Genomic DNA, 57,671 nt, shown 5'->3' on the forward strand with positions numbered 1-57,671 from the left:
GTCAGTGAGGACGCATTATAGAGATCCGGATCACATTGGCAAGCGTTTTTTAAAGAAAATCTTTAAAAATAGGTCATTTGTAACTTTATTGACCAATAAAGGCTAAAACAGAACGTTTTTTACTCATTAATCCTTTAACTTACCCCATATTGCATCTTGGTAAAGCCTCAGATGTCAGTTACGCATGCAGATTCAATAATAACTAACGAGCTTTATTGTCTTCGAAGTAGTAAGAAATTCGAGCTCGTGGGTTTAAATATTCCCGAATCTCTTCTGGCAGCCTATCAGGGTGAATCACGGATTCCACTTTCAGCTCTTTCTCTTCAAGTGGAATGATGGGGGCTTGCAGTTTAGGTACGGTGGGATCGTAGATGAGTACATTCGGGCACAGTAAATTACCACTATTAATAGAAACGACAAGCCCAACCATCTCATTGGAGAGTTTGACTACCGTACCAGGAGGATACACACCCATATACTTAATAAGAATGTTTAGGTTTTCTTGGTTATACAACTCCTTTGCATGCTTATATAGATAAGACAATGCGGTAAAAGGAATCTTTTTCTCACTCGGGATTTGGTGATGACATAGGTTATCAAACGCGTTGGCAACAGAAATTATTTGGGCGAACGCATCAATTTCATCGCCTTTGAGACCTAACGGGTAACCACTGCCGTCCAACAACTCATGATGTTGTTCGATGACGGTAATGACTTCTTGAGGCAGTGTATCCATCATACCAGCGATGTTGCTACCATACTTAGTGTGCAGTTTTAGGTAGTTAGCTTCTGGCTCCGTAAGTGGTGTAGTTTTTCTCAGAATTGCCGGTGGAATCTTCACTTTACCAATATCATGAAACAGTGCTGACAGCGCTACTAGTTTGATCTCCTCGGCCTCTAACCCTCTTGCCTTAGCAATCATCATAGACAGCACCGATACATTTAAACTGTGAAAGTAGATATCTTCAAATTCACTTTTACTGCCCATTAAGTGCAAAGTCACTTCATCTTCAGATAAGAGAGTATCGACGATATCATCCACTAACAAACGCGCTTCTTTCGTCGCTTGTTCTGGTCGACTTCTGAGTTTTGCCATCACATTTCTAATTCGAGCCAAAGAGCGATCAAACTCTTTTTCGCAACGAGAAACTCTTCTCCGATAAGCGCTTAGTTCTTCTATACGTCTTTGCTTTTCTTCCCAGAGTAGATCCGAGCTTGCTTGAACATAAGCATTAGGTTCTTGAGAGGCTTGTTGAACAGGAAGCGGTAAAACATCACTTAAATCAGGGTTAACGTGGACGTACTTCACCCCTAACTGCTTAATAATGTGTACCTGCTCTTCTGATTTAATCTTAAAAACATTAAATAGAAACGGGTGGTCATTCCATTTGAGGGGAAGCCGGACATGAAGTCCAGGCTGAATTCGGTCCACTGAAATCTTGATACTTGCCACAATCCAACTGCAACTGACTGTAAAACACTCAGCGAGTTTAAAGAACTTCGTGCGCTAATTCATCTAATTATTATTAAAGTGTGACCAAATAATAAATTTGTAAACTAGCGCCTTTTCTATTGAGGGGGTGCTACTCTTGCTCTTTTTCGCGATTACTAAGAATAGCCGCAACTCTAGGATCTAGCGATTTGCCATGTTGCTGCTCAAACTCTTCTCGCTTGAGGTCAACGAGGTTTTTCACAGAGTGCTGGGCAAGACCTTTTGGCACTTCTGTCACCAACTTACCCTTCTCTTGCAAGCTCATAGCCTCGCGATAAAACTCTTTAAAGCGACGGACAATCAGAGATTGTGGCAATCGGCGAAGCTCATAGCCCTTGTTTTGCATAATCCACTTTTCAAGTTGATTATTGGGCTCTTTATTAACTACTCGATTCAAAGCTTCTAAAGACTCTGATTCAGTAAGCTGAGTCTTGAGCAATGTCAATTCACCCATAATAGGCGGCCATTTTTCGCCTGCTTGAAGTCTCTCTCGGCAATGCTGCATGACACGCATTAACTCCGCTTCCGTTAAGCTATCCGCAAAATCGAGAAAACGTCCTGTTGGGCGTCGTCCGTAAGACTTAATCCACGTCGACTCATAGATACTCAGTAATGTTCCGAATATATAATTACACCAGTCACTAGGTTGACGTTCTTGTTCGACCTCATTGATGCTTAAAGCCTGAGACGATGGCGAATTTGTCGTCGAGACTTGAGTCGACTGCGGCTCACGGCGACCCTTATCAACTTTTGGAGTAACAGCATTAGAAGCCTTTAAGTGCTCAAGGCTACCATTGACTCCCATTTCTCTGAGTTTCTTTTCCATTGTGCCAAAATCAACGTTTTTTGGCTTATTGCTGTTACTCATGTCTATTACCTATATAAAGTGTGCACACTGCGAGTCTTAAAAGTTCGGGTTCTTACCTTGTCCTCGTAAGTACTCACGAAACTCTTCTGAAGGACTCACATCACCAGACTTATTTGACGTTTGGTAAGATTGGCGACGTCTTTCTTCTGCTTGCTTACGTCGATCTTCCGCTTGTTTCTCGTTAACAATCCACAATCTAAGTTTATTAAGCATTTGAGTGACGTTGGTGTATTCATTTGCTCGGGTTTTGTAGTAAACCACAAACTTTTCCCAGAACAAGTTAGGATCAATCTCAAGTCGAGAGAAAGCGATTGTCTGCGACGCCCAGTCTGGTATTTCAAACTCATTGAGATCATGAGTTGATAAATATTGGCTGTTGGTGGCAGGCTGCGACTCTTTCTTACTAGAAGAAAACCCACTATTTTTATCCTTACGATAATTGGGGTGCTGCTCGCCAATCACCGCTTGTAAACTCCCCGAGCGTTTCGAGTATTCTAGCCAATCTTCAAGCTGACGCGCCAAACGAGTGATGTTCGTGGTATTCGTCCCATGTTCACGTACAAAGTTTTGCCATACGCTGTCTCTGCTATTCGGCGGTACTTTATAGAGATCAAAAGAGGGTACCGCCCAACCTGGAGCACTCGATTCTTGCATCGTCGTAACGCGAGATGGCTGACGAACAACTGGAGCGGCACTTGAGGCTTCAATCACTGGCAGTCGATTTGGTTCAGAACTTGCCAACGTAAAGTGGTGCCTTTGCCCTTGAGGGGTAGATTCAACCTGACCTTTGGTCAACAACCCTTTATTAGCAAGCGCAGTGAGCACATCTGCTAGTCCAAACTCTCCTAGCAAGCACTCTTTAGCAACATCTGACAGTGCAAAAGCCACATTCCCATCATTGCCAGAAATATCCGCTAACTTTAATAGTACTAACTTCTCACTAGCTGTGATGTCAGTTTGTTGCCAAGCAATATGGGTAAATTTTGCACTCACAGTAATTCTCCTATCTGTTACCTAGATTCTAGCGCTTCGACTGTTCATAAACAAACAGAGAAAAAGTGGCCTTTGAGATTGGAACAGTATCAACGCTTATAAACGAGATCTATCGTCAATAGTTGGTAAGAGTTCGAAAAGAATGGGCTGCTGGATATGAGTCATCTCGCGGCAACATGTTGGACGTATCTCAACGTTTACATCTCGCAAAACGACGAAAGGCCGCTTAAATAAGCGACCTTTCTAATATGGTACCGGTGGGCGGACTTGAACCGCCACGCCCGAAGGCAACGGATTTTGAATCCGTCGTGTATACCAATTTCACCACACCGGCATCTTGGACTGACGTCCTTTGATGTTTGGCATTATACGTAAGCTCTCGTTGCGTGCAACAACAAAACGCTGAATATTCTATTGTTTGCTGATATTTTCGCCACAATGTGATGCTATTCGGGCAAATAGGCTTTCTTCACGTCGACAGAATCGCTATCCTGTGGCCAGTTTTGGTTATTAAATGATGTATTCAATGGAAACTCAATCTCTTCCACCTGCGGGCTTTTTCAGACGACTTGGGGCACTGTTTTATGACAGTTTAATTATACTTGCGGTTGTGATGATGGCCGGTGGCGTTGTTGTGGCGCTCATGGAAGCGTTGGTCGCGGCGGGGCTAATGAACTATGCACCGTATGCCGACGCTAGTGATTTTCTGGGCAACCATCCCTTTTGGAGCCCTGTTTATACCGCTTACCTAGCGTTTGCGTGGATTTACTTCCTTGTGTTCTTCTGGACTCGCGCCGGACAAACATTGGGAATGCGAGCTTGGAAGATTGAGCTGCAGAACTTAAAGGGTGGACGTATTACAGTGACCCAGGCGCTAATCCGTATCGCTACATCCGCATTTGGTTTAGCAAACTTGTCGGTCCCTATCGACCCTCAAAAGCGAGGATTTCATGATATTTGGGCGAAGACCAAGGTTGTTGTTTTACCTAAAGCAAAATAAATAGCGACGAATACAAAAAAGGTGCCTTTCGGCACCTTTTTTATTACAAACGGCTAAGCAGACAAAAGTTAAGCTTTGTATGCTTTAAATGCGTTGATTAGACCGTTAGTCGAGCTGTCGTGAGAAGTCACTTCACTGTCGTCAGCAAGTTCAGGCAGGATTTGGTTAGCCAGCTGCTTACCAAGCTCTACACCCCATTGGTCAAAGCTGAAGATGTTCCAGATAATACCTTGAGTGAAGATCTTGTGCTCGTACATCGCGATAAGGTTACCTAGAGTACGAGGTGTGATTTGCTTCACTAAGATTGAGTTCGTTGGACGGTTACCTTCAAAGATCTTAAATGGTACAAGATCTTTCACTTCTTCCGCTGTCTTACCTGCTTTAGCAAACTCAGCTTCAACCGTCTCTTGAGACTTGCCGAATGCAAGTGCTTCAGTTTGAGCAAAGAAGTTAGACATTAGCTTCTGGTGATGATCGCTCACTTGGTTGTGAGAGATAGCAGGCGCGATGAAATCACAAGGAATCAGCTTAGTACCTTGGTGAATTAGCTGATAGAACGCGTGTTGGCCGTTTGTGCCTGGTTCACCCCAAATAATAGGACCTGTTTGGTAATCAACTGCTTCACCATTGCGGTCAGTGAACTTACCGTTTGACTCCATATTGCCTTGCTGGAAGTATGCAGCAAAGCGGTGCATGTATTGGTCATAAGGCAGAATCGCTTCAGATTCAGCACCGTGGAAGTTGTTGTACCAAATACCGATAAGTGCAAGTAGTACTGGAATGTTGCTTTCTAGATCAGTTTCAGCAAAGTGCTTATCCATCTCATGAGCACCAGCAAGAAGCTCAACGAAGTTGTCAAAGCCCACAGCTAGTACGATTGATAGACCGATTGCGGACCAAAGTGAGTAGCGACCGCCGACCCAATCCCAGAACTCGAACATGTTGTCAGTATCGATACCAAACTCAGAAACTGCAGTTGCGTTAGTCGATAGCGCCGCAAAGTGCTTAGCAACGTGAGCGTCATCTTGAGCCGAAGCTAGGAACCAATCGCGAGCAGAGTGCGCGTTAGTCATCGTCTCTTGCGTAGTAAATGTCTTAGAAGCAACCAAGAATAGCGTTGTTTCTGGATTTACTTTCTTAAGAGTTTCAGCGATATGTGTACCATCTACGTTTGACACAAAGTGCATGTTCAGATGGTTCGTGTAAGGTGCTAACGCCTCTGTCACCATATAAGGACCAAGATCAGAACCACCGATACCGATGTTCACTACGTCAGTGATCGCTTTACCTGTGTAACCTTTCCAATCACCAGAAATGATGCGCTCAGAGAAACCTTTCATCTTCTCTAATACCGCGTTTACCGCTGGCATAACGTCTTCGCCATTCACCATGATTGGCGTGTTGCTGCGGTTACGTAGTGCAACGTGAAGAACAGAACGACCTTCTGTTTGGTTGATGGTATCGCCAGCAAACATCGCTTTGATTGCGCCTTTAAGCTCAGTCTCGTTCGCTAGAGCAAATAGGTTCTTCATTGTTTCGTCGTTGATTAGGTTCTTAGAGTAATCAACAAGAATGTCAGAGCCGAAGCGCGTAGAGAATTTGCCAAAACGGTCTGCGTCTTGTGCAAATAGCTCTGCTAAGTCCATATCTTGCGCAGATTCAAAGTGCGCAGTCAGTGCTTTCCAAGCTTCAGTTTGCGTTGGATTGATGTTTTTCAACATGGTCTCTATCCCAATTTTTAGTCGGTTTTATTCCCAATCCCCCCAAGGAAAAGGAACCCCCAGTTTAGCGAATAATAAACAGTATATTCTAAATACAGCCCAGTGCCTTTTTAGGTTCACTAGACGTTACAAACTTGTCTGTGGTTTACAAAGTGTAGACTTTGTTTTCGTAATAATTTTTCAGGCGTAATTATGAACCAGAGCCATTGCACTCACCTTGAGTTAGGTCACGTAACGGTTCACAATATAAACAAAATAGGTAAACACCCTACCATTAAGCAGCACTATAATACATAGGAGTGATTATGTGGCAACAAAAGACATTGTACCTCAGCGCTAAAGCGCGCGGTTTTCATCTGATTACTGATGAAATTGAACAACAACTGCCACAGTTAAAGGATTACTCTGTAGGTTTACTACATCTCTTTATTCAACATACTTCGGCCAGTTTAACGTTGAATGAAAACGCGGATCCGACGGTACGTAGTGATATGGAAAGTCACTTCAATCGCTATGTCCCAGAGAATGCACCTTATTACAAACATACGTACGAAGGCAGCGATGACATGCCAGCTCATATTAAGAGCTCTCTTCTTGGAGCGAGCGTGACCATTCCAATTAACCAAGGACAGTTAGCTTTAGGTACATGGCAGGGTATTTACCTAGGTGAGCATCGAGATTTTGGTGGAGAGCGGCGAGTTATTGCGACGTTGCAGGGGCAGATTTGAGGTAAGAACCCTTGCGATATCTATGATGGTTAACACCTTGTCTGCCTGTTGTAACGAGGCAGACAAAGGTTGGTTTGATAAACGCCGTGAGTAGATCCCTGCCTGCGCAGGGATGGTAATACTTGGTTTCGCTCTAATACTTGGGTTCGGGATTGAGGTTCAGTATCGAATAGTGACCGGCTTCACTTCGTACTGCTATAACTCATTTCGACGCGAGAAGTGAGCTTAGTCACCAGCTCATAAGCAATAGTGCCAATGTGCTCGGCGACTTCTTCAGATGGGAGCTCTTCCCCCCATAAGATAGCTTCATCGCCCACTTGATCTAAGGCATCTGGACCTAGGTCAACAGTAAGCATATCCATCGATACTCGACCAGCGATTGGTACTTTACGACCATTCACCAGTACCGGTGTGCCATTTGGTGCTGTACGAGGGTAACCATCACCATAACCAATCGCAATCACCCCTACTTTGGTGTCTCTATGGCTGGTCCAAGTCGCCCCGTAACCCACACTTTCGCCTTTCTTTACATCGCGCACAGCAATCAAGTGAGACTTTAGAGTCATGACAGGCTTAAAGCCCATATCGGCTGCTGTCTTATCTCCAAAAGGAGACACTCCATACATAATGATGCCAGGACGCACCCAGTCTAATCGACTTTGCTGCCACTCAAGTAGGCCAGCAGAGGCTGCCATAGAGCGCTCCCCATTGCAGCCTTCTGTTAGTGACAGAAACAGCTCTATTTGCTGTTGAGTCATGGTGTTATCAAGCTCATCGGCACAACCGAAATGACTCATATAACGCAGTGGTTTAGCCACGTTATCACAGCGATGTAAACGCTCGACGAACTCTTGGTACTGTTCTTCACGAACACCTAGACGGTGCATACCGCTATCCACTTTAAGCCAAACAACGACCGGAGTTTCTAGCTCTGCCTGCTCTAGCGCATCAAGCTGTTCATAACAATGCACCACTGTTTGAATATTATTGGTCACCAAGACCGGGAGGTCATTCGGTGAGTAAAAACCCTCAAGCAGTAGTATGGGTTTCACCACACCACTTGCTCTTAGCTGCAACGCCTCTTCGATGCGAGCTACACCAAATGCATCCGCACCCGTGGCATTTTTAGCAATGTGTCTCAAACCATGACCATAACCATTAGCTTTGACTACCGCCATGACTTTGCTATTCGGTGCTTTCTGTTTAATGCACGCTAGATTGTGCGCCAGCGCATCCAAATTAATATGCGCTGTCGCTGCTTTCATATAACTCATACGTCTGCCCTACTACTCTTCGTCAAACGCAGGACCTGCGTAGTTATCAAAGCGAGAATATTGACCTTGGAAGGTTAACCGAACCGAACCAATTGGACCGTTACGCTGTTTACCTAGGATAATTTCTGCAATTCCTTTTAACGCACTGTCTGGATGGTAAACCTCATCACGATAAATAAACATGATAAGGTCAGCATCCTGCTCTATAGAGCCCGACTCACGAAGGTCTGAGTTAACTGGTCGTTTGTCAGCACGTTGTTCCAAGGAACGGTTAAGCTGGGAAAGTGCTACTACTGGAACATTCAGTTCTTTCGCTAATGCTTTAAGAGAACGTGAGATTTCCGCGATTTCCAACGTACGATTATCGGACAGAGCTGGAACACGCATTAACTGAAGGTAATCGACCATGATCAAACTTAGACCGCCATGTTCACGAGCGATACGTCTTGCACGGGAACGAACTTCTGTTGGTGTCAGACCGGAGCTATCATCGATATACATGTTTTTCTTTTCCATGAGCATGCCCATGGAGGTTGAAATTTTAGCCCAATCTTCATCATCCAGCTGACCAGTACGAATTTTAGTTTGATCTACCCGTGAGAGGGAAGCCAGCATACGCATCATGATTTGTTCGGCAGGCATCTCAAGTGAGAAAATTAACACCGGCTTATCTTGAGACATTGCCGCATTTTCACACAAGTTCATCGCAAACGTCGTTTTACCCATCGATGGACGAGCTGCAACAATGATGAGATCTGAGCCTTGAAGACCTGCGGTTTTCTTATTCAGGTCGTTGAAGCCTGTAGTCACCCCTGTCACACCATCTTGCGGCGTTTTGTACAGGATTTCGATTCGTTCTAGTGTTTTTTCAAGTATGTTGTCAACATTCTGTGGCCCTTCATTTTCGCTGGTTCTGTCTTCCGCGATTTTAAAGACCTTACTTTCGGCCATGTCCAGTAGATCTTCTGATGAACGACCTTGAGGATCGTAACCTGCATCAGCGATTTCATTAGCAACGCCAATGAGGTTTCGGACCAAGGCACGCTCCGCAACAATATCTGCATAAGCGTTTATATTTGCTGCACTCGGGGTATTTTTCGCCAGATCGGCAAGGTAGGCAAATCCACCCACATCGTCCAACTGCTCTCGCAGTTCAAGGAATTCGGATAAGGTAATCAGGTCGAGGGGCTTGCTCTCTTCTAACAGAGCTTGAATGCCCTCAAAGATTAAGCGGTGAGGACGACTGTAGAAGTCACTGCTGATCACCTTCTCGGCAACGGTATCCCATCGTTGGTTGTCCAACAACAAACCACCCAGCACAGATTGCTCCGCTTCCAATGAATGAGGAGGGACTTTCACTGATTCCACTTGAGCATCTTTTACTTTTTGATTTCGGATATCCGCCATGACTCTACTCGATAACACATTATGACCAGACATTATATACTCAACTAAGTGTGGGCTAAAGCAAAGAAAACGCGACTAAAACGAGGATTACTCCATCAAAATTTGACCTATTGCTGACGATGGTCGAATATGCCACACATATAATCCCGAACCCCGTATCCGCCCTGTGAGGTTTTTGTGTCAAAGAAGTTACTTTTTGGTCTAGTGTTGCTTGCTTCGCCTGCGATCTATGCTGAAGAATTTCTACCTCCAAGCGACACGGAAGACTCGCCACCCTCACCACTTCAATCCGAGGTGGAATTTGGCTATCAAGCGCACTCGGGCAATACCGACTCTCAATCGCTAAATGCACGTGTTGCTGCCGAATATACCGAAGGACGTCACCGTACCAGTGGCGAATGGAAATATTACCAACTTTATAAAAATGGCGATGAAGATAAGAATCAGCAGAACTACTTACTTCAAACCGACTATAAGTTAGGCCCCAAAGCGTACCTATACGGAAACTATAACGGTTTTTCATCGCTCTACAGTTCCTATTATGAAGATCATACCGTCTCAGGCGGTTTGGGTTATCAGTTAGCTAATCAAGAGAACTTTCTCTTAGAGGTAGAAATAGGTCCTGGTTTTCGTTATCAAGAACCAAACCTAGATGAGATTGACGATAAAGATATTATCTTTCGAAATGTGGTTAAAGAAGCCATTGTTCGTGGCAACATCAATTTGATTTGGAAGCCTTTAGATAGCCTTACCGTTGGAACTAAGCTAACTACCACGGCAGGTAAGAGTAACACGCGTTTTGATACCGAAGTGAATGTCACGAATGCAATAACCGAAACTATTGCTCTCAAACTCTCTTACGACAGCCAGTACCACAGCAAAGTACCAAGCCCTACCTTGAGCAAACGCGACTCTATTTTTACCGTAAACCTATTATTCAGCTTTTAAGCTCCGGAAAAAATCAAAAAAAAACACCAGCCGAAGCTGGTGTTTTTCATTGTTCTTCTGACTGAGATTACTCAGCAGCAACAACTTGTAGGTTGATAGCAGCGAAAACTTCAGAGTGAAGTTGGATGCTGATTTCGAACTCACCAGTTGTGCGTAGAGCACCTTCAGGTAGGCGAACTTCGCTCTTAGCTACTTCAACGCCAGCTGCAGTGATTGCATCAGCGATGTCACGAGTACCGATAGAACCGAACAGTTTGCCTTCGTCACCAGCTTTAGAAGCGATAACAACAGCTTCTAGAGCGTTAACTTTCTCAGCACGAGCTTCAGCAGCAGTAAGTTGCTCGGCAACTTTAGCTTCTAGTTCAGCACGACGAGCTTCGAACATTTCAACGTTACCTTTAGTAGCCATTACTGCCTTACCTTGTGGGATAAGGAAGTTACGAGCGTAACCAGATTTAACGTTAACTGTATCGCCAAGACCACCTAGGTTACCGATTTTATCAAGTAGAATAACTTGCATTGTTTAATCCTCTATCTAAATAAACGGTGCCGATTACTGATGCTTATCAGTGTATGGCAGTAGAGCTAGGTAGCGTGAACGCTTGATAGCGCGCGCTAGCTGACGCTGATATTTAGCGCTTGTACCAGTGATACGGCTAGGTACGATTTTACCAGCTTCAGTGATGTAGTTTTTAAGAGTTGCTACGTCTTTGTAATCAATCTCTTGTACGCCTTCTGCAGTGAAACGGCAGAATTTACGACGACGGAAGAAACGAGCCATGGGCTATCTCCTGATCTAAATTAAAGTCTTGTTGTCGGTAATTGAATAATTACCAAGTACTAAACGAGTAACGAATTACTCTGCAGCTGCTTCTGGCTTAGCTTCAGTACGCTCTTCGCGACGTGGAGCACGCTCTTCTTTCTGCTTAAGCATGATAGAAGGCTCAGTGATTGCTGCTTTAGTACGCATAATCATGTTACGTAGAACTGCATCGTTAAAACGGAAAGCAGTTTCTAGCTCATCAATAGCTTCTTGTGGTGCTTCAACGTTCATTAGAACGTAGTGAGCTTTGTGAAGCTTGTTGATTGGGTAAGCCAGTTGACGACGACCCCAGTCTTCTAGACGGTGTACAGTACCGTTAGCTTCAGTGATAGAACCAGTGTAACGCTCGATCATGCCAGCAACTTGCTCGCTTTGATCAGGGTGCACCATGAATACGATTTCGTAATGACGCATAGGTTGCTCCTTACGGATTATTAGCTTCCACGAGTGGCTCGGTCGTCCAGAGGAAGCAAGGAACTAATGTAAAAGACCGAGAATTAAGGACCGCGAATGTTACAGAAAGGACGGAAAATAAGCAAGCAATTTTAAAGGTTTAAGGTGCTAGGCAGCAACACTCAATAGCTAGCCACCTAAAAAGCCTTGTTATTCATCAGCATAGATTTTTACAGTGACCTCACCATGGCAGTCTACCGAGGCGCGATACATACCGGAGCTATTCATACCAAAGTGAACATCGCCTTGAGCGTCAACGGCAATTAAGCCGCCCTCTCCCCCCATGGCTTTCAATTCACCCTGAATTACCGTTTCACACGCCGTATGAACATCTTCTTTTAAATAGCGCATTCGCGCTGCGACATCGCCTGCAACGGTTTTACGGATAAAATATTCACCCATCCCCGTAGTTGAAACCGCAACATTGCCGTTTTCAGCAAAAGTACCTGCGCCGATAATCGCAGTATCGCCAACGCGGCCGTACTTTTTATTGGTTACCCCACCAGTACTGGTCGCGGCAGCCAAGTTGCCATGGCTGTCCAGTGCCACCGCCCCTACGGTGCCGTATTTTTTGTCATCTGGATATTTCGATTCAGACAACGCAAACAGTCCTTTCTCTTTCATCGAAAGTAATTGTTCATAGCGACGCTCAGTAAAGAAGTAATCTTGCTCGGTATATTGGTGTTGATGTTCAAACGCAAACTTCTCTGCGCCTTCACCGATTAATAACACATGATCGCTATCGCGCATCACATCTCGCGCCAGCTCAATCGGGTTACGAATATGACGAACGCCAGCGATCGCACCTGCATCCATAGCCGCACCATGCATCACAGAAGCATCCATCTCAACCATTTCATCATGAGTTAATACCGAGCCTTTCCCTGCATTAAAATGTGGCGAGTCTTCCATCACTTTAACGGCTGCTACTGTTGCATCTAGCGCGTCACCACCCGCTTCCAATATCGCAGCGCCCGCCTGAACTGATTGAGTCAGCGCGGCCAATATCTCTTGCTTCAATGTCTCAGTCATCTGATCACGCAATATGGTTCCAGCGCCACCATGAATCGCAATTGCAAAAGGCTTAGTCATACCGTTCGTTCCTACTTCCCTACTGTTTAAAACCAAAAAGACCTCCCATAGGGAGGCCTTTCAAAACTAAACGATTAGTGAGAACCACAACCGCCGCCACCGCAGCAACCGTCTTCTTTTTTCTCACCATGGTCATCACCACCACAACAGCCACCTTCTTCACCGTGACCTTCGCCGCCACAACAGCCGCCGCCTTGGTGAATATGACCATGTTCAATTTCTTCTGCCTTAGCTTCGCGAATCGCAACCACTTCAACATCAAACGTTAGTGTTTGGCCTGCAAGCATGTGGTTACCGTCAACCACAACTTCGTCACCGTCTACTTCCGTTACTTCAACAGGGATTGGACCTTGGTCTGTATCCGCTAGAAAACGCATGCCGACTTCGATCGTGTCAACGCCTTGGAATACATTCGCTGGTACACGTTGTACTAATGCGTCATTGTGTTCACCGTAAGCATCCTCTGGAGAAACAGTAGCTGTGAATTTATCACCCGCTTCTTTGCCTTCAAGTTCCTTTTCTAGACCAACGATTAGGTTGTTGTGACCGTGTAGGTAATCTAGAGGTGCTTCTACTGTTGATTGATCAACGACAACACCGTCTTCTGTTTTTACTTGGTACGCTAGGCTAACTACTGCGTTCTGAGTAACTTTCATGTGAGCTCCAAAGGATTGGCCTTGAGAGACCATTAAAGCAAAGCCTATTTGCAAACAGCAAACCGACTCATATGATCATCTCATCAAAAATTAATCCGCCTTTAAGCGGCGTGTTCGCATATTATGGGGTCAGAAATAAGAAACTCAATCATTCAGGCTTAAAAATTCCGATTAATTCCTCATCACTGCGTTCAGTTTTCTCTACAGCTTTTGGCGTGCGTTGTTCTTTGAATTCACACTCTACACACTCCACCCACTCAACATTGTTGTCTATCCACCAGCGCAAACTGTCTTGCTGGCTACACTTAGGGCAGCTTGCCCCCGCAATAAAACGTTTCTTGGTACTGCTCATGTTACTTCCTAATTCCGATCTTCAACCGCAAAGGCTTTAACTTCAATGTTAATCCCAGAAATTACGCGATTGGCGATCATTTTCCATTTCACGGCCAAAGATTTCTTCGAGTTCTTTACGAGCTTCTTTCGATCTTTGTGCCAATTCTTTATCTTCACTGTGTTGAGGCAACAGCTCTTTGAGCATGGCATTATCCAGCTTTCTAAAGTGCGCTTCTGCGCGCTTTGCCTCATAAGGATGAAATCCTAGCTCCACTAACGCCTGTCGACCTAAATCCAGGGCTCCCAAAAATGTCTCTCGCGAATAACATTGCACGCCATGATTCATAAGCTGATAGGCCTCTACTCGACTTCGAGCCCTCGCTAAGACCCTAAGCTTAGGAAAGTGGTTATGACAAAGGTCTACCACTTCCATGATCTCCTCAGGAGAATCGGTACAGATAATAATAGCCTCGGCTTTATCGGCACCCGCCGCTCTTAACAAATCCACTTGAGTCGCATCACCATAAAACACCTTATAGCCGTATTTTCTTAGCAGGTGAATTTGGCTCGCATCACTTTCTAATACGGTAACTTTGACCTTATTGGCGTACATCAAACGACCGACAATTTGTCCAAATCGTCCGAAGCCAGCAATGATCACTCGCGGCTGCCTATCCTCAACATCCGTTTTAATGGTGGTTTCTTCCACTTGATTGAGTGATTTCTCAAACCATTTTTTCTGTCCCATAAGCAGCAGTGGTGTGGTTACCATCGACAAACTCACCACAACCAGAAGAAAAGCAGATTCTTGGGCAGGCAATAGCCCTTGTGCACTCGCCGCTGTAAAGATAACGAAGGCAAACTCGCCGCCTTGGCTCAAAATGGCAGCCATTTTACTGCGCGATTTCGGTCCGATACCAAACAAACGGGCCAGTACGTACAAGATAAGCCCTTTAATAATGACCAAAGACACCACAGCAAACAGCACAGCGAGTGGTTCAGAAATCAGTAATCCAAGGTTTACCGCCATACCCACCGCGATAAAGAATAACCCTAGCAGCAGACCTTTGAATGGCTCAATGGCAATTTCTAGTTCATGCCGGTACTCACTTTCGGCAAGTAACACCCCTGCTAAAAACGTACCTAAAGCCATGGATAACCCAAGCTTTTGCATAAAGGCAGCAATACCAATCACTAGCAGCAATGCGGCCACGGTAAACAATTCACGCACACCGCTCATGACGACATAACGAAATAGAGGACGAATCAGAAAGTGGCCGCCCACCAGCAAGCCTAAAACACCCGCTAACATCCAAATAATGTCCGCCCAGTTGCCTGCTGTGTTGCCCGCTAATAATGGCAGTAACGCCAACATTGGAATAACCGCAATATCTTGGAATAACAGAACAGCAAAGCCCGATTGTCCAGTCTCGCCGCCCCCTAACCCTTGCTCTTCAATAACTCGAAGGGCTATCGCGGTAGATGAAAGCGCAAGGCCCATTCCTATCGCCAAACTAGTTTGCCAAGAGAGATTAAATAAAGAAGCAATCGCAGAAAGAATCAAAGTGGTGACGACAACCTGTGCGCCACCTAAACCAAGAATGGGGACTCGCATCTGCCATAGCTTCTTAGGATTCAATTCCAAGCCAATTAAGAACAGCAGCAGTACGACACCAAATTCGGAGAAATGAAGTATTTCATCCACATCGCTAATAAGACCCAATCCCCACGGACCAATGGCAACACCAGCTAACAAATACCCGAGAACACTGCCCAATCCAAGGCGCTGGGCAATGGGAACCGCAACCACAGCAGCAGAGAGGAAAATAACACCGCTTTGCAAGAAATCGTTAGTCATCGCCATGTTCCACCTCCGCACCTTGCAGCGTGGACATCATCAAAGACTCATCAAACGGATGCATTAACCATTGGCGGTACAATTCCGCATGTTGATATCGATCCATATCGCCTACACGTCTCGACCAATACAGCACCAGCGGCTCCATCCACTGCATTTTGCACAAGGCAGCCGTTAGCTCGAAAGGCTGTAGAATCTGCTCTAAGGGGTACTTGTTGTAGCCTGATTGACTAAAAGCTGACGCTTTACCTCCGGTAGTAATGACACTGCGCCAGTACTTACCTTCCAATGCGCAATCATCACCAAAGGCAAAGCCTTTACCCAGCACACGGTCAATCCACTCCTTTAACAAAGAAGGGCAGGAGTACATATAGAGAGGATGCTGAAGCACAATCACATCATGCTCGAGCAAAAGCTGGTGCTCCGCTTTAACGTCAATAAAGAAGTCAGGATACAGAGCGTACAGATCTCTTAGGGTGACATTATCAAGAGATTGAATCTTCTTGAGCATGACCTGATTGGCAATCGAGTTTTGCGGCTCTGGATGGGCATAGATGACCAGAACCTTCGGGGATGTGTTGGTGCTTTCGAGTATGGAAGTCATTCCTAGACGTCTATCCTTAAACCTAGCGATACCCTTAAAGCTTAAGGGTAGATAGATATGATTGTTGATTAAATCATTCTATTTTTGTTATCAGTTTGTTCCATCATAACCCAAACTTACATCAAGGTGCAGGTTAGTTTGCGATGAGTAGGATCGGATAATGATCGACATTTAAACACTTTGCCCCTAGTATTCGTGGGTCAAAAACTCAATAACAAGCTAGCTGTATTCATATGATCACCTTCTCTGATATTCAATTGCTTCGAGGTGGTAAACCACTCCTCGATCAAGCCTCTGCAACCATTCACCCAGGTGATAAAGTAGGTTTAGTGGGTAAAAATGGTTGTGGTAAATCCACGCTCTTTGCTCTGCTAAAAGATGAGCTTTCCATTGATGCTGGCTCGTTTAGCCAACCTGCGCATTGGGAGTTAGCTTGGGTAGCACAGGAAACCCCTGCGTTAGATCGCAGTGCTATCGAATATGTCATTGATGGTGATAGAGAATATCGTGCACTAGAACAAGCTCTCGTTGAAGCCGAGAAGCAAGACAACGGCACACTAGTGGCAGAGCTTCACGGTAAAATTGAAGTGATTGGTGGCTACAGTATCCGTGCACGTGCGGCTGAACTACTTGATGGTCTTGGCTTTAGCCAAGCGCAAATGAGTTGGAACCTAACGCAGTTCTCAGGTGGTTGGCGTATGCGTTTAAACCTCGCGCAAGCTCTGCTGTGCCGCTCTGATCTACTGCTACTCGACGAACCAACCAACCACTTAGATCTAGACGCCGTCATGTGGCTAGAGCGCTGGCTGCAAAACTATCCGGGTACCTTGGTTCTGATCTCGCACGACAGAGACTTTTTGGATCCGATCGTTGGTCGCATTATCCATATCGAAAACCAGCTGCTAAATGAGTATACGGGTAACTATTCTTCGTTCGAAGATCAACGGGCGCAAAAGCTGATCTTGCAACAAGCGCAATATCAGAAGCAACAAAAGCAGATGGCCCATATGCAAAGCTATATTGACCGCTTCCGTTATAAAGCGTCTAAAGCCCGCCAAGCACAAAGCCGTATTAAAGCGTTAGAGCGCATGGAGAAGGTACTTCCAGCTCAGTTTGATAACCCGTTCAGCTTCGAATTTAGAGAGCCAGCCGCGCTTCCTAATCCTATTATTATGATGGATGACGTCTCGGCTGGTTACGATGATAACGTCATATTGGAGAAGATTCGTCTTAATCTCGTTCCCGGTAGCCGCATTGGTCTACTTGGTCGTAATGGCGCAGGTAAATCCACACTGATTAAGCTGCTCTCTGGAGAACTAAACGCAAAGGGTGGCGATCTCAACTACTCGCAAGGCGTGAAAATCGGTTACTTTGCTCAGCATCAGTTAGAGACACTTCATCCAGAAGAAACTCCTTTGCAGCACATGATGCAAATTGCGCCTCAACATACAGAGCAGCAGCTTCGTGACTACTTAGGTAGCTTTGGTTTCCAAGGCGAAAAAGCGCTGGAGAAAGTCGCGCCTTTTTCTGGGGGTGAAAAAGCACGTCTGGTGTTGGCTCTGATCGTTTGGCAAAAACCAAACTTGCTACTACTCGATGAACCGACCAACCACTTAGATCTTGATATGCGCCAAGCGCTAACTTTGGCACTGCAAACCTTTGAAGGCGCGATGGTTATCGTCAGTCACGACCGCTATTTATTGCGCGCGACCACCGATGATCTTTATCTTGTGCACGATCGCCAAGTGGCACCATTTAATGGTGATTTGGTGGATTACTATAAGTGGCTCACCGACCAACAGCGACTAGAGCGCAAAGAAGCGCAAGAGAACGAGCCAGAGAAAACCTCTAACAATAGCGCAGCAGCGAAGAAAGAGCAGAAACGCAAAGAAGCTGAGTTTAGAAAGCAAACTGCACCAATTCGCAAAACACTGACAAAACTTGAAGAAAAAATGGATAAGTTATCCGCCCTTGTCGCTGAGGCAGAAGAGCAATTATCCGATTCTTCTCTGTATGATGCGGAAAATAAAGCTAAACTCAATGAAGTACTTGCCAAACAGGCTTCTAGCAAATCCGAGCTCGAAGACGTAGAAATGGAATGGATGGCCCAGCAAGAAGTTCTTGAGCAGATGGAACAGGAATTTAATCAGTAATGACCACAGAGCACGTATCTTCCACACTCACCCTAGAACACCTTTGGCAATTTAGCCTGCAATATTACGGTGTGCGTGAAGTGAAAGAGGCGTGCTTAAATTTGCAAAATCAATTTCATGGTAATGTGAATCTGCTACTGTTGCTGAAATGGCTCGACGAACAATCGGTTCGCTTTCAATCTGAAGACTGGCACCTAGTCCAGTCTTGCTTAGGGCGAACCGAACAGCTCCTGCATCAATATCGAGATATCCGCCGCCAACTCAAACACAACGTAGTTGATAGCCTTTATCGTGAAGCCTTAGAATTTGAACTCAGTCTGGAAAAACAACAGCAGTCCGATCTTGTTGACTGTATCAATAGCCTTGCACTGATCCCCCACGATCACGAGCCGCTAGTACTGATCTATTGCCGACAACTTGGCGCCGAACACCTAGGATTGATCTTCGCCAAGCCCATTAGCGAACTCGCTACCAAATAAACACCACACAAGAAGCCGTCAACGCCGCCATGCTAGAGTTAAAACGTCGCCACGCAGTGGGAGTCGACAACCAACGACGGATAAAAGTGCCAAAGCCAACCCACACTGATGAAGTTTGTAGCTGAACCACTAGAAAAATCACCGAAATGCCAATCAAGGACCACCAATAATACTCACCAGCAATGGCAAATGAACTAACCGCCGTAACTGACATGACCCACGCCTTAGGATTCAGATATTGAAACAACATGGCTTCCAAGCATGTCATAGGCTTTGCCTGCTGAGCTCCCTCTCCTTTGTTAATACCAGCGGTTAGAATGCGCCAAGCCAAATACAACAAGTATGCGCTACCAAGCCATTTCAAAACTTCTTGCACGATAGGGTAAGTCTTAAACACCACACCTAAACCCACACCATTGAGCAAAATGAGGCTAATCAAGCCAAAACCAATACCGAAAAAATGAGGTATCGAGCGCATGTAGCCAAAGTTCGCGCCTGAAGCTGTCAGCATGACATTATTTGGGCCAGGGGTCCCAGTCATGACAACGGCAAAAAGTGCCACAGACAAGAAAAATGACCAATCCATATGATTCCTCCAAAAATTGTACCGATACAATTATAAAAATTACGTTGATTTATTGTTAATTAGCGACCAAAATAACCCTAACAAACGATCAAAATAGACGCAAAAGGTTTATTGTCACCATGACAATCGAGGCAATTACGGTATACAAACAGGATCCAACCCCGATCTACAAACAGATCGCCGATCAGATCGCACATCAAATTGAGTCAGGAGAATTGGCAAGCAACAGCAAGTTGCCTACCCATCGTTGGCTCGCTGATCAGTTACATGTCACGGTTGGTACCATTACTCGCGCCTATTCTGAAATCGAGCGTCGCGGCTTAGTAGAAGCTCGAGTAGGCGCCGGCACTTATGTGGCAGATACCAATAAACCCAGCTGGGCGTTTGAAGAAAGCAGTGTCGATCCGAATGAATACAATTTTGGTTATAATATCCCACCACAATTGGATCGCAGTGACATGCTGAAGCAAGCGATGCAGAGGATCTCCACCTCTCCGGCTCATTTGAATCAACTAATGATCTATCAGCCTCCTTCTGGTCTGGATGCGCATCGTTCAATTGTCACTAAGTGGTTAAACAGCAAAGGCATTAAACTGCACGCCCACAAGCTACTGTTTAGCTCGGGGGCCCAACACGCCATTCAAATGGTTTTAGATACGTTCACCAGAGCAGGTGATACGGTGTTGGTTGAAAAGTACACTTATCCAGGCGTCATTAGCCTAGCGCGCCAGAACCAATTGACTTTGAAAGGGGTTGAGATGGATGAGTTTGGTGTCACTCCAGAATCGCTTGAAGTCTGTTGTCAGCGCTATTCGCCGCGATTTATTTATCTCACGCCGACACTGCAAAACCCGACCACAGCTATCATGCCAAAAGAGCGCCGACTCGATATTATTCGTGTGTGTGAGCAGTACAATGTTTATATCATTGAAGATGAAATCAACGGATTGCTACTCGAGTCCCCACCAGCCCCTATGGTGAATTACGCCCCAGAACGAGTGGTTCATATTGGCGCTTTCTCAAAATGCCTCGCTCCAGGGTTGAGGGTGGGCTATGTCCATGCAGCAGAAAAACTGTATCAAAAGCTGTTGGTGACGCTACAAACTCATAGCTGGATGATTAGCCCTCTACTCACGGCACTAACCTGTGAAATGCTCACCTCTGGTGACGCAGAACGTAACTTAATGCTCATACACAGAGAGATGAAAGCGCGTATTGATATTGCGACACGTGCCCTCGATGGTTTTGAGCTAGGCTATCAAACAGGTGGGTTTCATATTTGGTTAACCCTCCCAGAAAACTGGCGCCTTAGTGAGTTCGTAAGCAAAGCCCAAGACATGGGTATTATCGTTAAATCCGGTGAACTGTTTGCCCCACCTGGTGGCTCGGTAGCACCAGCTGTGCGTTTGTCATTAAGCTCACCACAAACGATCGAACAGCTTCAAATCGGCGTAGACAAATTAAAAGCCCTGTTATTATCCAACACAGTCGATGAATTCACCTTATGAGTACCGCTAATTTTATTGCTGCCAAAGGACTTGGTAACCCGCACATACAAACATTGATTCCTCGCTTCGTAAGAAGAGAACCTTTGTTTGAACCAATTTGGGAAACGTTGGACACGCCAGATGGCGACTTTGTTGAGCTTGCATGGAGTGAAGACCCTCATTCATCAAGCGCGAAAAGCAAACCTGTTTTTGTTCTGTTTCATGGGCTAGAAGGCTGTTTCAATAGCCCCTATGCGAATGGCTTGATGCACGCTTTTGCTCAGCAAGGCTGGCTGTCTGTCATGATGCACTTTCGCGGCTGCGGTCCCAACCCGAATAGGCTCGCTCGAGCCTACCACTCTGGTGAAATTGGTGACGCTAGACAGTTTATCGAGCTTTTGGATCATCGTTACCCAAATGCCAAAAAGGCTGCTGTGGGCATTTCTTTAGGGGGCAACATGCTGACGAATTATCTTGCTCACTACCAGAATGACAGTAAGCTGGATGGTGCGACGATTGTCTCTGCACCATTGGATCTCGGTGCATGTGCTCGACGAATTGAGCAGGGCTTCTCCAAGCTATATCGCTCATATCTACTCAGCTCCATGAAAAAGAACGCGCTGAACAAACTGCATCTTCTCAGTGATGTATTAGGTCTTACGGCGGAAAAAATCCAAAACATGCGCAAACTGTACGAGTTTGATGACCTAATCACCGCACCACTGCATGGTTTTCGGGATGCTGAAGACTATTACAATCAGTGCTCTGGATTACAAAGAATGTGTGACATTACTGTCCCCACTCAGTTTATCCACGCAAAGGATGACCCATTTATGAGCCATGAAGTCATTCCAAACTTCGCCCTCCCAGCTCATATTGACTATCGCCTACACGAACGTGGCGGCCATGTGGGTTTTATGTCTGGCAGCCTGCGTCAACCTAAGTTTTGGCTAGAAGAAACCTTGCCAAACTACTATCACCACCTACTCCGCTCGTCCACATGACGGTATACTCTCCCGTATCATAGAGTGATGAGGTATTTATGATTATTCCATGGCAACAAATCGCAGCAGAAACGCTGGATAATTTGATCAAAGAATTCGTATTGCGTGAAGGTACTGATTACGGCGACACTGAGTGGTCATTGGACGACAAAGTGTCACACGTCAAAGCTCAACTAGAGAGCGGAGACGCTGTGATTGTCTTCTCCGAATTACATGAAACCGTCGATATTCAGCTACGTCGTTCGATGTAAATGACGTGAGCATGACAATCTAGTGCTATAGTAAAACGCTATTGAACCTAAATGAGCAAACAACGTCTAAATAGTTCATAGGGTTAGCAAAACAAAATTATAACTATCATTACACAGGAAGTGTTATGTCTGCAAAACACCCCATTATTGCGGTGACCGGCTCTTCTGGAGCAGGTACAACAACAACGTCAGAAGCGTTTCGCAAAATGTTCAACATGATGAGCGTGAAGCCCGCTTTTATTGAAGGTGACAGCTTTCACCGCTTTACTCGTCCAGAAATGGATATCGAGATCCGCAAAGCCAAAGAGCAAGGAAAACACATCAGTTACTTTGGCCCGCAAGCAAATGACTTCCCTGCGTTAGAAGAATTCTTCCGCAACTACGGACAAAATGGCACAGGTCAGTTCCGTCGCTACCTGCATACGTTTGATGAAGCTGTACCATACAATCAAATGCCTGGAACATTCACGCCTTGGCAAGATCTGCCTGAAAATTCCGATGTACTGTTTTATGAAGGCTTGCACGGTGGTGTTGTCGACGGAGAGGTAAACGCAGCTCAACATGTCGACTTACTTATCGGCATGGTGCCGATAGTCAACTTGGAGTGGATTCAGAAATTTGTTCGTGATACTCGCGATAGAGGGCATTCCAGAGAAGCGGTTACCGACTCTATTGTCCGTTCAATGGATGATTACCTTAGTTATATTACCCCGCAATTCTCACGCACTCATATTAACTTTCAACGCGTCCCTACGGTGGATACCTCCAACCCACTCAACGCCAAAGGCATTCCAAGCTTAGATGAAAGCTTCGTGGTGATTCGTCTACGTGGCATCAAAAATGTCGATTTCCCTTATCTACTGGCAATGATAGATGGCTCGTTCATGTCACGACATGACACCATAGTGGTACCGGGCGGTAAGATGAGTTTTGCGATGGAATTAATCGTCAGACCAATACTTCAACAGCTCATAGAAACTGGAAAAATAGGTTAGCTTTCACGCTTTAACCGTAGATGATTTTTTATACCGTGATCATGTGCACAGTTTTGTATAGAAAAATGGTCTGATGACACGATTAAAATCAAGAAAAATGGCGCAAAAAAGGATACTATTTCTAGGAAACAGAAGATCGCTTGCGCCATCTTCAAAGTGCTTTTATGCTAGTAAGTCTTAACCAACGGGCTTGCTAACAAATATGGAAAGCAGCAAGCATACCCTGCAGAGGAAGTAAGATATATGGTTCTAGGTAAACCTCAAACCGACCCAACGTTAGAGTGGTTCCTTTCACACTGCCACATTCACAAGTATCCTTCTAAAAGCACGCTAATCCATGCGGGCGAGAAAGCGGAAACTCTTTACTACATCGTAAAAGGTTCTGTAGCGGTACTGATCAAAGATGAAGAAGGCAAAGAGATGATCTTGTCTTACCTTAACCAAGGTGACTTCATTGGTGAACTTGGCTTGTTCGAAGAAGACCAAGAACGTACGGCATGGGTACGTGCAAAATCTCCTTGTGAAGTTGCGGAAATCTCATTCAAGAAATTCCGTCAGCTGATTCAAGTTAACCCTGATATTCTAATGCGCTTATCTGCTCAAATGGCAAGCCGTCTACAAGTGACTAGCCAAAAAGTAGGTGACTTAGCGTTCCTAGACGTAACAGGCCGCATTGCTCAAACGCTATTAAACCTAGCGAAGCAACCAGACGCCATGACTCACCCAGATGGCATGCAAATCAAGATCACTCGTCAAGAGATCGGCCAAATCGTTGGCTGTTCACGTGAGACAGTGGGACGCATTCTTAAGATGCTAGAAGAGCAGAACCTAATCTCTGCTCACGGTAAGACTATTGTTGTTTACGGTACTCGTTAATTTCTAGCGACGTTACTTTTACAAAAGCTAATAGCTAAAAAGCCACCGCGAGGTGGCTTTTTTATTATTGGTGCGTACTCTCAAAAATCTTATCCGCAGACGCCGCAACGAAGCCTTGATAGTAACTGCCATCCGCCATTTGATATCGCTTAGCAAACTCATAGAAGCCGCCAGGGATAATCTGTTCACCGTCAGTGAACATCACTGGCACTTTATCCGCCATTGTTGAGGACTGCTCAAGTAACACCTCTGGAGAACCTTTCACTTCTCCGCCAGATTCATTAATAGCAAAGCCGGCCTCACGAAGATGTTGGTTTACTTCCACGACTTCCTGAAAACGCTCCAGTTGATTCACGCTAACCGTAAAATGGTTAGCGCCATAACCGTGGGCAGCTAACCACGACGCGTACTCGCTCTCTTCGGCTAACGCCTGAAAATCAACGTAACTCAAATCCCATAGACGCCCACCATAAAGGAAGTCTGCGCTATCCAACTTGGGCGCTTCAACTTGAGCCACCAGCTTAGCGACAATATCTTGTAGCTGCTGCGAACACAGTTCGACTCTAAGCTCACTGATAAACACTTTTGGTAATAGAGCATTACTATGCTCTAAATGAATCGCAGAGAGCTTCTTAGCCTCAAACACATAATCACCAGAGACTTTGTAGCCAAGAGCGATAAAGTGCTTTGCCAACGAATCGATACCCAGCGGGCCGACATTAAAAGTACGTAGCGCAATGTGGTCATTAATCAGCGCTTCATCCTCTTTGAGCAGAGCATGGACTTTATCAGCAGAAGGGCAAAGACGGCTAATATAGTCTTGCCATAAATTGTTAAATAGAGCGTCTACAGTCATAACAGAAGTTCCTTAGAGTTCAATACCAGGGCTTAGCGTTGCAGGAAGCACGGTATTGTCTCCTTCCATGGACGCCATAGGGTATGCACAGTAATCGGCCGCATAGAAAGCACTTGGTCTTAGGTTACCTGATGCGCCAGGTCCACCGAATGGCGCATCACCACTCGCCCCAGTAAGCTGACGGTTGCGGTTAACGATGCCTGCACGAATATGGTCAACGAAGTACTGCCACTCTTCATCGTTTTGTGAAATCAAACCTGCCGACAAACCAAAGCGAGTATCGTTTGCCAGTTCCACTGCTTGTGGTAGCGTTTCGTAGCGTACTAGCTGTAACAAGGGACCAAAGTACTCTTCGTCTGGAAGCTGCTCGATATTCGTTGCATCAATCAACGCAGGCGTAACGAAAGCGGCTTGTAGGCGTTTCGCTTCCACTAAGCTCTTGCCACCTAGCTTCAAGAGCTCGGTTTGCGCAGCAATAATATGGTCAGCAGCCTGTTCAGATATTTGTGGCCCCATAAATGGTGCTGGCTCGGCGAAAGGCTCATCGATACGGATCTTACCAATTGCAGAAACTAAGCGTTCAACCAGTTGATCACCTTTTTGCCCAAATGGCACATAAAGGCGTCTTGCACAGGTACAGCGTTGTCCAGCACTGATGTATGCCGATTGCAAAATGGTATAAACCGCAGCATCAATATCCCCAAAGTCTTCACTGATCACCAGCGGGTTATTACCGCCCATTTCTAGCGCTAACATCTTGTCCGGTTGCCCCGCGAATTGCCTATGCAGAATGTGTCCCGTATTGGCGCTACCTGTGAACAGTACGCCATCAATGCCTTTAGATTCAGCAAGCGCAATGCCCGTCTCCTTGCCGCCTTGAACAAGGTTAATGACACCAGATGGAAGACCTACCTCTTCCCAAAGTTTCATTGCTAACTCACCGACAAGCGGCGTCTGCTCAGACGGTTTAAAGACCACGGTGTTCCCAGCGAGTAACGCAGGCACAATATGACCGTTAGGTAGGTGACCAGGGAAGTTATACGGCCCAAAGACAGCCATGACACCAAGAGGCCTGTGACGGAGGACGATTTGGTTGCCAGCGGCTTCACGTTGGGTCTCGCCGGTACGCTGATGATAAGCACGAATAGAAATTGCAATTTTACCAGCCATCGCTCCCGCTTCAGTGCGCGTTTCCCATAACGGTTTACCCGTTTCTTTGGCGATGGCGATGGCAATATCTTCACTACGTTCTTTCACTTTCTCTGCGAAAGCCAAAACGATGGCTTCACGCTCTTCAAATGGACGCTTCTTCCACTCGATAAATGCCTGACGAGCGGCAGAGACGGCGCTTTCAACCTGTTGAGCAGTGGCTGACTGACCTTCCCAAATAGTTTGATTGTTGTATGGGGATAGTGACTGAAAAGTGTCACCTTGGCCTGCAACCCAGTTACCTGCGATCCATTGAGTCATAGTGAAGTTCCTTAAATTGAATGAGCTAAGAGCAAGCAGAACTTCCGCTTCTCTTAAACCGTGGTGGTAATCGACCACCATCTTATTATTTGACTATTATTGAGCCAGCATACGCACCATATCGCCCTCGGCGACATTCAGTGCTTGTGCTGCTTCTGTCGTGAGCAATACCTTGCCACTTTCTGGGTCGTATGCCGCTTTGGCCGCCACCGCTCGGAAGTTCTCAAACGAGGTATTTGCCACCAAATAATCTTGAGAGCTTGAATGCTCTGCAATCGCTACTTGAGCTCGGAAAGAATCGCGAACCGCTTGAATATTGCGAAGGTCACATTCAACCGTTGGGCCTGCATCGAAAATGTCGACATAGTTACGGCAAGTAAAGCCTTCATTTTCAAGCAGCTTCAAGGCCGGACGCGTATTCTCATGCACCTGCCCAATCACCTCTTGCGCTTCTTTGCTGAGCAAGTTGATATAGATAGGAAGCTTTGGCATTAGATCTGCGATAAAACCTTTTTTACCAATTCCGGTCAGATAATCTGCCAAGGTGAAATCGATAGAAAAGAAATGCTCTTGTAACCACTTCCAAAATGGAGAATTACCTTCCGCATCGGACACACCGCGCATTTCAGCAAAAATCGTTTTAGAGAAACGTTCTGGGTGCTCTGCCATCATCAAAAAGCGGCATTTAGACATCAATCGGCCATTCAATCCACCACGGAATTCAGGGCGTAAGAACAAGGTACAAATCTCACTGCATCCAGTGTAATTGTTCCCAAAGGTCAGAAGCTTAACGACATTGTTGACGTTGAGTTTTGGCGACGAGTGCACCACCGTACTAATGTGATAAGAATAGAAAGGGACATCCCAGCCAATCGCACCTTCTATACCTGTGGTACCTGCCACTTCGCCAGTGTCTGTATCGACACCCACCATCAAATAACCTTCGTCGGTCGGCGTCGTCACATCTTGCTTGGCAAAACTGTATTCAGAATGGGTAATTCGGTTAGTAAGAAGCTCTTCATTCACAGGAAGAGAAGTAAAACCGTGTCCTGATTCTACTGCGCAAGTATGCAGCGCATCGTAATCAGACATAGAGATAGGACGAACAACAAGCATCAATAATCCCTCCTGACGCAAACTCTCCCGGCACATCCAAACATCCGAGAGAGTATTTAATTGCTAACTAAGTTTACGACGCTACTAACGTGCTGATCGCTTTATCTAGTTTAGCTAATCCTTCTTCAACTTCTTGCTTGGTAATCACTAGTGACGGGGTAAAACGAACCACATTTGCACCCGCAACCAAGACCATTAAACCTTGTTGGCCTGCTGCCACGAGAACATCACGAGCACGACCTTGCCACTCTTCATTTAGCGCAGCACCAAGAAGTAGGCCTTTTCCACGAATTTCGCTGAAAATACCGTATTTTGCGTTTATTTTTTGCAGACCATCGCGGAACCACGCTTCACGCTCAGCGACACCAGCCAGAACATCTGGGCTCGATACCACATCCACAACCGCTTCTGCCACCGCACACGCTAACGGGTTACCACCATAAGTAGAACCGTGCGTCCCCACTTTCATGTGCGCTGCAAGTTTCTCAGTCGTTAGCATAGCGCCAATCGGGAAGCCACCACCAAGAGATTTCGCCGTGCTCAAAATATCGGGAGTCACACCTAGACCTTGGTATGCATAAAAGTGACCAGTACGGCCATTACCCGTTTGCACTTCATCAAAAATAAGCAGAGCATTATATTTATCACATAGCTCACGAACCGCTTGAACAAATTCAGGCTGAGGAGAAACAATACCACCTTCACCTTGTAGTGGTTCCATCATCACGGCACAAGTTTTCTCTGACATCTGAGCTTCAAGCGCAGCGATATCATTATAAGGAATATGTGATACATCGCCCGGCTTAGGTCCAAAACCGTCAGAATAGGCGGCTTGACCACCAACAGTGACCGTAAAGAAAGTACGACCGTGGAAACCTTGGTTAAAAGCAATGATTTCTGACTTTTCAGTACCATGAACATCTGCCGCCCAACGGCGTGCTAATTTCAGCGCCGCTTCATTAGCTTCTGCACCTGAGTTAGCAAAGAAAACTCGCTCAGCAAAGCTAACTTCCGTCAGTTTTTTCGCCAAGCGCAGTGCTGGCTCATTGGTCATGACATTACTCAAGTGCCAAATCTTATTTGCTTGCTCAGTGACTGCATTTACCATCGCCGGATGGCAGTGGCCTAAACAACTCACGGCAATACCACCCGCGAAGTCGATATATTCATTCCCCTGCTGATCCCAAACTCGAGCACCCTCGCCTTTTACTGGAATCATTTCCATTGGGTTGTAGCAAGGTACCATTACCTCATCAAACCACTCGCGAGTTACCGCTTTTTCCGTTGTCATAACACATTCCTTCTCATTACAGCATGTGGGAGAAAGGCGCTTCACTCTTCCGTTTTTTGGTTAAGGACCAAGAGCGATCCCTCGAACTCATAAAGGAAGAAAAGATTTTCTATCGCTTTTCCACAGATGCAGCATTGTATTTACAATTATTTAACCATAGCAATAGTGAAAAATACTTTTTAAGTAGTCAAAGAACAAAATTCACCGCTGCCTCATGATTATTTATGCATCAAAAATGAATGGGAATGAAGCGTTTTTTCCTGCATTGGCTAAGAAAGTCAGCAAATAAGGTTTTGCTCACTTTGATATCAGTAATGACGAATAAACTTTCAATTTAATAAGTAAAACTTATGATGGATAAGAAAACAGAAAATAGTGATCAAGATCGACTATTTTTGAGACAGGAAATTGTTAAGAAGTTCGTGACCTTGTTCGGTTTTGATAGATTCTGGGTGGAATTGAACCGCATGTAGACAAAGCGACTTGTGCTGATAACCCATAATTTCGTCGAAATCGCCATTCTCTAACTCAGTCCAAGCCGTTACTTCAAAGCACTCTGGAAGCGACTCTTTTTCGACGATTAACGAGTGATAACGGGTAACGGTTAGTGGATTATTGAGGCCAGTAAACACACTTTTGTTGTTATGACGAATGGGTGACGTTTTACCATGCATCACTTCACGAGCACGAATCACCTTACCACCAAAGACCTGAGCGATCGCCTGATGGCCTAAACAAACACCAAGTAGTGGTAATTTACCAGAAAAGTGCCTGATCACCTCTAAGGATATTCCTGCCTCATTAGGTGTACAAGGCCCTGGAGAGATGACTAAATGAGAGGGGTTTAACGCTTCAATACCCGCAATATCAATTTCATCATTACGCACCACTTTTACTTCGGCACCCAGTTCAGAAAAATACTGAAACAGGTTAAAAGTAAAGGAGTCGTAATTATCAATGATGAGTAGCATAGCGCTCGCTGTGGTATTGAGTTTGCGAAAAATAAGGCGGTATTTTGCTACAAGATGGCAGAAAGGCAAGTAAAAATGGGGAGAAAAAAAGCAGCAAGGCTGTAAACACCTTGCTGCAGAGGTTAATTATCCTTGTTTACGTCGACGTAGACCTAACAGCAACATCGCTGATAAACCCACTAAGCCAACCGAACCACCACGCATATTCAGATCAATCACCGCTGGATCATGGTCAGAAGAGCGGTAATGGTCTTGATACTTAGGTAGATCACCTTTGTACTCATCGTTATAGTCAAACAGTGTCGACTCCGCCGCATTGATGTGCCACTCAGTGGCATCAACGACACGCTTTGACAAGCTTGGGCTTATAAGGATATGGTCGAGCGCGCCGACTTCATCATTGTATGAGTAACTCCAACCTTGTGGATGCATCTCTCCGAGTACGTTGACGTAACCATAGCTGTGGTCAATGACCGCACCGTCATCACCAAATTGCTCTTGCTCACCAATAAAGGTATTGCGAGCAGCACGAATGGTTTTGCCATACTTCTCTTGACTGTAGTCAGTCAGAATTAGCAGTGGATCTTCTTTTCCATACGCATTGAAGTCGCCCAAGACAATTTTATGTCCTTTAATCGCTTCCAAAGCATCACCTAACGCAACGGCCGCTGCAACACGGAAGTTTTCACACGACCCTTGTTGATCAGTATCTTTGCCTGCTTGACCACCTTCAGCAACCGGAGCTGCATCTTCCCAACATTTAGAGCCTTTCGATTTGAAGTGATTCACCGCTACCGTCAGCTTCTCTTTCGCCCCTTTCACCTTAAAGGTTGGTGCCAAAGTATTACGTTGGTAGTTCTTACCGTCTTCAATTACTTTACCATCGTCATCCAGCACTTCAGGCGCAACCTGACGAGGCATTTCCAGTACATTAACTTGTTTTAGTTTCACTTGCTTGGGACGGTAAATAACGCCAGTAGTAATGGCATCGCTACCCACTGCATCAAGCTTATCGATGACACCATCTTGATTGCTGTCCACCGAAACAAAGTCGTAGTGCAACTTCTTGTTATCTATACGAGCGTTAAGCTCGCTGACCAACTGAGCAATGGCTCCATTGTCACCAAAGCCGTTGTTCTCAATTTCCATCAAACCAACAATATCAGCATCTAGTTTGATAAGCGCATTGAGTATTTTCTCTTGCTGGACTTCAAACTCAGCAAAGTTGCTAGCACCACGATTGCTGCCGAAACGGTTTTCATCACCACCGAATGGTGAGGTAAAGTAGTTAAGAACGTTAAAGGTCGCAACACGTAGGTCTTTCTTGTTCCATGGCTGCTCAGCAAGCTCAGGGGCTTCCGTGCGCGGCGTATTACGAACGAAGTTATCAGCAGAAATAGTGTTAGTCACAAACAGGCGGTAATCACCGTAGCTATACCCAATGACCCCTTCAATATCGAACAAGGTATCGTTGATACGAATGTAATCTTCCGTGCTGCCATCTTGGTCCACATCGGTACGACCAAATTCTGGGTAGTACGGCACTTTGCCATTTGGTGCTACCGTTGGTGACTCAACAAATAATCGACGTAAGCCGTTGTCTTCGCTTTGCGCTTTAGCTTCATCGGAACCTGCGGCAAACTGCTGGTTTGGGTGCAGATTCACGCGTTCATGCGCCAGCACCATATTGTTGCGACGTGCGCCATAGTCATAGCCAAAGGTGCGACTAATACGCATATCAAGCGCTTTTGGTAGGCGCACTAGCATGCCTTCATAGCGCTCTAACGTCTGCTCAAAGTTCTCATCGGACTCAAGCACTTCAATTGCTGTCGCTTGTGGGGTGGCTTGTTCTCCTTGCTTAAACCAATCTTGTTCATTGAGCTTAAGCTGAGTCTGTCCATAGAACTCTTGGATTTGACCGCGAACACAAACCACATCGCCAACAGATAGGTTTGGACTTGCTTGAGTGTAAACATACAAACCATTGGACGTGAGCGGGTTATGATCATCCTGCAATGCCTCTAAATAGAAGCCTTGATTAATACCCGTGCTTACCGCCGAGACCACGCCTTGAACAAAATACTGTTCACTAGTGATGTATGGGTAGCCATTGATATAAGGAGAACTGCTACCTTCACCCTGAATCGCTTGAATGTCGGTAAAGGATGGCGCAGAACTGTTGTCGAGACATTGGAATGGTTCAGGTGGTGTTAGATCATCCAGCTGACCTAAACCGGTAATATCGTTCTTACCCAGCGTTGCCCATTGCTCTGGTTGGTAAGTCACAGATGGTTGATGATAAGGCGTATAGCGCACTAAGGTTTTATCTGCACCAAAGTTGTCGCCCATCGTGCCAATCATATCGATGATTTGGCCACTGCTGTCCATCAATGCAATCGGGTCGTCACCATTAAAATTCAATACTTGATCAGAGGTTGAAAGCGTTGCGACACCCAGAATGGCATCGTCTGCGCGAGAGTTTGCGAACACAAGTACTGACTTAGCTGGAATGACATAGCTAGAGAGATCTAGTGTGCTCCAACTGCCGTTACCATTTGGCGACTTAGCCAGTTGGTAACCCATCAACTGAACCTCTGAGTCACCAGAGTTGGCAACCTCAACTGCCTTGTTATAACCACTTCCCTCCACATATTGCGAAAGAAAGATCTCTGCGTTGGCACCTCCGGCTAATGCGGACGCTATCGCTAACGCTAACCACTGCTTTTTATTTGTGCGTGTCATCATTCACCTCGAATTAACTGGCAATGTTATCCCTTGCCTTTATTGCACTTTATTGAATATAAAAATGATTATTTTCGAGACGAGTGTTGTCATTTAGAGTGCAAATGAACAATGAATATTCAGTTAACTGAGATGTACCTCTCATTCAAAGTTTGAACAATTTAGCCTGTGCCAAAAATTCAACAGGAAACGTTAGTAAGCGAATGCAGTGCGATAACAAACAAAAAAGCCCTTTGGCGAACCAAAGGGCTTTTCAATATCTGGAGTATCGCTTGTGTTATGGACGAGTCACAAAGCCTACCGCTTTGTAGGCTTCAGCCAGTGTCACTGCTGCACGAGCAGAGGCTTTTTCAGCGCCTTGGCGCATGACTTCATCCATATAAGCACGATCGGCACGAATACGGTGGTATTCCGCTTGAATTGGCTCAAGCATAGCAACCAGCGCTTCACCTACATCTTTCTTAAATGGACCGTACATCTCAACACCAGCATATTGCGCTTCAATTTCTTCAAACGTTTTGCCTGTTGCAGCAGAGTAAAGGCCCATTAGGTTAGAGATTCCTGCTTTGTTTTCCCAATCGTTAGCAATGCGTGGTGGTGTCTCAGCATCGGTTTGCGCTTTATTGATCTTCTTGATGATCGACTTAGGCTCTTCGAGCAGAGTAATCACGTTCTTACGGTTATCATCCGACTTAGACATTTTCTTCGTCGCATCTTGTAAGCTCATTACACGAGCGTTCACCGTTGGGATATAAGGCTCAGGAATGGTGAAAATCGGCGCTTCAGGGCTGTAGATATTGTTGAAGCGAGTCGCGATATCACGCGCTAACTCTAAGTGCTGCTTTTGGTCACTACCCACAGGTACTTGGTGTGCACCGTAAAGCAGAATATCCGCGGCCATTAGCACTGGATAATCATATAGACCAACGTTAACGTCATTGGCGTAACGCTGTGATTTGTCTTTAAACTGAGTCATACGATTCAGTTCGCCCATTTGGGTATAACAGTTAAGAAGCCAACCAAGTTGAGCATGCTCAGGTACGTGTGACTGTACAAATAACGTGCTCTTCTTCGGATCAACACCAACTGCAAGGCAGATTGCAAGTGCGTCGAGTGTTGCTTCATGTAGTGCTTTAGGGTCTTGACGAACCGTAATAGCATGAAGGTCAACAACGCAGTACTGGCAATCATAATCGTCTTGCATCTGTTGCCATTGACGTAGAGCACCCAAGTAGTTTCCGATACTTAGTTCACCTGACGGCTGAACACCACTCAATACGATGGGTTTGCTCATGATAATGATTCCTTCGACTTCTTAACGAGATAATTAGGATAATGAAAAACCGCGTAATTCCTTACGCGGTTCTAGCAGTGTACTCATTGGCGAGTATATTTCTAGTACTTTGCTTGGCTTTTCACTCAGCAATGTACTTTTTGTCGCGATTTAGCCGTCAATTCCTACGGCTTCAAGCACGTTCGACACGATATCAGCAACAAAGTCAGGGTTCGCATTGGCAATAGGTTCACCGTGGTTGTAACCATAAGTGAGTCCAAACGCTAAGCAACCTGCATTGCGCGCCGCCAAGATGTCGTTTTTAGAATCCCCGACCATCAACACTTGTTCGGCAGATAACTGCTCTTGCTCCATCAACCAATGTAATGCAATCGGATCCGGTTTGCGTTTCGGGAACGCATCGCCACCCAGTACATGCTTAAAGTACTTATCGAGCTTATGTTGCTCTAGCAATTCTGGAACAAACTTCGATGGTTTGTTAGTGAGCAGAGCTAAAGTAAAGCCATTCGCCACCAAGGTATCCAAGGTTTGATGTACAGCTGGATACAAGTGACTTAGCTTATGCCCACTGGCTTTATAAAAGTCATCAAATAAAGTACGAGCTTTTGCAAGCAACTCTGGTGATAGCTTAGGGTCAACAATGATACTTTGGCTTAATGAGCGACCAATTAAAATATCGGCACCGTTACCTACGTAGTCACGAACTTGCGCTTCGGTGACACTCGGATAACCTAACTCTTGAACCGCCTGATCAGCCGCTAATGCCAAATCAGGTACGCTGTCGAGTAACGTCCCATCTAAATCAAAAACAACGAGTTTAATTGCGCTCATGTCTACTAATTCCAAATCTATTTGCTGTTTTTTACTTTTGCCAGTTCAGCACGCATCTCGTCGATAACTTCTTTATAGTCTGGACGATTAAAGATTGCGCTACCAGCAACAAACATGTCTGCGCCCGCTTCGGCGATTTCTCGAATATTATCGACTTTCACGCCACCATCAATTTCTAAGCGAATGTTACGACCAGAGGCATCAATGCGTTTACGAACTTCACGTAACTTGTCTAGCGTCGACGGAATGAAAGATTGACCACCAAAGCCAGGATTCACTGACATCAGTAGAATCAAGTCCACTTTGTCCATGATGTAATCGAGGCACGAAAGAGGCGTTGCTGGGTTGAGTACTACACCAGCCTGACAACCGTGTTCTTTGATAAGCTGCAGTGTACGATCTACGTGCTCAGACGCTTCAACGTGGAAAGTAATCATACTCGCGCCTGCTTTAGCAAAATCAGGAACAATGCTATCGACTGGTTTAACCATTAAGTGAACATCGATTGGAGCGGTAATGCCGTAGTCGCGTAGTGCTTTACAGATTGGTGCACCAAATGTCAGGTTAGGAACATAGTGATTGTCCATCACATCAAAGTGAACCACGTCAGCACCCGCAGCGAGTACTTTTTCAACGTCCTCACCTAGGCGAGCAAAATCTGCAGAGAGAATGGATGGAGCAATTAAAAAGTCTTTCATACCTAACCTCAGTTGAATTCAAAGCAAGCGAGTATCGCCAAGTTCGCGCAATTCTACCGAAGCGGTTGATTAAATCCTAGCCCTTACCAAGCAGTTATTGATCTTGCGGCTCAAATAACGCCAATAATTCGTCAACCTTATTACGACCTGCACCATTACGGCTGATGGTTCGCTTAACCTTGACCACGTTCAGTTGCGCACCGTGATACAGGCGACGTGTCAAAGTGGTGTCGTGGTTAGAAATCAGCACCGGAATGCCACGATCAAACGCAGCGTGCTCAGCAACGTCAGCAAGCGCAGCTTGGTCATCAAGACTAAACCCATTACCCGCGTAAGAGGTAAAGTTGGCTGTGTTCGATAGTGGTGCGTATGGCGGATCGCAGTATATAACGCTGCCTTTGCGCGCTCGTTTAAAGGTGTCGTGATATCCCTCACAGACAAACGTGGCTTTCTTCGCTTTTTCAGCAAAGAAAATCAGCTCATTTTCTGGGAAATACGGTTTTTTATAAGAGCCGAAGGGCACATTAAAGCCACCTTTTTTGTTGTAACGACACAAGCCGTTAAAACCAAAACGGTTCATATAGAGAAAGGCGACAGAGCGAAATAACACGTCGTCAGTCTGATTAAACTGGGCGCGAATATCCAAATACACTTCTTTGCGATTATGCTCAGCAGTGAATAGGCGCTTTGCTTCAGCGACGTAGGTCTCGGGATCTGTTTTTAACAGATTATAGAGGTTTATTAAATCGGGATTGATATCGGCAAGTAGATACTGATCGTAGTCAGTATTTAGGAAGATAGACCCTGCACCAACGAAAGGCTCTACCAGCTTTCTTGCGTCTGGCAAATGCTTTTGAATGTCTTCAACCAAGCCATATTTTCCACCAGCCCACTTAAGAAAGGCGCGTTGCTTTTTCATTACTTGCTCTATCTACTGCCACCCCAAAAATTAAGGCTGGGGAATATATCATAATTCAATTTGTTATGTTGACCTTTCTAGCAGAAAGGTCCGTGAAAATAACCCACAATGCTCACCGGAAGGTTACTCTTTCCAACGAGTAATTTCTCGCTGCACTTGGCTAAGCGATTTTGGCCAAGGTCCAAGGGACTGGATTTCTTCCGGCAACGCTTCCGCTGCATCACGTGCCGTTTGAATACTTGGATACACATCGTAAGTCACAATGTACCACTTTTCATCACCACGCAACGTTGGATAAACACGGACTGGTTTGTCAAAAGTGTGTTGGTTCAAAAACAGCTGAACGTCTTTTAGCTCCGTCATCGCGGCAATTTGTAACGTATAGCTGTTTGCAGGCAAGGCATTGAGTTCCTCACGAGCGAAAGAAAACGTAATTGGGGTCTGCAGTTTTTGCGCATTATCCACATCAACTACTTTCACTTTTGGTGTGACCACATTTTGAACCTCAGCAGCTTTTGCCACAGCGACAGCAGTATTGTCATCTAATAAGGCATCTACGACGTCCGAGGTAATCACAACGCGCTCACCAGACTCGGCTACACCGACACTCGCAGTTTCTGACGTTACCGAAGGCGGTAGCGAAGCGGTATCATCCGTAGGCTCTAACTGGGACGGCATTTCTTTGTTCGCCCCTTCCGCTTGTTCTTCAGTAGCGGCATCGACTGGTCCATCTAAGGTAGGAATCACCGTTTGCTCAATCGGTACTTCGCTAGGCTCTGTGCTCTGTGGCGTTGGCGATTTTAGTAGCCAGCTGTAACCTAAAAATAGCAGCAAAACGATAACTGCCACTGTTGCTGCAATCTTGGCAGGTGAACCAACCAATGAACGAATAATCACCTTCTTTTCCATTTTTTGCTCTCCTAACGCCAAAATCTCACCCGGAAGCGGTTTAATGCTAGTAAACGCGCTTTTGACTCTTTTTTCAACGCTTTCATCAATATAGCGCAGTACCAGAGTATCAAAAAAACGCTCAGCTTCCGCGTCGGTCAGCTCATCAACATCCAGCTCTACTGGTTTACTATCAAGACCATGACTTAATCGCGACAATCGAGAACTGAGCGAATCGCTAGCACTGAATAACACGATACTGATGTTCTGTTTAGTGACATGCAAAGAGGCGGTATACAGTAGCCATAGCTCGGCAAGCAAGGCTTGTGATATGTGCTGAGCATCATCGACAACAATCACAATATTGCTCGCCTCACCCTCTAAAATACGCTCAACGCTGTCATGCAGTGAGTCAGTAGCGCTGTACATTGAATGAGGAAAGAGTTGACGAAGAATGTTACTGCGGTTCACTTCATCATCTTGATTCGCAAAACAAGTAATCAGTGATTGGTTTTTGCCATGTGCCCAGGCTTCGAGATAGCGGTGTGCAAGCCAAGTTTTTCCGGCGCCAGATTCACCTTTTATGACGACAAAACTCGACGCAAATTGGGTCAGTAGCTGCACGCGCTCTAGTAGTTGGGTCTGCGAATCTAATTCCAATACTCGCAGCTCATACGACAAACTCATTCTGATCCTATCTACCTAGTCATTAAACCTAAAAAAGGCCCCATTACGGAGCCTCACATCTAACTTACTTTCATAGCATCGACAATATCGAACTATTGTCGGCACAAGTCGATAGCTTGTTTGATGATGTCACTCGGAACGTCAGAAACCACCTGAGCAGTACCAACAGACGTTGGTAGCACAAGGCGTAACTTACCCGACAAGACTTTTTTATCACGCATCATATGCTTGATAAAGTCTTCAAAACTCATTGATTCCGGAGTGTGTACAGGCAATTTAGCGCGCTCTAGCAACGTGATAATACGAGCTACTTGCTCTGCGGTTATATCGCCAAGCAAATGCGCGGTATGGGCGGCCATGGCTGTACCGGAAGAGACTGCCTCTCCATGTAACCATTTACCATACCCTAGTTCTGCTTCAATCGCATGACCAAATGTATGACCTAGATTCAATAACGCGCGAATACCCGATTCTTTCTCATCTTGAGCCACAACCTCGGCCTTAATCTGACAGCAACGAGCAATAGCATAAGTCAGAGCTTGTTGATCCAATGCATAAAGCTTATCGAGATTTTGCTCTAGCCATTCAAAGAAGGCTTCATCATAAATGACGCCGTACTTGATCACCTCAGCAACACCCGCGGCGAATTCACGCTCAGGTAAGGTCTTAAGACAGTTGGTATCAATGATGACAGATTGAGGCTGATAGAAAGCACCAATCATGTTTTTGCCAAGCTCGTGATTAACGGCGGTTTTGCCGCCCACAGATGAGTCGACTTGGGATAATAGCGTGGTTGGGATTTGAACAAAATCCACACCACGTTGATAGCAAGCGGCAGAAAAACCGACAAGATCGCCAATCACACCACCACCAAGGGCAACAACCACTACATCACGACCATAGTTACCTGACAGTAAATGTGTCATGACCGTATTGAAGGTGTCTAATGTCTTGTATTGCTCACCATCAGGCAGTTCGAGTAATGAGGTTTTGCAACCTTTGTTATCAAGCTGCTTAAGAATAGCATCAGCGTAGAGGGGGGAAACGGTGGTGTTAGTGATAACAACCACTGATTTTCCATCTGGAATTTGGGCAAATTGAGCCGAGTCATTAAATAACCCGGCACCAATTGAAATTGGGTAGCTACGCTCACCAAGTTCGACCGTAATCCGTTCCATGGTTTGCTCTCCTATTGAAGAAAGAAAGTTAGACTTGACCTTCTTCTAGCATTTTTACGATCTGGTTGGCTACCACTTTTGCACTTTGATCATCAGTACGAACCACGTAGTCCGCCACATCTTTGTAAAGATCATTGCGCTCGTCCGCTAGAGACTCAAGTACTTCACGCGGGTTGTCCGTTTGAAGCAGCGGGCGTTTTTTGTCGCGATTTGTGCGAGCAAGCTGTTTTTCGATGGTTGTTTCAAGATAGACAACAATACCACGCGCAGAAAGGCGATTACGGTTGTCTTTACTTTTAACTGAACCACCACCTGTAGCAAGTACAATACCTTGCTGTTCGGTTAGATCATTAATAACGGTTTCTTCGCGTTTGCGAAAACCTTCTTCACCTTCAACGTCAAACACCCATGCGATGTCTGCGCCTGTGCGCTCTTCAATTACTGTATCAGAGTCAACAAACTCCATATGTAGTTGTTGAGCTAGGTGTCTACCGATTGTACTTTTGCCGGCACCCATAGGGCCAACAAGAAAAATATTACGTTTCTCAGCCATGTTTAGCATTAATTTACAACGTTAATTCAATGACATCGCCACAAGAAAAGACCGAAAAGGAGCCTCGGAAAAAGGGCTTGTGGCACCAATTCCTCACAGATAAGTCGTGATAAGACCCGAAATTATCAAGGTAAGGTGCCTTGAATGCAACTTTATTTTTAGCCATTTTAAATTATTCGATATTTTACAAATAGTTACTGCGAAATAATCTTAGGAGTCACGAAGATCAGTAACTCATTCTTACCGATGTTTTCATAGGTTCGTCTAAATAATGCACCCAGACCCGGAATATCGCCAAGAAGTGGCACTTTATCCACCTTGCTGGTCATGGCATGTTGAAAAATACCGCCTAGCACCACAGTTTCGCCATCGTTAACCAGAACTTGAGTCCCTATCCTTTGAGTATCAATCGCTACAGTTTCACCTTCTAGGGTTTTCAGCACTTCACCAACTCTATCTTGAGTCACATCTAAGTCGAGAATAAGACGATTGTCGGGCGTGATCTGCGGGGTCACCGTCAAAGAAAGCACCGCTTTTTTGAACTCAACCGCTGTCGCTCCACTTGATGTCGATTTCAAATAAGGAATTTCAGTTCCCTGCTCTATATACGCAGACTTTTTATTGGTGGTGATAAGACGAGGGCTAGATATGATTTCTGCCTTCGATTCACTTTGTAGTGCGGACAACTCTAAATCAAGTAACGTATTTGAGCCGAGGCTTGCCACCTGAAATGCGATACTGGCGGCATTGTCAGACAATGCACCCAAGTTAACATTAAGGAAATCATCAATGTCGACCTCTCCCCCACCGATACCAGAGGAAGCAAGGTTCCCTTCTATCGTACTGCCGATCGTGGTGTCACCATTTATCGATGTATAACCCCATCGTATCCCCAACTCTTCAATATTACCCTCTTTGATAGTAACCACTCGCGCTTCAATCTGTACCTGTTTCACGGGTATATCGAGTGAGGCAATGATCTCTTTAATTACCCGAAGATTTTCCGGCAGTTCCCGCACCAGTAACGCATTAGTTCGTTCATCTATGGCGACTGAGCCTCGTTCAGACAACATGCTGACACTACTTTCGCCACCTATCATCGCTGCCACATCCGCCGCTTTGGCATAGTTGATGTTAATGATTTCCGATTTAAGTTGACCGATTTGCTCGGCCAAGCGACTCTTTTCTAACGCCTGTTTCTCTTGCAAATCTAACTCTGCTTTTGGAGCCACCAAGATGATGTTGCCTTTTACCCGTTTATCTAACCCTTTTACTCGCAGGATAATGTCGAGTACTTCCGTCCATGGCACACCATCTAAACGTAAGGTTAAGTTGCCTTGGACACTATCGGAAGCCACTAAGTTAAAGTGGTTATAGTCAGCCAGAAGCTGCAATACACTGCGTACAGGAATGTCTTGAAAATTGATTGAAGTGAGCTTGCCACGATGACGACCAAACAGTTTTTGTTCATCACTTTGTTGCTGAGACAGAGGTAAAATTGTCACTTTCAGCTGTTTACCATGCATCGTATATTGATATTGAACTGACGTGGCCGTCTCGACAAAGATCCGAACATCTGGACTGTCATCGAATAGTTCTATTTGATTCACTGCTGTAGAAAAATCCTTGACATCCAAAATCGCTAACTTGTCTGACGCTATTTTGGTTTGCTTTACCACAATCTTTATTCCTTGAGACTCGGCGCTAATATCCACAACACTGCCAACATGAGAAAGCTCAACAACGAGTACTGCACGCTTCTGTTTATCTAGTTCAAATGAGACATCAACAAGTTGATTAGTTTGGGGAGTGGCAAGCAAGTCAGTACTGATGAGCAACACCCATAAATAGACTGCCCCCCTCCAAATGGACAACATTTTTCTCGTCACTATTTGTATCTCCATTACTTCAGTGCCAATGTGATTTGCCTTTGACGCCAACACCCTAATCCATCGGGAAGCATCTCATGAATAATTAGCTTATCTGCTGTTATCCGCTTAATTAGGCCACGGTTTTCACCTATGTATTGTCCCACGCTCACTGTCACTATTCGATTTATAGGTAAAGCCACTAGTCCTCTGCGCTGCTCCCCTTTCCCCATTACTCCTTTCAATTGCATATCATTAAGCGAGTAACGCTCTAAAGACACTTTGCTGCGGACCTTAGGCTGCCAGCAGGATAAGTTGGCCACAGATTGAGAATGATTCTGAATCATTGCAGGCAAATCAAAGGGGGAGCTCCGATTTGTGGGCGTAAACTTGATGACCTCGATAGTAGGGAAAAGCGGCATATCAGCTTTTGTTGTTTGCGCCTCTCGCAACACCTGAGTGACGAACTCGTTCAATGACTCCTGTTTTGCTCGGCAACCTATTAACACTGCAGTGCTGATAAGCATCAAACTAATTCTTACCAGCATCACCTCTCTCCCCAAAATCCTCACGCAGTTGATAGGTTGCAGCTTGTACGCGGAAATGTAATACACTGCTTTCCTGACTCACTCGCTGCCACTCGCCATCTTCGATAAGCACCATCCTAGATAACTCGGCAATAGCCTGACTAAAGTGACCTATGTCGTTGTAATTTCCGGTGAGTTCTATATTTATTGGCAGCTTATAGAGAAAGTGTTCTGAAGCTCGCTTGCCCCAGTCAATTCGAGTGAAAGTGAGTTGGTTGTGCAGCCCTTCTTCGTTAACACCCGCAAGTAACCTCGCGAGTTCTTGTTGGACCGGTAATAAATGAAGTAACCGTTGATAATGACTTCTCATCAGCTCAAGTTGCTGCTTTTTATTAGGTAGGCTCGCGGCTTGCGCGACCGCTGTTTTTAACTCTATTTTTAACCGCTGTTCCAATTGCACAGCTCGTTCTAAGTCATCAGAAGAAGACTTTGCAGTAAACCAAAAACATGCATAACTCGATAACATGAAAACCAATAAACCGATAATAAGCTGGTGTTTAAATGGCCAATCTTTTATGTCATCCAGTTCAAAGTCCAACACTTGTCGTTACCCCACTTCTTTCGACTGAGACGTATTTGGTGCTGGCGACAACAAGGTCCTCAGAGACACTTGAAACGAGAGCTCAAATGCTTGGTAGCTTTTATCAAACCGCTGACGCCCATGAACAATAGAGTGAATTTCGACATAACTAACAGTGGGTTCCTGTTCAAATCGTTCCAGCATTTCGGCAAGCAGCGCTGTATTTTCACTGATACCAAACAGTTTAAAACGCTGTCCTCGCATACGAATCTTATCGATATACACACCTTGGGGAATCAGCGTTGGAATCAGATTCATTACTGCTGTCGTTTTTCCTCGTTCCACTTGCAGTGTTTGCACCAACTCTAGACGCTCCAGCAGATTTTCGTATTGAGTAGCGACATCCGATAGCTGATTCATCCGTTGCCTTTGTTCAGTAATAGCTTGCTGAAGATAGGCAACACGCTGATTCTGAATCGCCACCTCCGACTCGAGATGGTGGACCGCTAATGTGGAGACAAAATAGCCACCTAATACAGCAGTGATGATCAATACTACAAAGCGCTGTCGGTGATGACGACGGCGCTGCTCACGCCAAGGCAGTAAATTAATCACTGACATTTAGTGCTCCTGAGTCCAGTGAATCGCGTTAAGCGCAATACCCAACGCGGTAGCATAAGCACTACCTAATTTATATGGGTTATCACTCAGTGAGGTGAGATAGTCATTGATGCACTCAACGTTCATATTGGTGCGGGTGGTAATCAAGCCCACCACATCACTGTCTTGTACATGACCTCCAGTAAGGAGCAACCCTCCAACTTGGCGCCCTTCAAGCATGGAACGGAATAATTGTAATTGCGCAATCACTTTATGCAGCACCGACCCAAAATGTGTAGAGATAGCGGAGTTATAGGGCGATTGAATAGTGAGATGAGCATCTTGATCGCACGTTATAGCCCAAGCTTTGTGCAGCTCCAAAGGCAGTTGAAGCGGAGGCAGCAGTGACACCTTGGTTTGCCCTATATCCAATAATGCCCAATTACTAAACTGTGGATAGGTCGTCAACACTAACGTCTGAACACTGCGCAAAGCATGAATATTGGTGCTCATCAATAGTGGTTTAAAACCAAGCGCTTTAACCACTTGAGTCCAGTTATTAATGATATTGTGACGCGCTACATGAACTTGGTAGGCTGCTTTTTCTTGATTGGGATGTGGCACAGCGACATAGTCAATCGCTAAAGCCTCTGAATCATACGGCGTTTGATAGCTCATTGCTTGGTGAACGGCGTACTCAAGTTCATCATTAACAAGTCTAGCGTCCAGGTTAATCACTTTGCTCACCACGGTACTTTCTGGAATCGCTATGGCTGCCTGTTTACGGAAAATGGGCACGATCTTTCGGAGAATTTTAAGTTTCTTAACAGTTTCTTGATGTTTGAGCGTATAGGGATCAGCGAAAATGGCGGCGCAACCATTAAGCTCTAGTTGGTTTACAATTTTGATGTCAGAACCTTCATACGTCAGCACGACTGCTTTCGTACTGTGATGACCGATATCGATACCTGTAATCCATTTTCTTGCCATTTAAATAACCTCAACGAATGCATTAACAACGTGAAAAGGTTGAGATCGACGCTCAAATAAGCGTTAATTAACCCTAATAGGTAAATTTTTGGTCTAGAGTACAAGTAATTGCCTACCCATAACCTTAATTAATCAGGGAATCTCCGGTGAAGTTCATAAAGAGACTGTTGGTTTTTGCATTGATTTGCATGCTGCTTGGAGTCGGTACCATCTTCGGGTTTTACTACTACGTAAAACCTGAGTTACCCGACGTTGCAACGTTAAAAGATGTACAGCTACAAACTCCAATGCAGGTGTTTAGCCAAGATGGGAAGTTGATCGCACAGTTTGGCGAAAAGCGTCGTATTCCAATATCTTACGATGAGATCCCTCAAGAGCTTATCGATGCGCTGATTGCGACGGAAGATAGTCGCTACTACGACCACTATGGTTTTGACCCAATTGGTATTACACGTGCTGCAGTAGCCGTCATTGCTTCTGGTAGCGCGTCTCAAGGTGCGAGTACCATTACCCAACAGTTAGCTCGTAACTTCTTCTTATCTAACGAGAAGAAGGTTATGCGTAAAATTAAAGAAATCTTTATTGCGGTACACATTGAGCAATTGCTGAGCAAGCAAGAGATCATGGAGTTGTACGTCAATAAAATCTTCCTAGGTTATCGCTCATACGGTTTTGGTGCAGCAGCACAAGCTTATTTTGGACGCGACCTTAAAGACCTAACGCTAAGTGAAATTGCCGTACTGGCTGGCTTGCCTAAAGCGCCATCAACAATGAACCCGATCTATTCGGTCGAGCGTGCAACGCAGCGCCGCAACGTGGTGCTCTCTCGTATGTTGTCAGAGAAGTACATCACTCAAGCGCAATTTGATGAAGCTCGTAGCGAACCTATTATTTCTCAATATCATGGTGCAGAAATCGAACTCAGTGCACCTTATGTTGCGGAAATCGCTCGCGCTTGGATGGTAAATCGTTATGGTGAAGCCGCGTATGAGTCTGGTATGCGCATCACTACAACCATTGATTCTAAGCTGCAAAAAGCGGCTCATATTGCTGCCATCAAAAACTTGCTTAGCTACGATGAACGTCACGGTTATCGCGGTGCTGAAAAAGTACTTTGGAAACCAGGCCAAACAGCAATGAGCCAAGAAGAAATCGCCAAGCATCTTCGCAGCCAACCAACGTATGGCGAGCTACGCCCCGCCGTTGTTGAGAAGGTCGAAGGTAAAACAGCTACGGTATACGTTAAGAGCTACGGCGAGCAGACCATTGATTGGGACAACATGAAATGGGCACGTAAGTTTAGAACCGATGACCGTCAGGGTGATGCACCAAAAACAGCGTCAGATATCGTAGCGGTTGGTCAGCAAATTTGGGTACGCGCTGCCGATTTAGACGGTACGCCAGATGTAGCTCCTGAAGATAAAGAAGTACAAACCGAAGAAGGTGAGGCACCAGAACCCGTAGCGATTACATGGCGCTTAAGCCAGGTTCCGAATGCAAATACCGCTTTCGTCGCTATCAACCCTGAAAATGGTGCTGTGCTTTCTTTAGTTGGTGGTTTTAACTTTGTTCACAGCAAGTTTAACCGTGCTACTCAGTCGGTAAGACAAGTTGGTTCTAGTATCAAACCATTTATCTATGCTGCTGCATTGGATAAAGGGATGACACTTGCAAGCCTAGTCAATGATGCTCCAATTAACAAATGGGACAAAAGTGCTGGTACCGCATGGCGCCCGAAAAACTCACCACCGACCTATACAGGTCCTACTCGTCTAAGAATCGGCCTAGCACAATCTAAGAACGTCATGGCGGTACGAGTATTACGTGAAGTTGGCTTAGATGAAACTCGTGATTACCTGACTCGTTTTGGCTTTGATAAATCGAAGCTACCACGTTCAGAAACGATTGCTCTAGGTGCAGGCAGTTTGACTCCAATCCAGATGGCACAGGGTTTCTCAGTGTTTGCCAATGGTGGCTACTATGTAGAGCCTTATTACATCAGTAAGGTTGAGGACCCATTTGGTAAGGTCGAGTTCGAAGCGAATCCAAAAGTAGTGTGCCACCAAGACTGTCCACAAATGCAAGCACCAGAAATGAACAGTGCAAGCAAGGATGACAGTGCAGCACCAAGCATTGAAGAAGCGACAAATGCGACAGAGCTTACGCCAGTCGACATCGCTCAGTTCAATGAAGAGGACATGAACTCGGACGAACCACGCTATGCACCAAAAGTTCTGTCGGAACAAACTGCGTTCTTAACTAGAGAAATGCTCTACAGCAACGTCTGGGGTGGCGGTAACTGGCGAGAAGGTACTGGCTGGAACGGCACTGGCTGGCGTGCTCAGAAGCTCAAACGTCGTGATATCGGCGGTAAAACCGGTACTACCAATGACTCGAAAGATGCATGGTACAACGGTTATGGTCCAGGTATTGTTGCCACTGCGTGGGTTGGCTTTGATGACCACCAGCGTAAGCTTGGTCGCACCACCGCAAACCCGAACTTAGGTAAAGACCAAATTACTGGAGCTGAAGCTGGTGCTAAGACTGCGCAACCAGCTTGGGTTGATTTTATGCATATTGCTTTAGAAGGTCACCCTCAACAAGCGAAGCAAATCCCGAATGACATTACCCGTGTTCGTATTGATCGTGATTCCGGAATGCTAACCAATAAGACCGATGGTTCTACCATGTTTGAATACTTTAAAATTGGTACCGAACCAAAAGAGTATGTACAAGACAGTCTCACTGACACTTTGTATTCAAGTGATGAATCGGGCGGCGATAGTCTGTTCTAAGTTTGAACGATAAATTAAGAAGAAAGGGGCGTTTACGCCCCTTTTTGATATCTGAAAATTGTCATTTTAAGCAATATCAACACAGCTAGGCTGATCGTTAACCTAAATACTCGGTAATTGCCTTCGCTAGTTTCTCAAACCTTGCGCGAAGCGGCGATCCCGGTCGATACGCAAGAACAATGCTTCGAGAAGGCGTTGGATTAATGGCAGTCACATAACAAACACCATCTTTCACTTTTTCAGCCGGTAAGGAGAGTTCTGGCAATAAAGTAATACCTGCGCCAGCTGCCACCATATTTCGCAGAGTCTCAAGGCTCGTCGCCTTAAAACGCTCATCATCCCGAGCACCAGCAGCAAAACAGAAACCTAATGCTTGGTCGCGCAAACAGTGTCCATCGCCTAATGAGAGTACGGTCTGGCCGTTCAACTCTGCCATTTCGATTTGGTCCTTGTTAGCCCATTCATGATCACAAGGTACAGCCACACTCATTGGCTCGTTATACACTTCAATTTCTTTAAAAGGTGCCGTTTCGGGTACCGAAGCCAGAACTAAACAATCCAGTTTACCTTCTTCCAACTGTCTTACTAGCTGATGAGTTTGCGCTTCATGCAAATAAAGCTCTAGCTCCGGAAACGCATCTTTCAGCTTAGGGATGATCTTAGGAAGTAAATAAGGCCCAACGGTTGGAATGAAACCAATATGCATAGGCCCAGTCATTTCACCGCTCTGCCCTGCCGCCATCTCACAAAACGTTTTCACTTCTTTTAACACGCGTTTAGCCTGTTCCACCAACTGCAAACCCGCATCGGTGAATAACACTCTTCGACTGCTGCGTTCAAGCAATGAGGTACCAATTTCATCTTCGAGTTTACGAATTTGACCACTTAAGGTTGGTTGACTGACAAAACAAGCCTCAGCTGCCTTACGAAAATGCTTGTGTTCCGCTAGGGCGACGAGGTACTCAAAATCGCGAATGTTCATTGCTGACTCCGATAGATTATAGCTATCGATACCATAACAATAAACGATTAGAACTATCAATCCATTTTTTCGATAATGGTCCCAACGAAGCACAGCAGTAACGCTAAGCTCACAGAGATTTTCAAGTTAATCGAATTTAAGATTCCATAAGGACAAGATTATGTTTGCATCCAAAGAAGGCCAAGCTGTTCCTCAAGTAACATTCCCAACTCGTCAAGGAGAGGCATGGGTTAATGTCACCACTGATGAACTGTTCAAAGGTAAAACGGTTATCGTATTCAGCTTGCCGGGTGCTTTCACACCGACTTGTTCTTCTAGCCACTTACCACGTTACAATGAACTGTTTCCTGTATTCAAAGAGCATGGCGTAGATGAAATTCTTTGTGTATCTGTAAATGATACATTTGTAATGAACGCTTGGAAGAACGACCAAGAAGCAGAGAACATCACCTTCATCCCAGATGGCAATGGTGACTTCACTGAAGGCATGGGTATGCTGGTTGATAAAAACGATCTTGGCTTTGGTAAGCGCTCATGGCGCTACAGCATGTTGGTGAAAGATGGCATCGTAGAAAAAATGTTCATCGAACCAAACGAGCCGGGCGACCCGTTCAAAGTCTCTGACGCAGATACTATGTTGAGCTACATTGCACCTGATTACCGAACTCAAGAATCAATCACAGTATTCAGTAAGCCTGGTTGTCCATTCTGCATGAAAGCAAAACAGAACTTGATTGACCACGGCTTGCAATATGAAGAGATCATTCTGGGTAAGGATGCAACAACGGTAACCCTGCGCGCTATCTCTGGCCGTACTACGGTTCCGCAAGTCTTTATCGGTGGTAAACACATCGGCGGTAGCGAAGAGCTAGAAGCCCATCTAGGCTAAGGCTTCTTACAGTCAAATAGATATTAAAAAGCGAGCCCCATTTTGGGCTCGCTTTTTGGTTTCATATTAGGGCAGCGTTTGGCTTACTTTGTCTCAATTTCAGCAGCAATAACAGAAATCTCTACCAACAAAGCTTCGCGCGCCATATCGCCGGTCACACAAGCACGAGCTGGAGCAAAACCAGCTGGAACCCAAGCATCCCATACCGCATTCATTGCTTGGAAATCTTGCATGTCTTTTAGGTAGATAGTTGCAGACAGCATGTGCTCTTTGTCACTACCTGCTTCCAAGAGCAATGCTTCAACCTTATCGAGCATGGTTTGTGTCTGCTCTGTAATATCTTTCGTCGCGTCTGCACAAACCTGACCACATAGGTAAATAGTACCGTTGTGCTTAACAATGCGGCTCATGCGCTCTTTCGTATGGATGCGTTCAATCATTCTTCTCTTCTTAGTCTCAGAGGACGGCTTATAGTGAAACAGGAAAGCGTATTCTAACGGATTCGATAGCAGTTCAACACGGCTACACTGTGACATGCTTGGCGATAACAGAATTCAATCAAGGATTAGCCGAACGGCAGAAAGAAAAAAGCCCCGTAGTCAACCTTGACTCGGGGCCTTCTTAGATTCTTCTAAGAAAAAGCAGTGGTACTTTAATAGACCGCGCCTTTTCTTATTTGTTCCCAGAAAAATGATCTTTTTTTAAAGTTTTTTCGATCTTTTTCTTACTCACTTATTTTTCAATAAGTTAGGCAACATTCATCTTAGTAATTATTTGCTCGACTAAGTTAACTTCCAACGCTACCTCATCACAAGCATGCTGTCTTGGACACTGATCACAGTCTTTCAGTACTTTCTCAGGCAATAGCGTCTTCGACGTTGGAATGAAGTCATGCTTCATAAAGAACTCTGGCGTACGGGTCAGCACAAAGACTTTCTTAATCGCCATCTTACGCGCTTTCTCAACAAGGTGTTGCACAATAGCAGTACCTTGTCCTTGACCTTGCCAACCTGCTTCGACACCTAGTGAGCGAATTTCAGCCAGTCCTGAGTCATACACATACAAGGATGCACAACCTGTCACTTCCCCATGATGCTCTGCTACCGCAAATGAGCCAATGTCACGCACCAGTTCATTACGACTGCGCGGTAAGTTCTCTCCAAGGTTGGCCCAATAAGCCACCATGCTTTCCAACGCATCGATATCAGTGAGTCTTGCTGAACGGACTTTCACCGCCGAGTTATCACGAGCACTTAGACGCTTCTCTGCCTGGTCAACTGCATAAGCCACTTGCTGAGGCGCAACACCACCTAAGGCACTACGTTTCTCAAGACAACTTTCAATGGTAAGAATGTCATACACGTCTTGTTCAATAACTGGAGAGAACTCTTGCAGCTCAGCAATAGATAATTCTTCTAGAGCACAGCCTTTAGCAATTGCACTCACGACCGCAACGCCAACAATATGGTGTGCCTCACGGAACGGAATACCTTTAGCAACCAGATAATCAGCAAGCTCGGTCGAGTTTGCATAACCTTGCTTCGCCGCTTCAAGAGTACGTTCACCGTTTACCTTGATACCATCAAAACACAGTGCTGCCATTTCCATGCAGTCGTTCCAGGTATCTAGTGCATCGAATAGACCTTCTTTGTCTTCCTGCATGTCTTTGTTATAAGCAAGCGGCAACGCCTTTACCGTCATCATCATGCCAGCCAATGAACCATAGACACGCCCCGTTTTACCACGAATTAACTCTAGCGCATCCGGGTTCTTTTTCTGTGGCATTAGAGAAGAACCAGACGTCACTGTATCAGCGAGCTCAATGAAATTAGATTCACCAGAATTATAGAAGATCATGTCTTCAGCGAGACGAGATAGGTGCAACATCGATATAGATGCTATCGACATCAGCTCCATAACATGGTCACGGTCTGAGACGGAGTCCAGACTATTACGTGTTGCTCTTCTGAAACCAAGGTTATGAGCCAGCTGCTCACGATCCATCGGATAAGCCGTCCCAGCAAGTGCTCCAGAGCCTAATGGGCATGTATCCAGACGCTTGATGGCATCTTCTAAACGCGAATAATCACGCTCAAACATCTCTACGTACGCCAAACACCAATGGGCAAAAGTCACAGGTTGAGCACGCTGCAAGTGAGTATAACCAGGAAGCACCGTGTCTTGATGGACTCTCGCCACCTCAACCATTTGCGATTGCAGTCTGTCTAAACCGAGTAATAGTTGTTGACCTTGCTGACGACACCATAACTTTAAATCGGTCGCTACTTGGTCATTACGGGAACGTCCAGTATGCAGTTTTTTGCCGAGGTCGCCGACTTTGCTAATAAGCTGTTGTTCAACCCAGCTATGAATATCTTCCGCATCAGAGCGTAAGATTTGCTTAGGGTTCTCCATGACCTCAAGCTTAAGTTCGTTTAATGCCAACTCAAGCTTTTGCTGTTCTTCCTCAGTTAATACATCCACCGATACCAACGCTTTTGACCAAGCAATTGAGCCAACAATGTCTTGCTCAGCAAGTCGGTAGTCAAAGCGCAATGAATCATTAAAGTCTTTGAATCTCGTATCTGCTGCTTGGGTAAATCTTCCGCCCCATAATGCCATCGTGTCTCTCCTAACTGCTCAATCTTCACTGCTTTGTTCGGCTTGAATCTGATGCAACTCAGTTTCTTTATTGTTAGGGTTCAACTTACGGCAAATTGAATTAAAAATAAAGTAAAAATTCATTTATTCCACATAAATATTCAGAATAAATCAATTTAGTGACTGACGCTGCGGCAAAAAACAAGAAACCCATTTGATATCAAATGGGTTTCTTTATTTCAATCAGTATAGCGAAGCATGAGATCTCATGCAGAGTGATATAAGATTACTTTCTCTTCACTTCGTTAAGAGCACGGATACGGCTTGAAAGTGAATACAGGCGGATAAAGCCTTCTGCATGACTTTGGTCATACACTTCATCTTCACCAAACGTAGCAAACTCTTCGCAGTATAGGCTGTTCACACTGCGCTTTTGCGTCACAATCGCTTGACCTTTGTATAGTTTGATAACGACTTCGCCGTTAACGTCTTGAGCAAGCTCTTCTGACGCCGCAAGAATTGACTTACATAGCGGCGTAAACCAACGACCATCATAAACAAGGTGCGACGCTTTTATGCCTAGCTCTTCACGAAACTCAAACGACGTTTTATCCAAAACAAGTTGCTCAACCGCACGCAGCGCTTCCATCATAATAGTGCCTCCCGGAGTTTCATAGCAACCACGAGACTTCATGCCAACTAAACGGTTTTCAACGATATCAATACGACCAACACCGTGCTTCGCGCCTTTTTCATTTAGGTACACTAGCGCATTGTATGGCGTCATTTGCTCACCATCGACAGCAACGACTTCACCTTGTTTCACTTCTAAAGTCACATACTCCGCTTCGTTTGGCGCTTGCTCTGGGTCAACAGTCCATACCCAGCAATCTTCATTTGGCGCATTCCAAGTATCTTCTAGAACACCACCTTCTGTAGAGATATGCCATGCGTTCGCATCACGTGAGTAAATCTTAGTTAGAGAAGCAGTACATGGAATATTACGTTCAGCCAGATAGTCTAAGCACTCCTCACGGCTAACGAGATCCCATTCACGCCAAGGTGCTATCACTTTTAGGTCAGGAGCAAGCGCTGCAAATGCACCTTCAAAACGAACTTGGTCATTACCCTTACCTGTACAGCCATGACACAGTGCGTCCGCGCCTACTTTACGTGCCACTTCAACCTGAGCCTTCGCAATGATAGGACGTGCCATTGACGTGCCTAGTAGATATTTGCCTTCGTAATACGCGCCCGTTTTTAACGTAGGGAAGATATAATCTGCGACCATTTCTTCTTTAAGGTCAGCGATATAACACTCTGATGCACCCGATGCTTTGGCTTTTTCTTCAATGCCGATAAGCTCTTCTTCGCCCTGACCAACATCCGCCACGAATGCCACAACTTCACAGTCATAGTTTTCTTTTAGCCATGGAATGATCACAGACGTATCCAGACCGCCGGAATAGGCTACAACAACTTTTTTTACAGATGGTTTGCTCATGTTTCTCTCCTTGTCCGAGCCTGATTTTGGCGGTCAGTGCCTCGGGTTACTCAACTATTCAGATAACTGTTTTAACAAAAATCAATTGGGTACGAACTGGGTGCCGATACTTTTACCGGCAAACAATTCGACTAACTTATTCGGATAACGCCACGTGGCGACTTCAATTGGACGGCCAAGATCGTTCGCCGCTTCCAGAGCAGCTTGAACTTTAACGATCATGCCGTCGGTAATCACTTTGCCTTCAATCAAGGCATCTGCCTCTTGCTGAGTTAAGCTCGGCAACAAATGACCTTTGCCATCTAATACTCCACTTACATCAGAGAGAAGGACTAATTCCGCATCTAATGCACCTGCTACAGCGACAGCCGCTTGGTCCGCATTAATATTCATTAGCTGACCTTGGTTATCAAGACCGATGGAGCTAATGATAGGCAGAGCACCGGTTTTGAGGACAGCTTGTAATACCGCAGGGTTACCTGGTTTCGCACTACCAACAGCACCTAGCTCAGGATCCAGCTCGCTCACTTCACACAAACCACCATCAGCAAGGCTCAAACCTACCGCGTTAATACCCGCTTTGATGGCATCACCTTGAAGCAACTTGTTGGCAGTACCAGCCAGTGCACCAGCAATCAATGGAATTTGGTCGTAAGGAGTAACACGTAGCCCTTGCTTTTTTACTGTTGGAAGATTCAATTGCTTCATTAAATCATCCACCAGATAGCCACCACCATGAACAATCACAATCTCGCGTTGCGCTTGTTTCTGATAATCAGAAATTGCTGCAAACAGTTGCCCCAGAGTCTGTGAACAAGACAGCGCAGCACCACCTAATTTGATAACTAATGGCGTATTTTGATTACTCATACCGCTTTCCTCGCTCTAGATAAGTGCCGTTAACTGGGCAAACTGGTTTTTAATGTTTAAGCACTGCATTGCTTGGCTCGATGCCCCTTTTAGCAAGTTATCAATGGCTGAAACAACGATGATATGTTGACCCTGTAGCTTCCAACCTAAGTCGCAGAAAGGGGTGTTCTCAACATCTTGAATTCTTGGAATCACATTACCTTTAACGCGTACACCAGGCTGTCCTTGATACGCAGACGCGAATGCAGCTTCCACTTGTTCCTCAGTCACACCCTCATTGAGCTTCATGGTAATCGTTGCAAGGATGCCACGTTTAAAGTTGCCTAAATGAGGCGTAAAGATCACATCACAACCCAAGTGCGTGGCAATCTCTGGCTGATGCCTGTGATTGAACAACCCGTATGGTTGCAGGCTCACTTCACAAAAGCTATTGGTCATGGTCGCTTTGCGGCCCGCACCTGTCACTCCACTGGTTGCGTTAATCACTGGCCACATTTGGGTATCGATAATGCCAGCTTCCAGCAAAGGCTTAATAGCCAGTTGCGAAGCGGTTGGATAACATCCCGGAACAGCAACCAATTGAGCTTGCTCGATATCTTGTGCATTCCACTCAGCTAAGCCATACGCTGCCTTGTCCAACCAGCTTTCATTTTGGTGCTCAAAGCCGTAGAACGTGGTATAAAAATCGTCGGCTTTAACGCGATAAGCACCTGATAAGTCAAACACTTGGCAACCTTGAGCTAAAAACTCTGGCGCCAAGTCATGACTGACTTCATGCGCTGTGGCAAGGAAAACAATATCGCATTCACTTGCCGCCTTTTTGACGTCGTTTAATGGTTGAACCGACATATCGACTAAGCCTGCAAGTTTGCCGTGCAATTGTGAAATCGGCTTACCTGCATCCACACTATTGGCGGACACGTATAAACCTGATAGCGTGAGTTCAGGGTGTTTTGTGACCATAAGAGCGAGCTCCGCTCCTGTGTATCCCGTTGCGCCAATAATGGTGGTTTTCAGCATTTCTCTACATCCGTTAATGAGTCTGTTGAACTAGGCTTGTTATATCGGTTTATGAACATGGCAATTAATGACTATAAATATAAAAAAAAGCTCATTAATTGATTTTTTATTCATTAATTTTGATTTAATATGTGTTTTACCGTCTTAAGATTAATCTGTCAACAGTAGAAGCGAAGATAATATGCAATTACCCAGTTTTTTAGAGGTCTACAAAGGCCTAATTAGCACTCCTTCGATCAGCTCCACCGATCCTAGTTGGGACCATGGCAATGCAAAAGTCATCGAAAAGCTGGCGACTTGGATGAAGGATCTTGGCTTTGACGTTGAAGTGGTTGAGGTTGAGCCGAATAAATTCAATATGATTGCGAAGAAAGGCCAAGGTGAAGGCGGCTTACTCTTAGCTGGCCATAGCGACACCGTACCTTTTGATGAGGGCCGCTGGAGCTTTAACCCTCATGATCTAACCGAAGCCAACAATCGCTTCTATGGTCTAGGAACGGCAGATATGAAGGGCTTCTTCGCCTTCATTTACGAAGCAGTGAAGAAAATTGATTGGAGCAAACAGACCAAACCTCTTTATGTCTTAGCGACGTGTGATGAAGAAACCACAATGCTGGGCGCACGACACTTTACGGATAATGCACCTTTCAAACCTGATTATTGCATTATTGGCGAACCAACCAGTTTGGTGCCTATCCGCGGTCATAAAGGGCATGTTGCTAACGCCATTCGTGTAACAGGAAAGTCCGGTCACTCGTCAGATCCTGCGCTTGGTGTTAATGCGATTGAGATTATGCACGAAGTGTTGTTTGCCATGATGAAACTGCGTGACCGCTTAATCAAAGAATACCACCACCCTGGATTTGCGATACCTAGCCCAACCTTGAACCTTGGACATATTCACGGTGGCGACAGTGCCAACCGCATTTGTGGCTGCTGTGAGCTGCATTATGACGTCAGACCGCTACCGGGAATTAGCTTAGATGGACTGGATAATTTGTTACGAGATGCATTAAAAGAGGTCGAGGCTAAATGGCCAGGCAGATTATCTATTACTGCGTTACATGAGCCTATTCCCGGATACGAGTGTGATCACCATCATCCGTTTGTTGCTGGGATGGAGACACTCTGCGAAACCCCGTCAGAAACCGTTAACTACTGTACTGAAGCGCCATTCTTACAGCAATTGTGCCCTACTTTGGTGCTTGGACCTGGCTCTATTGACCAAGCACACCAACCTGATGAGTTCTTGAGTTTCGATTTTATCGATCCAACCATCAATATTTTGGCTAAATCTATACGCCAATATTGTTTCGAGTAGCTTACAACCTGTAATAAAATTTCAACAATTTAATGAATAAAGTTCACTAAGCGTGCGGATTTCGTGCCAACACGATAAACGCAAACTTGGTTTACTTTATTTGACTCGCACTAGCATTTTTAGCTAGATTGTGAGGCTGAGAAGGAATAATGGATGTAGTTAAATTACAAGGCAGGACGACTATGAACGAAAAATATGCCCCATTGAAGAGCAATGTTAGGATGCTAGGGCACTTGTTGGGTAACACCATCAAGGAAGCGCATGGAGACGAGATTCTCGAGAAAGTAGAGAAGATTCGTAAGCTTTCCAAATCCGTTGTGCGTGCAGGCAATGAAGCCGATCGTGAATTACTAATCGAAGAAATTACCAACCTGCCGAATGAGCAACTCACACCTGTCGCTCGTGCATTCAACCAATTTCTAAACTTGACCAACATTGCCGATCAATACCACACCATTTCACGTAGCTGTGAAGCAGATGTGTGTGAACCGGATCCAATTTCGTCACTATTTTCAAAACTAAGCCAAGAAAACATCAGCAAGCTCGATAGCGCTCAAGCGGTTCGTGACCTTAATATCGAACTTGTGCTAACGGCTCACCCAACCGAAATCACTCGTCGCACCATGATTAACAAGCTGGTGAAAATCAATGAGTGCTTATCCAAACTAGAGCTAAACGAACTTTCAGTTAAAGAACGCAAAAGAACTGAGCGTCGTCTTGAACAATTGATTGCCCAGAGCTGGCACTCAGACGTGATTCGTCAGCAACGACCAACGCCACTTGATGAAGCAAAATGGGGCTTTGCGGTTGTTGAAAACTCGCTATGGGAAGCAGTACCAGAGTTCTTACGTGAATTTGATGAGAAGCTGAAAGGCTTCCTTGGTGAAGGTCTGCCAATTGATGCCCGTCCGGTGCATTTCTCATCTTGGATGGGTGGTGATCGCGACGGTAACCCATTTGTGACTCACAAGATTACCCGTGAAGTCATGCTTCTCTCTCGCTGGAAAGCGGCAGAACTTTACCTGAAAGATTTCCAAGAGCTGATCACTGAGCTCTCTATGGTCAAATGTAACGACCAAGTTCGTGAACTTGCAGGCGAACAACACGAACCATACCGTGCAATTCTAAAACCAGTACGTACGTTGCTAATGAATACCCTTGAAGTGATTGAAGCACAAATCAATCGTCAAGAGGTGCCAAACAAACCGATTCTCGAAGATGCCGACCAACTTTGGCAACCGCTAATGGCGTGTTATAAGTCACTACGTGAAAGCGGTATGGCTATCGTTGCTGACGGTTCGTTGCTGGATACCCTGCGCCGTGTTAAAGCGTTTGGTGTTCACCTAGTACGTCTCGATATTCGTCAAGAAAGTACTCGTCACTCAGACGTTATCTCTGAGCTTACACGCTACCTAGGTCTAGGCGACTATGATCAATGGAGCGAGCAAGACAAAGTATCTTTCCTTATCAATGAGTTGAGCTCTAAGCGTCCACTACTTCCTCGTGATTGGGAACCATCAGAAGACGTTCAAGAAGTCTTGGATACTTG

53 protein-coding genes and 1 tRNA gene (1 of these 54 running past the window's edge) are annotated in these 57,671 nt (G+C 45.4%); 14 read left to right on the top strand and 40 right to left on the bottom strand.

Annotated features, from left to right (window positions below; translation table 11 throughout):
* Positions 1–202: 202 nt before the first annotated feature.
* The 4 genes from AWH66_RS16555 to AWH66_RS16570 all read right to left on the bottom strand — a co-directional run bounded on the left by AWH66_RS16555 (position 203) and on the right by AWH66_RS16570 (position 3,687).
* Positions 203–1,453 carry a cyclic di-GMP phosphodiesterase gene (locus AWH66_RS16555; RefSeq protein ID WP_063603972.1) on the bottom strand — a complete coding sequence of 417 codons (1,251 nt, stop codon included), beginning with the start codon at positions 1,451–1,453 and terminating at the stop codon, positions 203–205.
* 130 nt (positions 1,454–1,583) lie between these two features.
* Entirely contained in the window at positions 1,584–2,360 is a 777-nt protein-coding gene (locus AWH66_RS16560; protein ID WP_083400059.1) for a hypothetical protein, read from the bottom strand.
* A gap of 36 nt (positions 2,361–2,396) precedes the next feature.
* Complete coding sequence (locus tag AWH66_RS16565) at positions 2,397–3,353, bottom strand: hypothetical protein (RefSeq protein WP_063603971.1); 957 nt, start codon at positions 3,351–3,353, stop codon at positions 2,397–2,399.
* 249 nt (positions 3,354–3,602) lie between these two features.
* Positions 3,603–3,687, bottom strand: a tRNA-Leu gene (locus tag AWH66_RS16570).
* Positions 3,688–3,879: 192 nt separating this feature from the next.
* Here AWH66_RS16570 and AWH66_RS16575 point away from each other — a divergent pair.
* Positions 3,880–4,353, top strand: coding sequence for an RDD family protein (locus AWH66_RS16575; protein ID WP_063603970.1), 474 nt, complete (start codon positions 3,880–3,882; stop codon positions 4,351–4,353).
* Positions 4,354–4,421: 68 nt separating this feature from the next.
* Here AWH66_RS16575 and pgi read toward each other — a convergent pair whose 3' ends face one another.
* A complete protein-coding gene (gene pgi, locus AWH66_RS16580; protein WP_063603969.1) occupies positions 4,422–6,074 on the bottom strand; it encodes a glucose-6-phosphate isomerase in 1,653 nt (550 codons plus the stop codon).
* Positions 6,075–6,379: 305 nt separating this feature from the next.
* Between pgi and AWH66_RS16585 the strand changes: the two genes are divergently transcribed.
* Positions 6,380–6,802, top strand: coding sequence for a secondary thiamine-phosphate synthase enzyme YjbQ (locus tag AWH66_RS16585; RefSeq protein ID WP_063603968.1), 423 nt, complete (start codon positions 6,380–6,382; stop codon positions 6,800–6,802).
* 182 nt (positions 6,803–6,984) lie between these two features.
* On the opposite strand, the gene alr is transcribed toward AWH66_RS16585, so the two are convergent.
* Positions 6,985–8,067, bottom strand: a complete 1,083-nt coding sequence (gene alr, locus AWH66_RS16590) for an alanine racemase (RefSeq protein WP_063603967.1) — start codon at positions 8,065–8,067, stop codon at positions 6,985–6,987.
* Between the two features lie 21 nt (positions 8,068–8,088).
* On the bottom strand, positions 8,089–9,483 hold the full coding sequence (locus AWH66_RS16595; protein ID WP_063603966.1) for a replicative DNA helicase: 1,395 nt from the start codon (positions 9,481–9,483) through the stop codon (positions 8,089–8,091).
* A 177-nt stretch (positions 9,484–9,660) separates the two neighbouring features.
* Here AWH66_RS16595 and AWH66_RS16600 point away from each other — a divergent pair, with 177 nt between their 5' ends.
* Complete coding sequence (locus AWH66_RS16600; protein ID WP_063603965.1) at positions 9,661–10,431, top strand: DUF481 domain-containing protein; 771 nt, start codon at positions 9,661–9,663, stop codon at positions 10,429–10,431.
* A 67-nt stretch (positions 10,432–10,498) separates the two neighbouring features.
* On the opposite strand, the gene rplI is transcribed toward AWH66_RS16600, so the two are convergent.
* The 8 genes from rplI to kefG all read right to left on the bottom strand — a co-directional run bounded on the left by rplI (position 10,499) and on the right by kefG (position 16,250).
* A complete protein-coding gene (gene rplI, locus AWH66_RS16605; RefSeq protein WP_063603964.1) occupies positions 10,499–10,951 on the bottom strand; it encodes a 50S ribosomal protein L9 in 453 nt (150 codons plus the stop codon).
* Between the two features lie 33 nt (positions 10,952–10,984).
* Positions 10,985–11,212 carry a 30S ribosomal protein S18 gene (rpsR, locus tag AWH66_RS16610; RefSeq protein WP_000090472.1) on the bottom strand — a complete coding sequence of 76 codons (228 nt, stop codon included), beginning with the start codon at positions 11,210–11,212 and terminating at the stop codon, positions 10,985–10,987.
* Between the two features lie 75 nt (positions 11,213–11,287).
* Positions 11,288–11,668 carry a 30S ribosomal protein S6 gene (gene rpsF / locus AWH66_RS16615; protein ID WP_006074804.1) on the bottom strand — a complete coding sequence of 127 codons (381 nt, stop codon included), beginning with the start codon at positions 11,666–11,668 and terminating at the stop codon, positions 11,288–11,290.
* Positions 11,669–11,857: 189 nt separating this feature from the next.
* Complete coding sequence (locus AWH66_RS16620) at positions 11,858–12,799, bottom strand: isoaspartyl peptidase/L-asparaginase family protein (protein WP_063603963.1); 942 nt, start codon at positions 12,797–12,799, stop codon at positions 11,858–11,860.
* Positions 12,800–12,873: 74 nt separating this feature from the next.
* Complete coding sequence (slyD, locus tag AWH66_RS16625) at positions 12,874–13,455, bottom strand: peptidylprolyl isomerase (RefSeq protein ID WP_038223079.1); 582 nt, start codon at positions 13,453–13,455, stop codon at positions 12,874–12,876.
* A 148-nt stretch (positions 13,456–13,603) separates the two neighbouring features.
* On the bottom strand, positions 13,604–13,807 hold the full coding sequence (locus AWH66_RS16630; protein ID WP_006074807.1) for a YheV family putative zinc ribbon protein: 204 nt from the start codon (positions 13,805–13,807) through the stop codon (positions 13,604–13,606).
* Between the two features lie 48 nt (positions 13,808–13,855).
* The gene (gene kefB, locus AWH66_RS16635) at positions 13,856–15,652 is read right to left on the bottom strand and encodes a glutathione-regulated potassium-efflux system protein KefB (RefSeq protein ID WP_063603962.1); all 1,797 of its coding nucleotides are present in this window, start codon (positions 15,650–15,652) and stop codon (positions 13,856–13,858) included.
* Positions 15,639–16,250 carry a glutathione-regulated potassium-efflux system ancillary protein KefG gene (gene kefG / locus AWH66_RS16640; RefSeq protein ID WP_063603961.1) on the bottom strand — a complete coding sequence of 204 codons (612 nt, stop codon included), beginning with the start codon at positions 16,248–16,250 and terminating at the stop codon, positions 15,639–15,641. Before kefG ends, kefB begins: the two co-directional genes overlap by 14 nt.
* Positions 16,251–16,483: 233 nt before the next feature.
* Between kefG and AWH66_RS16645 the strand changes: the two genes are divergently transcribed.
* Both AWH66_RS16645 and AWH66_RS16650 read left to right on the top strand, forming a co-directional pair.
* Complete coding sequence (locus tag AWH66_RS16645) at positions 16,484–18,403, top strand: ABC transporter ATP-binding protein (RefSeq protein ID WP_063603960.1); 1,920 nt, start codon at positions 16,484–16,486, stop codon at positions 18,401–18,403.
* A complete protein-coding gene (locus AWH66_RS16650) occupies positions 18,403–18,882 on the top strand; it encodes a TIGR02444 family protein (protein ID WP_063603959.1) in 480 nt (159 codons plus the stop codon). The genes AWH66_RS16645 and AWH66_RS16650 overlap by 1 nt, the downstream gene beginning before the upstream one ends.
* Here AWH66_RS16650 and AWH66_RS16655 read toward each other — a convergent pair.
* Positions 18,872–19,468, bottom strand: a complete 597-nt coding sequence (locus AWH66_RS16655; RefSeq protein ID WP_063603958.1) for a LysE family translocator — start codon at positions 19,466–19,468, stop codon at positions 18,872–18,874. The genes AWH66_RS16650 and AWH66_RS16655 overlap by 11 nt on opposite strands.
* Positions 19,469–19,587: 119 nt before the next feature.
* On the opposite strand from AWH66_RS16655, the gene AWH66_RS16660 reads away from it, so the two are divergent.
* The 5 genes from AWH66_RS16660 (at position 19,588) to crp (ending at position 24,081) form a co-directional block, all read left to right on the top strand.
* Positions 19,588–20,976 (top strand): aminotransferase-like domain-containing protein, encoded by a 1,389-nt coding sequence (locus AWH66_RS16660; protein WP_063603957.1) that lies wholly within the window; start codon positions 19,588–19,590, stop codon positions 20,974–20,976.
* The gene (locus AWH66_RS16665; protein WP_063603956.1) at positions 20,973–21,959 is read left to right on the top strand and encodes a hydrolase; all 987 of its coding nucleotides are present in this window, start codon (positions 20,973–20,975) and stop codon (positions 21,957–21,959) included. Before AWH66_RS16660 ends, AWH66_RS16665 begins: the two co-directional genes overlap by 4 nt.
* Before the next feature lie 38 nt (positions 21,960–21,997).
* The gene (locus AWH66_RS16670; RefSeq protein WP_006074815.1) at positions 21,998–22,210 is read left to right on the top strand and encodes a YheU family protein; all 213 of its coding nucleotides are present in this window, start codon (positions 21,998–22,000) and stop codon (positions 22,208–22,210) included.
* 125 nt (positions 22,211–22,335) lie between these two features.
* Positions 22,336–23,205, top strand: a complete 870-nt coding sequence (locus AWH66_RS16675; protein WP_006074816.1) for a phosphoribulokinase — start codon at positions 22,336–22,338, stop codon at positions 23,203–23,205.
* Positions 23,206–23,448: 243 nt separating this feature from the next.
* A complete protein-coding gene (gene crp / locus AWH66_RS16680) occupies positions 23,449–24,081 on the top strand; it encodes a cAMP-activated global transcriptional regulator CRP (RefSeq protein WP_004410522.1) in 633 nt (210 codons plus the stop codon).
* Between the two features lie 64 nt (positions 24,082–24,145).
* Here crp and AWH66_RS16685 read toward each other — a convergent pair whose 3' ends face one another.
* From AWH66_RS16685 to pilM, 18 genes are all read right to left on the bottom strand, one after another.
* The gene (locus tag AWH66_RS16685) at positions 24,146–24,937 is read right to left on the bottom strand and encodes a DUF1338 domain-containing protein (protein WP_063603955.1); all 792 of its coding nucleotides are present in this window, start codon (positions 24,935–24,937) and stop codon (positions 24,146–24,148) included.
* Positions 24,938–24,949: 12 nt separating this feature from the next.
* Positions 24,950–26,407: a succinylglutamate-semialdehyde dehydrogenase gene (gene astD / locus AWH66_RS16690; protein ID WP_063603954.1), complete on the bottom strand. Its 1,458-nt coding sequence runs from the start codon at positions 26,405–26,407 to the stop codon at positions 24,950–24,952.
* A gap of 96 nt (positions 26,408–26,503) precedes the next feature.
* Positions 26,504–27,523, bottom strand: coding sequence for an arginine N-succinyltransferase (gene astA, locus AWH66_RS16695; protein WP_063603953.1), 1,020 nt, complete (start codon positions 27,521–27,523; stop codon positions 26,504–26,506).
* Between the two features lie 73 nt (positions 27,524–27,596).
* Positions 27,597–28,814 (bottom strand): aspartate aminotransferase family protein, encoded by a 1,218-nt coding sequence (locus AWH66_RS16700; protein WP_006074821.1) that lies wholly within the window; start codon positions 28,812–28,814, stop codon positions 27,597–27,599.
* Positions 28,815–29,203: 389 nt separating this feature from the next.
* On the bottom strand, positions 29,204–29,785 hold the full coding sequence (locus AWH66_RS16705) for an aminodeoxychorismate/anthranilate synthase component II (RefSeq protein ID WP_063603952.1): 582 nt from the start codon (positions 29,783–29,785) through the stop codon (positions 29,204–29,206).
* A 126-nt stretch (positions 29,786–29,911) separates the two neighbouring features.
* Positions 29,912–32,527, bottom strand: coding sequence for an ExeM/NucH family extracellular endonuclease (locus AWH66_RS16710; RefSeq protein ID WP_063603951.1), 2,616 nt, complete (start codon positions 32,525–32,527; stop codon positions 29,912–29,914).
* A gap of 277 nt (positions 32,528–32,804) precedes the next feature.
* The gene (trpS, locus tag AWH66_RS16715) at positions 32,805–33,821 is read right to left on the bottom strand and encodes a tryptophan--tRNA ligase (RefSeq protein WP_038230950.1); all 1,017 of its coding nucleotides are present in this window, start codon (positions 33,819–33,821) and stop codon (positions 32,805–32,807) included.
* A 150-nt stretch (positions 33,822–33,971) separates the two neighbouring features.
* A complete protein-coding gene (locus AWH66_RS16720) occupies positions 33,972–34,652 on the bottom strand; it encodes a phosphoglycolate phosphatase (protein ID WP_063603950.1) in 681 nt (226 codons plus the stop codon).
* Positions 34,653–34,669: 17 nt separating this feature from the next.
* The gene (rpe, locus tag AWH66_RS16725) at positions 34,670–35,350 is read right to left on the bottom strand and encodes a ribulose-phosphate 3-epimerase (protein WP_063603949.1); all 681 of its coding nucleotides are present in this window, start codon (positions 35,348–35,350) and stop codon (positions 34,670–34,672) included.
* Positions 35,351–35,444: 94 nt separating this feature from the next.
* Positions 35,445–36,269, bottom strand: coding sequence for a Dam family site-specific DNA-(adenine-N6)-methyltransferase (locus AWH66_RS16730; protein ID WP_006074827.1), 825 nt, complete (start codon positions 36,267–36,269; stop codon positions 35,445–35,447).
* Between the two features lie 123 nt (positions 36,270–36,392).
* Entirely contained in the window at positions 36,393–37,844 is a 1,452-nt protein-coding gene (locus tag AWH66_RS16735; RefSeq protein WP_063603948.1) for an SPOR domain-containing protein, read from the bottom strand.
* Positions 37,845–37,936: 92 nt separating this feature from the next.
* Complete coding sequence (gene aroB, locus AWH66_RS16740; RefSeq protein ID WP_063603947.1) at positions 37,937–39,022, bottom strand: 3-dehydroquinate synthase; 1,086 nt, start codon at positions 39,020–39,022, stop codon at positions 37,937–37,939.
* A 28-nt stretch (positions 39,023–39,050) separates the two neighbouring features.
* Positions 39,051–39,575: a shikimate kinase AroK gene (gene aroK / locus AWH66_RS16745; RefSeq protein ID WP_038231065.1), complete on the bottom strand. Its 525-nt coding sequence runs from the start codon at positions 39,573–39,575 to the stop codon at positions 39,051–39,053.
* A 194-nt stretch (positions 39,576–39,769) separates the two neighbouring features.
* On the bottom strand, positions 39,770–41,452 hold the full coding sequence (locus tag AWH66_RS16750; RefSeq protein ID WP_143081528.1) for a type IV pilus secretin PilQ: 1,683 nt from the start codon (positions 41,450–41,452) through the stop codon (positions 39,770–39,772).
* A 26-nt stretch (positions 41,453–41,478) separates the two neighbouring features.
* Complete coding sequence (locus AWH66_RS16755) at positions 41,479–41,991, bottom strand: pilus assembly protein PilP (protein WP_063603945.1); 513 nt, start codon at positions 41,989–41,991, stop codon at positions 41,479–41,481.
* On the bottom strand, positions 41,975–42,571 hold the full coding sequence (locus AWH66_RS16760) for a type IV pilus inner membrane component PilO (RefSeq protein WP_063603944.1): 597 nt from the start codon (positions 42,569–42,571) through the stop codon (positions 41,975–41,977). Before AWH66_RS16760 ends, AWH66_RS16755 begins: the two co-directional genes overlap by 17 nt.
* 6 nt (positions 42,572–42,577) lie before the next feature.
* Complete coding sequence (locus AWH66_RS16765; protein WP_063603943.1) at positions 42,578–43,171, bottom strand: PilN domain-containing protein; 594 nt, start codon at positions 43,169–43,171, stop codon at positions 42,578–42,580.
* Positions 43,172–44,140, bottom strand: coding sequence for a pilus assembly protein PilM (gene pilM, locus AWH66_RS16770; RefSeq protein ID WP_063603942.1), 969 nt, complete (start codon positions 44,138–44,140; stop codon positions 43,172–43,174).
* Between the two features lie 146 nt (positions 44,141–44,286).
* On the opposite strand from pilM, the gene AWH66_RS16775 reads away from it, so the two are divergent.
* The gene (locus AWH66_RS16775; protein ID WP_063603941.1) at positions 44,287–46,935 is read left to right on the top strand and encodes a penicillin-binding protein 1A; all 2,649 of its coding nucleotides are present in this window, start codon (positions 44,287–44,289) and stop codon (positions 46,933–46,935) included.
* Positions 46,936–47,032: 97 nt separating this feature from the next.
* On the opposite strand, the gene oxyR is transcribed toward AWH66_RS16775, so the two are convergent.
* Entirely contained in the window at positions 47,033–47,917 is an 885-nt protein-coding gene (oxyR, locus tag AWH66_RS16780) for a DNA-binding transcriptional regulator OxyR (RefSeq protein ID WP_063603940.1), read from the bottom strand.
* A gap of 160 nt (positions 47,918–48,077) precedes the next feature.
* Here oxyR and AWH66_RS16785 point away from each other — a divergent pair, with 160 nt between their 5' ends.
* Positions 48,078–48,806: a redoxin family protein gene (locus tag AWH66_RS16785; RefSeq protein ID WP_063603939.1), complete on the top strand. Its 729-nt coding sequence runs from the start codon at positions 48,078–48,080 to the stop codon at positions 48,804–48,806.
* 83 nt (positions 48,807–48,889) lie between these two features.
* Here AWH66_RS16785 and AWH66_RS16790 read toward each other — a convergent pair whose 3' ends face one another.
* From AWH66_RS16790 to argC, 5 genes are all read right to left on the bottom strand, one after another.
* Positions 48,890–49,246, bottom strand: coding sequence for a RidA family protein (locus AWH66_RS16790; RefSeq protein WP_006071144.1), 357 nt, complete (start codon positions 49,244–49,246; stop codon positions 48,890–48,892).
* 307 nt (positions 49,247–49,553) lie between these two features.
* Positions 49,554–51,428 (bottom strand): argininosuccinate lyase, encoded by a 1,875-nt coding sequence (gene argH / locus AWH66_RS16795; protein ID WP_062463057.1) that lies wholly within the window; start codon positions 51,426–51,428, stop codon positions 49,554–49,556.
* Between the two features lie 265 nt (positions 51,429–51,693).
* Positions 51,694–52,911, bottom strand: coding sequence for an argininosuccinate synthase (locus tag AWH66_RS16800; protein ID WP_006071150.1), 1,218 nt, complete (start codon positions 52,909–52,911; stop codon positions 51,694–51,696).
* Positions 52,912–52,992: 81 nt separating this feature from the next.
* A complete protein-coding gene (argB, locus tag AWH66_RS16805; RefSeq protein ID WP_063603938.1) occupies positions 52,993–53,781 on the bottom strand; it encodes an acetylglutamate kinase in 789 nt (262 codons plus the stop codon).
* 15 nt (positions 53,782–53,796) lie between these two features.
* On the bottom strand, positions 53,797–54,801 hold the full coding sequence (gene argC, locus AWH66_RS16810) for an N-acetyl-gamma-glutamyl-phosphate reductase (RefSeq protein WP_063603937.1): 1,005 nt from the start codon (positions 54,799–54,801) through the stop codon (positions 53,797–53,799).
* A gap of 181 nt (positions 54,802–54,982) precedes the next feature.
* Between argC and argE the strand changes: the two genes are divergently transcribed.
* Both argE and ppc read left to right on the top strand, forming a co-directional pair.
* Complete coding sequence (argE, locus tag AWH66_RS16815; RefSeq protein WP_063603936.1) at positions 54,983–56,122, top strand: acetylornithine deacetylase; 1,140 nt, start codon at positions 54,983–54,985, stop codon at positions 56,120–56,122.
* Between the two features lie 182 nt (positions 56,123–56,304).
* Positions 56,305–57,671: the 5' portion of a phosphoenolpyruvate carboxylase gene (gene ppc, locus AWH66_RS16820; protein ID WP_063603980.1), read on the top strand. Its footprint extends 1,267 nt past the window's final position; only the first 1,367 of its 2,634 coding nucleotides appear in the window; its start codon is at positions 56,305–56,307; the stop codon falls past the right edge of the window.

Origin of the sequence: Vibrio barjaei (genome assembly GCF_001639065.2) — a bacterium.
GTDB classification, from domain to species: Bacteria; Pseudomonadota; Gammaproteobacteria; order Enterobacterales; family Vibrionaceae; genus Vibrio; species Vibrio barjaei.

What these genes read in the sequence shown, in the direction of transcription:
- AWH66_RS16575 (WP_063603970.1), top strand. Translation starts at nt 3,880, where the DNA reads ATGGAAACTCAATCTCTTCCACCTGCGGGCTTTTTCAGACGACTTGGG.
- AWH66_RS16700 (WP_006074821.1), bottom strand. Translation starts at nt 28,814, where the DNA reads ATGACAACGGAAAAAGCGGTAACTCGCGAGTGGTTTGATGAGGTAATG.
- AWH66_RS16655 (WP_063603958.1), bottom strand. Translation starts at nt 19,468, where the DNA reads ATGGATTGGTCATTTTTCTTGTCTGTGGCACTTTTTGCCGTTGTCATG.
- AWH66_RS16735 (WP_063603948.1), bottom strand. Translation starts at nt 37,844, where the DNA reads ATGAGTTTGTCGTATGAGCTGCGAGTATTGGAATTAGATTCGCAGACC.
- pilM (WP_063603942.1), bottom strand. Translation starts at nt 44,140, where the DNA reads ATGGCAAGAAAATGGATTACAGGTATCGATATCGGTCATCACAGTACG.
- AWH66_RS16585 (WP_063603968.1), top strand. Translation starts at nt 6,380, where the DNA reads ATGTGGCAACAAAAGACATTGTACCTCAGCGCTAAAGCGCGCGGTTTT.
- astA (WP_063603953.1), bottom strand. Translation starts at nt 27,523, where the DNA reads ATGCTTGTTGTTCGTCCTATCTCTATGTCTGATTACGATGCGCTGCAT.
- AWH66_RS16665 (WP_063603956.1), top strand. Translation starts at nt 20,973, where the DNA reads ATGAGTACCGCTAATTTTATTGCTGCCAAAGGACTTGGTAACCCGCAC.
- AWH66_RS16785 (WP_063603939.1), top strand. Translation starts at nt 48,078, where the DNA reads ATGTTTGCATCCAAAGAAGGCCAAGCTGTTCCTCAAGTAACATTCCCA.
- slyD (WP_038223079.1), bottom strand. Translation starts at nt 13,455, where the DNA reads ATGAAAGTTACTCAGAACGCAGTAGTTAGCCTAGCGTACCAAGTAAAA.
- AWH66_RS16730 (WP_006074827.1), bottom strand. Translation starts at nt 36,269, where the DNA reads ATGAAAAAGCAACGCGCCTTTCTTAAGTGGGCTGGTGGAAAATATGGC.
- AWH66_RS16650 (WP_063603959.1), top strand. Translation starts at nt 18,403, where the DNA reads ATGACCACAGAGCACGTATCTTCCACACTCACCCTAGAACACCTTTGG.
- AWH66_RS16755 (WP_063603945.1), bottom strand. Translation starts at nt 41,991, where the DNA reads ATGCTGGTAAGAATTAGTTTGATGCTTATCAGCACTGCAGTGTTAATA.
- oxyR (WP_063603940.1), bottom strand. Translation starts at nt 47,917, where the DNA reads ATGAACATTCGCGATTTTGAGTACCTCGTCGCCCTAGCGGAACACAAG.
- AWH66_RS16560 (WP_083400059.1), bottom strand. Translation starts at nt 2,360, where the DNA reads ATGAGTAACAGCAATAAGCCAAAAAACGTTGATTTTGGCACAATGGAA.
- AWH66_RS16670 (WP_006074815.1), top strand. Translation starts at nt 21,998, where the DNA reads ATGATTATTCCATGGCAACAAATCGCAGCAGAAACGCTGGATAATTTG.
- pgi (WP_063603969.1), bottom strand. Translation starts at nt 6,074, where the DNA reads ATGTTGAAAAACATCAATCCAACGCAAACTGAAGCTTGGAAAGCACTG.
- kefB (WP_063603962.1), bottom strand. Translation starts at nt 15,652, where the DNA reads ATGGCGATGACTAACGATTTCTTGCAAAGCGGTGTTATTTTCCTCTCT.
- AWH66_RS16710 (WP_063603951.1), bottom strand. Translation starts at nt 32,527, where the DNA reads ATGACACGCACAAATAAAAAGCAGTGGTTAGCGTTAGCGATAGCGTCC.
- AWH66_RS16720 (WP_063603950.1), bottom strand. Translation starts at nt 34,652, where the DNA reads ATGAGCGCAATTAAACTCGTTGTTTTTGATTTAGATGGGACGTTACTC.
- rpe (WP_063603949.1), bottom strand. Translation starts at nt 35,350, where the DNA reads ATGAAAGACTTTTTAATTGCTCCATCCATTCTCTCTGCAGATTTTGCT.
- AWH66_RS16790 (WP_006071144.1), bottom strand. Translation starts at nt 49,246, where the DNA reads ATGATTGAACGCATCCATACGAAAGAGCGCATGAGCCGCATTGTTAAG.
- AWH66_RS16620 (WP_063603963.1), bottom strand. Translation starts at nt 12,799, where the DNA reads ATGACTAAGCCTTTTGCAATTGCGATTCATGGTGGCGCTGGAACCATA.
- AWH66_RS16630 (WP_006074807.1), bottom strand. Translation starts at nt 13,807, where the DNA reads ATGAGCAGTACCAAGAAACGTTTTATTGCGGGGGCAAGCTGCCCTAAG.
- kefG (WP_063603961.1), bottom strand. Translation starts at nt 16,250, where the DNA reads ATGACTTCCATACTCGAAAGCACCAACACATCCCCGAAGGTTCTGGTC.
- rpsF (WP_006074804.1), bottom strand. Translation starts at nt 11,668, where the DNA reads ATGCGTCATTACGAAATCGTATTCATGGTGCACCCTGATCAAAGCGAG.
- AWH66_RS16800 (WP_006071150.1), bottom strand. Translation starts at nt 52,911, where the DNA reads ATGAGCAAACCATCTGTAAAAAAAGTTGTTGTAGCCTATTCCGGCGGT.
- argH (WP_062463057.1), bottom strand. Translation starts at nt 51,428, where the DNA reads ATGGCATTATGGGGCGGAAGATTTACCCAAGCAGCAGATACGAGATTC.
- rplI (WP_063603964.1), bottom strand. Translation starts at nt 10,951, where the DNA reads ATGCAAGTTATTCTACTTGATAAAATCGGTAACCTAGGTGGTCTTGGC.
- AWH66_RS16660 (WP_063603957.1), top strand. Translation starts at nt 19,588, where the DNA reads ATGACAATCGAGGCAATTACGGTATACAAACAGGATCCAACCCCGATC.
- trpS (WP_038230950.1), bottom strand. Translation starts at nt 33,821, where the DNA reads ATGAGCAAACCCATCGTATTGAGTGGTGTTCAGCCGTCAGGTGAACTA.
- argC (WP_063603937.1), bottom strand. Translation starts at nt 54,801, where the DNA reads ATGCTGAAAACCACCATTATTGGCGCAACGGGATACACAGGAGCGGAG.
- AWH66_RS16675 (WP_006074816.1), top strand. Translation starts at nt 22,336, where the DNA reads ATGTCTGCAAAACACCCCATTATTGCGGTGACCGGCTCTTCTGGAGCA.
- AWH66_RS16705 (WP_063603952.1), bottom strand. Translation starts at nt 29,785, where the DNA reads ATGCTACTCATCATTGATAATTACGACTCCTTTACTTTTAACCTGTTT.
- AWH66_RS16685 (WP_063603955.1), bottom strand. Translation starts at nt 24,937, where the DNA reads ATGACTGTAGACGCTCTATTTAACAATTTATGGCAAGACTATATTAGC.
- rpsR (WP_000090472.1), bottom strand. Translation starts at nt 11,212, where the DNA reads ATGGCTCGTTTCTTCCGTCGTCGTAAATTCTGCCGTTTCACTGCAGAA.
- AWH66_RS16750 (WP_143081528.1), bottom strand. Translation starts at nt 41,452, where the DNA reads ATGTTGTCCATTTGGAGGGGGGCAGTCTATTTATGGGTGTTGCTCATC.
- crp (WP_004410522.1), top strand. Translation starts at nt 23,449, where the DNA reads ATGGTTCTAGGTAAACCTCAAACCGACCCAACGTTAGAGTGGTTCCTT.
- aroB (WP_063603947.1), bottom strand. Translation starts at nt 39,022, where the DNA reads ATGGAACGGATTACGGTCGAACTTGGTGAGCGTAGCTACCCAATTTCA.
- AWH66_RS16765 (WP_063603943.1), bottom strand. Translation starts at nt 43,171, where the DNA reads ATGTCAGTGATTAATTTACTGCCTTGGCGTGAGCAGCGCCGTCGTCAT.
- alr (WP_063603967.1), bottom strand. Translation starts at nt 8,067, where the DNA reads ATGAAAGCAGCGACAGCGCATATTAATTTGGATGCGCTGGCGCACAAT.
- aroK (WP_038231065.1), bottom strand. Translation starts at nt 39,575, where the DNA reads ATGGCTGAGAAACGTAATATTTTTCTTGTTGGCCCTATGGGTGCCGGC.
- AWH66_RS16595 (WP_063603966.1), bottom strand. Translation starts at nt 9,483, where the DNA reads ATGGCGGATATCCGAAATCAAAAAGTAAAAGATGCTCAAGTGGAATCA.
- argB (WP_063603938.1), bottom strand. Translation starts at nt 53,781, where the DNA reads ATGAGTAATCAAAATACGCCATTAGTTATCAAATTAGGTGGTGCTGCG.
- AWH66_RS16645 (WP_063603960.1), top strand. Translation starts at nt 16,484, where the DNA reads ATGATCACCTTCTCTGATATTCAATTGCTTCGAGGTGGTAAACCACTC.
- argE (WP_063603936.1), top strand. Translation starts at nt 54,983, where the DNA reads ATGCAATTACCCAGTTTTTTAGAGGTCTACAAAGGCCTAATTAGCACT.
- astD (WP_063603954.1), bottom strand. Translation starts at nt 26,407, where the DNA reads ATGACTCAATGGATCGCAGGTAACTGGGTTGCAGGCCAAGGTGACACT.